The sequence below is a fragment of the Streptomyces sp. NRRL S-646 genome (assembly GCF_000720765.1).
Lineage (GTDB): Bacteria > Actinomycetota > Actinomycetes > Streptomycetales > Streptomycetaceae > Streptomyces.
Window position 1 is genome coordinate 1 of sequence record NZ_JODC01000011.1, and the last position, 57,671, is coordinate 57,671.

General features: G+C 68.3%; 46 protein-coding genes and 1 tRNA gene (1 of these 47 running past the window's edge). 29 read left to right on the forward strand and 18 right to left on the reverse strand.

Annotation, left to right across the window (positions count from 1 at the left end; genetic code table 11):
• Window positions 1-201: 201 nt before the first annotated feature.
• Together pfkB and IH68_RS0128710 are read right to left on the reverse strand one after the other, a co-directional pair.
• Window positions 202-1,149, reverse strand: a complete 948-nt coding sequence (gene pfkB / locus IH68_RS0128705; RefSeq protein WP_030940643.1) for a 1-phosphofructokinase — start codon at window positions 1,147-1,149, stop codon at window positions 202-204.
• 46 nt (window positions 1,150-1,195) lie between these two features.
• Window positions 1,196-1,957, reverse strand: coding sequence for a DeoR/GlpR family DNA-binding transcription regulator (locus IH68_RS0128710; protein ID WP_030940645.1), 762 nt, complete (start codon window positions 1,955-1,957; stop codon window positions 1,196-1,198).
• Window positions 1,958-2,312: 355 nt separating this feature from the next.
• On the opposite strand from IH68_RS0128710, the gene IH68_RS0128715 reads away from it, so the two are divergent.
• From IH68_RS0128715 to fxsT, 4 genes are all read left to right on the forward strand, one after another.
• On the forward strand, window positions 2,313-3,158 hold the full coding sequence (locus IH68_RS0128715; protein WP_199931938.1) for a toll/interleukin-1 receptor domain-containing protein: 846 nt from the start codon (window positions 2,313-2,315) through the stop codon (window positions 3,156-3,158).
• On the forward strand, window positions 3,155-4,702 hold the full coding sequence (locus IH68_RS0128720; protein ID WP_030940649.1) for an effector-associated domain 2-containing protein: 1,548 nt from the start codon (window positions 3,155-3,157) through the stop codon (window positions 4,700-4,702). The genes IH68_RS0128715 and IH68_RS0128720 overlap by 4 nt, the downstream gene beginning before the upstream one ends.
• Window positions 4,703-4,786: 84 nt before the next feature.
• Window positions 4,787-5,707 (forward strand): hypothetical protein, encoded by a 921-nt coding sequence (locus IH68_RS0128725; protein ID WP_051833779.1) that lies wholly within the window; start codon window positions 4,787-4,789, stop codon window positions 5,705-5,707.
• A gap of 142 nt (window positions 5,708-5,849) precedes the next feature.
• Window positions 5,850-9,698, forward strand: coding sequence for an FxSxx-COOH system tetratricopeptide repeat protein (fxsT, locus tag IH68_RS0128730; RefSeq protein WP_234341656.1), 3,849 nt, complete (start codon window positions 5,850-5,852; stop codon window positions 9,696-9,698).
• Between the two features lie 17 nt (window positions 9,699-9,715).
• On the opposite strand, the gene IH68_RS0128735 is transcribed toward fxsT, so the two are convergent.
• Together IH68_RS0128735 and IH68_RS0128740 are read right to left on the reverse strand one after the other, a co-directional pair.
• On the reverse strand, window positions 9,716-11,530 hold the full coding sequence (locus IH68_RS0128735) for an HEXXH motif domain-containing protein (protein ID WP_030940656.1): 1,815 nt from the start codon (window positions 11,528-11,530) through the stop codon (window positions 9,716-9,718).
• 438 nt (window positions 11,531-11,968) lie between these two features.
• Window positions 11,969-13,528, reverse strand: a complete 1,560-nt coding sequence (locus IH68_RS0128740; protein ID WP_030940658.1) for an MFS transporter — start codon at window positions 13,526-13,528, stop codon at window positions 11,969-11,971.
• Window positions 13,529-13,589: 61 nt separating this feature from the next.
• Here IH68_RS0128740 and IH68_RS0128745 point away from each other — a divergent pair, with 61 nt between their 5' ends.
• Window positions 13,590-14,555: a helix-turn-helix transcriptional regulator gene (locus IH68_RS0128745; protein ID WP_030940661.1), complete on the forward strand. Its 966-nt coding sequence runs from the start codon at window positions 13,590-13,592 to the stop codon at window positions 14,553-14,555.
• A gap of 655 nt (window positions 14,556-15,210) precedes the next feature.
• Here the strand turns inward: IH68_RS0128745 and IH68_RS0128750 are convergent.
• Window positions 15,211-16,209, reverse strand: a complete 999-nt coding sequence (locus IH68_RS0128750; protein WP_030940663.1) for a sigma-70 family RNA polymerase sigma factor — start codon at window positions 16,207-16,209, stop codon at window positions 15,211-15,213.
• Window positions 16,210-16,404: 195 nt separating this feature from the next.
• On the opposite strand from IH68_RS0128750, the gene IH68_RS0128755 reads away from it, so the two are divergent.
• Window positions 16,405-16,923 carry a GNAT family N-acetyltransferase gene (locus IH68_RS0128755; RefSeq protein ID WP_030940665.1) on the forward strand — a complete coding sequence of 173 codons (519 nt, stop codon included), beginning with the start codon at window positions 16,405-16,407 and terminating at the stop codon, window positions 16,921-16,923.
• Between the two features lie 21 nt (window positions 16,924-16,944).
• On the opposite strand, the gene IH68_RS0128760 is transcribed toward IH68_RS0128755, so the two are convergent.
• Complete coding sequence (locus tag IH68_RS0128760) at window positions 16,945-17,736, reverse strand: dioxygenase (protein WP_030940666.1); 792 nt, start codon at window positions 17,734-17,736, stop codon at window positions 16,945-16,947.
• Between the two features lie 97 nt (window positions 17,737-17,833).
• Between IH68_RS0128760 and IH68_RS0128765 the strand changes: the two genes are divergently transcribed.
• Window positions 17,834-18,373: a MarR family winged helix-turn-helix transcriptional regulator gene (locus tag IH68_RS0128765; RefSeq protein ID WP_030940668.1), complete on the forward strand. Its 540-nt coding sequence runs from the start codon at window positions 17,834-17,836 to the stop codon at window positions 18,371-18,373.
• Between the two features lie 108 nt (window positions 18,374-18,481).
• Here the strand turns inward: IH68_RS0128765 and IH68_RS0128770 are convergent, their stop codons facing one another.
• The gene (locus IH68_RS0128770) at window positions 18,482-20,023 is read right to left on the reverse strand and encodes an MFS transporter (RefSeq protein ID WP_030940669.1); all 1,542 of its coding nucleotides are present in this window, start codon (window positions 20,021-20,023) and stop codon (window positions 18,482-18,484) included.
• A 124-nt stretch (window positions 20,024-20,147) separates the two neighbouring features.
• Window positions 20,148-20,807 (reverse strand): TetR/AcrR family transcriptional regulator, encoded by a 660-nt coding sequence (locus IH68_RS0128775; protein ID WP_030940671.1) that lies wholly within the window; start codon window positions 20,805-20,807, stop codon window positions 20,148-20,150.
• Window positions 20,808-21,094: 287 nt separating this feature from the next.
• On the opposite strand from IH68_RS0128775, the gene IH68_RS0128780 reads away from it, so the two are divergent.
• The 4 genes from IH68_RS0128780 (at window position 21,095) to IH68_RS0128795 (ending at window position 24,926) form a co-directional block, all read left to right on the forward strand.
• Window positions 21,095-22,381 (forward strand): M6 family metalloprotease domain-containing protein, encoded by a 1,287-nt coding sequence (locus IH68_RS0128780; RefSeq protein WP_030940672.1) that lies wholly within the window; start codon window positions 21,095-21,097, stop codon window positions 22,379-22,381.
• Between the two features lie 217 nt (window positions 22,382-22,598).
• Complete coding sequence (locus tag IH68_RS0128785; protein ID WP_030940684.1) at window positions 22,599-24,332, forward strand: IclR family transcriptional regulator domain-containing protein; 1,734 nt, start codon at window positions 22,599-22,601, stop codon at window positions 24,330-24,332.
• A gap of 63 nt (window positions 24,333-24,395) precedes the next feature.
• Window positions 24,396-24,468: transfer RNA gene (locus tag IH68_RS0128790), tRNA-Arg, on the forward strand.
• A gap of 113 nt (window positions 24,469-24,581) precedes the next feature.
• Window positions 24,582-24,926 (forward strand): hypothetical protein, encoded by a 345-nt coding sequence (locus tag IH68_RS0128795; RefSeq protein ID WP_030940686.1) that lies wholly within the window; start codon window positions 24,582-24,584, stop codon window positions 24,924-24,926.
• Between the two features lie 92 nt (window positions 24,927-25,018).
• Here IH68_RS0128795 and IH68_RS0128800 read toward each other — a convergent pair whose 3' ends face one another.
• Both IH68_RS0128800 and IH68_RS0128805 read right to left on the reverse strand, forming a co-directional pair.
• Window positions 25,019-26,257, reverse strand: a complete 1,239-nt coding sequence (locus IH68_RS0128800) for a tyrosine-type recombinase/integrase (protein WP_234341657.1) — start codon at window positions 26,255-26,257, stop codon at window positions 25,019-25,021.
• The gene (locus tag IH68_RS0128805) at window positions 26,258-26,539 is read right to left on the reverse strand and encodes a helix-turn-helix domain-containing protein (RefSeq protein ID WP_030940690.1); all 282 of its coding nucleotides are present in this window, start codon (window positions 26,537-26,539) and stop codon (window positions 26,258-26,260) included. It abuts the gene before it with no gap.
• A 467-nt stretch (window positions 26,540-27,006) separates the two neighbouring features.
• Here IH68_RS0128805 and IH68_RS0128810 point away from each other — a divergent pair, with 467 nt between their 5' ends.
• The 4 genes from IH68_RS0128810 to IH68_RS0128830 all read left to right on the forward strand — a co-directional run bounded on the left by IH68_RS0128810 (window position 27,007) and on the right by IH68_RS0128830 (window position 31,576).
• On the forward strand, window positions 27,007-27,249 hold the full coding sequence (locus tag IH68_RS0128810; protein ID WP_030940692.1) for a helix-turn-helix transcriptional regulator: 243 nt from the start codon (window positions 27,007-27,009) through the stop codon (window positions 27,247-27,249).
• Window positions 27,250-27,913: 664 nt separating this feature from the next.
• Window positions 27,914-29,080: a DUF3631 domain-containing protein gene (locus IH68_RS0128820; protein WP_030940694.1), complete on the forward strand. Its 1,167-nt coding sequence runs from the start codon at window positions 27,914-27,916 to the stop codon at window positions 29,078-29,080.
• Between the two features lie 389 nt (window positions 29,081-29,469).
• Window positions 29,470-29,871: a MobC family plasmid mobilization relaxosome protein gene (locus IH68_RS0128825; RefSeq protein WP_030940696.1), complete on the forward strand. Its 402-nt coding sequence runs from the start codon at window positions 29,470-29,472 to the stop codon at window positions 29,869-29,871.
• 4 nt (window positions 29,872-29,875) lie between these two features.
• Entirely contained in the window at window positions 29,876-31,576 is a 1,701-nt protein-coding gene (locus IH68_RS0128830; protein ID WP_030940701.1) for a relaxase/mobilization nuclease domain-containing protein, read from the forward strand.
• Here IH68_RS0128830 and IH68_RS0128835 read toward each other — a convergent pair whose 3' ends face one another.
• From IH68_RS0128835 to IH68_RS0128850, 4 genes are read right to left on the reverse strand one after another with little or no spacing between them, the layout of a single operon-like run.
• Window positions 31,577-32,131 carry a flavoprotein gene (locus IH68_RS0128835; protein ID WP_030940704.1) on the reverse strand — a complete coding sequence of 185 codons (555 nt, stop codon included), beginning with the start codon at window positions 32,129-32,131 and terminating at the stop codon, window positions 31,577-31,579.
• The gene (locus tag IH68_RS0128840; protein WP_030940707.1) at window positions 32,128-32,853 is read right to left on the reverse strand and encodes a WbqC family protein; all 726 of its coding nucleotides are present in this window, start codon (window positions 32,851-32,853) and stop codon (window positions 32,128-32,130) included. The genes IH68_RS0128835 and IH68_RS0128840 overlap by 4 nt, the downstream gene beginning before the upstream one ends.
• 28 nt (window positions 32,854-32,881) lie before the next feature.
• Window positions 32,882-33,571, reverse strand: coding sequence for a YdcF family protein (locus IH68_RS0128845; RefSeq protein ID WP_030940709.1), 690 nt, complete (start codon window positions 33,569-33,571; stop codon window positions 32,882-32,884).
• Window positions 33,568-34,611 (reverse strand): helix-turn-helix domain-containing protein, encoded by a 1,044-nt coding sequence (locus IH68_RS0128850; protein ID WP_030940711.1) that lies wholly within the window; start codon window positions 34,609-34,611, stop codon window positions 33,568-33,570. The genes IH68_RS0128845 and IH68_RS0128850 overlap by 4 nt, the downstream gene beginning before the upstream one ends.
• 119 nt (window positions 34,612-34,730) lie before the next feature.
• Between IH68_RS0128850 and IH68_RS0128855 the strand changes: the two genes are divergently transcribed.
• From IH68_RS0128855 to IH68_RS0128910, 11 genes are all read left to right on the forward strand, one after another.
• The gene (locus IH68_RS0128855; RefSeq protein ID WP_234341658.1) at window positions 34,731-35,150 is read left to right on the forward strand and encodes a hypothetical protein; all 420 of its coding nucleotides are present in this window, start codon (window positions 34,731-34,733) and stop codon (window positions 35,148-35,150) included.
• The gene (locus tag IH68_RS0128860; protein WP_030940714.1) at window positions 35,150-35,566 is read left to right on the forward strand and encodes a hypothetical protein; all 417 of its coding nucleotides are present in this window, start codon (window positions 35,150-35,152) and stop codon (window positions 35,564-35,566) included. The genes IH68_RS0128855 and IH68_RS0128860 overlap by 1 nt, the downstream gene beginning before the upstream one ends.
• A 356-nt stretch (window positions 35,567-35,922) precedes the next feature.
• Window positions 35,923-36,069, forward strand: a complete 147-nt coding sequence (locus IH68_RS57305; RefSeq protein WP_199931939.1) for a hypothetical protein — start codon at window positions 35,923-35,925, stop codon at window positions 36,067-36,069.
• A 16-nt stretch (window positions 36,070-36,085) separates the two neighbouring features.
• On the forward strand, window positions 36,086-37,276 hold the full coding sequence (locus IH68_RS0128875) for a cupin domain-containing protein (RefSeq protein ID WP_030940716.1): 1,191 nt from the start codon (window positions 36,086-36,088) through the stop codon (window positions 37,274-37,276).
• Window positions 37,273-38,181 (forward strand): aldo/keto reductase, encoded by a 909-nt coding sequence (locus IH68_RS0128880; RefSeq protein WP_030940718.1) that lies wholly within the window; start codon window positions 37,273-37,275, stop codon window positions 38,179-38,181. Before IH68_RS0128875 ends, IH68_RS0128880 begins: the two co-directional genes overlap by 4 nt.
• 4 nt (window positions 38,182-38,185) lie before the next feature.
• The gene (locus tag IH68_RS0128885; RefSeq protein ID WP_051833781.1) at window positions 38,186-38,986 is read left to right on the forward strand and encodes a phosphotransferase; all 801 of its coding nucleotides are present in this window, start codon (window positions 38,186-38,188) and stop codon (window positions 38,984-38,986) included.
• Window positions 38,987-40,153: 1,167 nt separating this feature from the next.
• Window positions 40,154-42,334 (forward strand): ATP-dependent nuclease, encoded by a 2,181-nt coding sequence (locus tag IH68_RS0128890; RefSeq protein ID WP_063763552.1) that lies wholly within the window; start codon window positions 40,154-40,156, stop codon window positions 42,332-42,334.
• Entirely contained in the window at window positions 42,331-44,220 is a 1,890-nt protein-coding gene (locus IH68_RS0128895; RefSeq protein ID WP_030940726.1) for a UvrD-helicase domain-containing protein, read from the forward strand. The genes IH68_RS0128890 and IH68_RS0128895 overlap by 4 nt, the downstream gene beginning before the upstream one ends.
• A gap of 258 nt (window positions 44,221-44,478) precedes the next feature.
• Entirely contained in the window at window positions 44,479-45,480 is a 1,002-nt protein-coding gene (locus IH68_RS0128900; protein WP_078912643.1) for a DUF4238 domain-containing protein, read from the forward strand.
• A gap of 266 nt (window positions 45,481-45,746) precedes the next feature.
• A complete protein-coding gene (locus IH68_RS0128905; RefSeq protein WP_030940731.1) occupies window positions 45,747-46,502 on the forward strand; it encodes a DUF5131 family protein in 756 nt (251 codons plus the stop codon).
• Window positions 46,503-46,601: 99 nt separating this feature from the next.
• Complete coding sequence (locus IH68_RS0128910) at window positions 46,602-47,729, forward strand: three-Cys-motif partner protein TcmP (RefSeq protein ID WP_030940732.1); 1,128 nt, start codon at window positions 46,602-46,604, stop codon at window positions 47,727-47,729.
• Between the two features lie 285 nt (window positions 47,730-48,014).
• Here the strand turns inward: IH68_RS0128910 and IH68_RS0128915 are convergent, their stop codons facing one another.
• Window positions 48,015-53,264, reverse strand: a complete 5,250-nt coding sequence (locus IH68_RS0128915) for a serine protease (protein ID WP_078912644.1) — start codon at window positions 53,262-53,264, stop codon at window positions 48,015-48,017.
• The gene (locus IH68_RS0128920; RefSeq protein WP_051833784.1) at window positions 53,236-53,589 is read right to left on the reverse strand and encodes a CU044_2847 family protein; all 354 of its coding nucleotides are present in this window, start codon (window positions 53,587-53,589) and stop codon (window positions 53,236-53,238) included. The genes IH68_RS0128915 and IH68_RS0128920 overlap by 29 nt, the downstream gene beginning before the upstream one ends.
• A gap of 590 nt (window positions 53,590-54,179) precedes the next feature.
• Between IH68_RS0128920 and IH68_RS0128925 the strand changes: the two genes are divergently transcribed.
• The 3 genes from IH68_RS0128925 (at window position 54,180) to IH68_RS0128935 (ending at window position 56,740) form a co-directional block, all read left to right on the forward strand.
• The gene (locus IH68_RS0128925) at window positions 54,180-54,458 is read left to right on the forward strand and encodes a hypothetical protein (RefSeq protein WP_030940739.1); all 279 of its coding nucleotides are present in this window, start codon (window positions 54,180-54,182) and stop codon (window positions 54,456-54,458) included.
• A complete protein-coding gene (locus tag IH68_RS0128930) occupies window positions 54,451-55,503 on the forward strand; it encodes a polyprenyl synthetase family protein (RefSeq protein ID WP_030940743.1) in 1,053 nt (350 codons plus the stop codon). Before IH68_RS0128925 ends, IH68_RS0128930 begins: the two co-directional genes overlap by 8 nt.
• A gap of 70 nt (window positions 55,504-55,573) precedes the next feature.
• Window positions 55,574-56,740 carry an oxygenase MpaB family protein gene (locus tag IH68_RS0128935; protein ID WP_030940745.1) on the forward strand — a complete coding sequence of 389 codons (1,167 nt, stop codon included), beginning with the start codon at window positions 55,574-55,576 and terminating at the stop codon, window positions 56,738-56,740.
• Here IH68_RS0128935 and IH68_RS55520 read toward each other — a convergent pair.
• Together IH68_RS55520 and IH68_RS51905 are read right to left on the reverse strand one after the other, a co-directional pair.
• Window positions 56,727-57,053, reverse strand: coding sequence for a hypothetical protein (locus IH68_RS55520; RefSeq protein WP_159403734.1), 327 nt, complete (start codon window positions 57,051-57,053; stop codon window positions 56,727-56,729). The two genes, IH68_RS0128935 and IH68_RS55520, sit on opposite strands and share 14 nt — an antisense overlap.
• Window positions 57,054-57,242: 189 nt before the next feature.
• On the reverse strand, window positions 57,243-57,671 hold the end of the coding sequence (locus IH68_RS51905) for a discoidin domain-containing protein (protein ID WP_051833785.1). Its footprint extends 2,496 nt past the window's final position; only the last 429 of its 2,925 coding nucleotides appear in the window; its start codon lies off the right edge, out of view; the stop codon is at window positions 57,243-57,245.

Here is a 57,671-nt window from a genome sequence, read left to right on the forward strand (position 1 = left end):
GGACGGGGGTGCTGCGGGGGGTGGGATCAGTGGGGACGGAGGCGGGGCCGGGACTGCGCCTTCCCGGGGGACGGCCCCCGGACCCCCGGCCGAAAAGCAGGTCAGCCTGAGTGACCGGTGCGGACATCGCGACTGCAATCCTGAGTAACAGGGAGCCTCGCCACTTGCGAGCCTGCGGCGGTCCGCACAGCACGGGACACGTCATGACACCGGCTCCTTGAGTACGAGGTCCACCGGCACGTCGGCCGTCACCGTGACCGCCGCCGGATCCAGGTCCCGTGGGGTCGGCATCACGCTGCCCGGCAACTGGACGGCCGCCGCGCCGTGTGCGACCGCCGAGGCGAGGGCCTCCGGGCCGCTGCCGCCTGCGATCAGGAAACCTGCCAGGGAGGAATCGCCGGCACCCACATTGCTGCGTACGGCGTCCACTCGCGCGCTGCCGAACCAGACGCCCGAGGCGTCCACGAGCAGCTGCCCGTCGGCGCCCAGGCTCGCGAGGACGGCACATGCGCCCATCTCGCGCAGTTCCTCGGCCGCCTTCACCGCGTCGCCCACGGTGAACAGGGGGCGCCCGACGGCCTCGGAGAGCTCCTCGGCGTTCGGCTTCACCACGTCGGGCCGCTCGCGCAGCGCCGCCAGCAGGGCGGGCCCGGAGGTGTCCAGGGCGATCCGTGCACCCCCGGCGTGCACCCGGGCGACGACATCGGCGTACCACGCCGGCGCGAGCCCCCGCGGCAGACTCCCGCAGCAGGCGATCCAGTCCGCGTCGGGCGACTGCCGGTGCACGGTGTTCAGCAGCAGCTCCTGCTCCCGGGCCGACAGCTCAGGACCGGGGGCGTTGATCTTCGTGAGCACCCCGTCCGCCTCCGCGAGCGCGATGTTCGAGCGGGTGGCCCCGGCGACCGGGACCGGCGCGACCTCGATGCCCTGCGCGTCGAGCAGTTCGGCGACGAGCGCGCCCGGCGCACCGCCCAGGGGCAGCACCGCGACCGTGCGCCGCCCGGCGGCCGCGACCGCACGCGAGACGTTCACACCCTTGCCGCCCGGGTCCATGCGCTCGCCGGTGGCGCGGATGACCTCGCCACGGTCGAGCGAGGGGACCTCGTACGTACGGTCCAGGGACGGGTTCGGGGTGACGGTGAGGATCATGCGCACTCGTTTCTACAGACACAACACACAGCACTTCCGTGCCGCTCTACACACACAGCACTTCAGTGCCGCCGCGCTCGATGGCGGTGGCGTCTTGCGGGCTCAGCCCGCTGTCGGTGATCAGCAGGTCCACGTCGCTCAGGTCGCCGAAGCGGGCGAAGTGCTCCTGGCCGTGCTTGGACGAGTCGGCGAGCAGCACCACCCGGCGGGCCGCGGCCACCGCCGCGCGCTTGACCGCGGCCTCGGCGAGGTCGGGGGTGGTCAGCCCATGCTCGGCGGAGAAGCCGTTGGCCGCCACGAACAGCACGTCCGCCCGGATCTCGCTGTAGGCACGCAGCGCCCAGGCGTCCACGGCGGCGCGTGTACGGTGCCGTACGCGCCCTCCGACCAGGTGGAGCTGGATGCCGGGGTGGTCCGCGAGGCGGGCCGCGATCGGCAGGCTGTGCGTGACGACGGTGAGCGACGCCTCCAGGGGCAGCGCGGCAGCGAGCCTCGCCACCGTCGTACCGGCGTCGAGGATCATCGTGCCCTCGCTCGGCAGCTCCGTGAGGGCGGCCTTGGCGATGCGGTCCTTCTCGTCGGTCGAGGTGCCCTCGCGCTCGGCGAGGTCCGGCTCGAAGTCGAGCCGCCCGGCCGGTATGGCACCGCCGTGCACCCGCCGGACGAGCCCCGCGCGGTCGAGGGCCTTCAGGTCCCGGCGGATCGTCTCCGCCGTCACCTGGAACTCCTCGGCCAGCGACAGCACGTCCACCCGCCCGCCGTCACGGGCAAGCCGGAGAATCTCCTGCTGCCGCTCCGGTGCGTACATGTCCGTTCGCCTCCGACTCATGCCCGAACTTGTGGTTTCACCCGGAGGCTACGCCCGGATTTCTGGAAAGTAAACAGGTTCGGGCGCAACCCAGACACAAACGGGCATCGATACGGGACAGACCAGCAGCATCACCCTGGTCTTCGACCGAAGAAGCCGACACCTTCCACCATCGACACCCCAGAACGCCTCAGCCGCAAACTCGGCAGCAGCCACCACGCGAGCCGCCGACCGGGAATGCCGCGCCGACTGCGCCATCGACCCCATGCCGTTATGAGCCGACTGCGGAAGCCCTGACGGGCTGTCACCCCGTCCGTATCCTGGACTCCGGGACGCAACTTCTTCGGGGGGTGTTGTGGACACGGACGACCCCAACGCGCTTGGCCGGGCGGACGGCGGTCGCAACTGGCCCATCAATGTGGTCCAGGCGCTGCTCGCCTCGCCCAAGCTCGCGGACGATCTGACCCGGGCACTGTTGTTCGAGCTGGTGGGGGCAGAGCTGGAGCAGCCGCTGGAGGCGGCGGACCAGCCGAGCCTGATGCGCGAGTTCCTGGAGCTGGTGCGGTACTGCGAGGAGCAGCAGGGTGGTCTGATGGCGTTGGCGCACGCGGTGGAGCAGATCGAAGGTACGAGCTGGACCTCCCATGTGGTGGGCGAGCTGGTGCGGCAGCGGCTGGCCCGGCCGCCGTCGGCCGGGGTCAACGGGGCTGCCGTGCCGGCGCACCGGCGGATCGACGACCGCCGGGACTTCTTCGTCTCGTACACCGCCACGGACCGCCGGTGGGCCGTGTGGATCTCGTGGCAGCTGGAGAAGGCGGGTTACAGCGTCCTGGTGCAGGAATGGGACTTCGTCCCGGGCACCAACTGGCTGTTCGGCATGGACGGGGGCGTGACACAGTGCGAACGCACCATCGCGGTCCTCTCCCCGGCATATCTGGACTCCGTCTACGGCCGGCTGGAGTGGCAGGCGGTCCAGGGCGGCGACCCGGCCGGTCTGCTGCGCAATCTCGTGCCGGTGATGGTGGACCGGTGTGCTCCGCCGGGCCTGCTGCGCTCGGTCGTGTACATCGATCTGTCGCCGCCGGAGCTGGGCGACGAGGCCGCCCGGGAGCTCCTGCTGGCGGGCGTCGGCGGTGCGCGCACCGGCCGCTCCAAACCGGCCGTCGCGCCGCCCTTCCCCCGCTCGGAGGGGCCGCGTTGACGGAGCCGGGCGGCGAGGACCGCAACGCCTCCCGGATACGCCGCCGGATCGGCGCACAGACGGCGCGGACGCTGCTCGGGATGCGTGCCCTGGGTACGTTCGAGGGGCGCGCCGAGCTGGCCGCCGCGGTGGGCCGGGAGACCGGGCGTCCGCTCGCGACGCGGGACGAGGACACCGTCGCGCAGCAGTTCCTGAACGTGTTCCGGCACTGCTCTCTGGCCCCGGACGGGCTGTCGGTGCTGGCGGGCGTGCTGCACGGCATGGATCCGTACTGTTCGCAGGTGTTCGCCGTGCAGCGGCTCGCCGACGAGTGGACCGCGGTGGGCTCGCTGGAGGGGCTGGCGGTCCTCGGGTCCTGGAGGTATCTCGCCGAGGCGCTGCACCCGCTGCAGCCGTTGCCGTACCCGTACAAGATGCGGTCCGCACTGGTCTGGCTCGCCACCGGAAAGCGGCTGACCGAACCGCCGCCGCACGCCGAGAACCCGTGGCACGACTTCCTCTATCTCGCCGGGCAGAACACGGCCCCCGGTGAGCTGCCCCCGTGGATGCTCCACCTGGACGTCTGCGCCCCGTACATGAGCCGGGAGCTCAGCGAGGAGATCATCGCCCGCAACCGGCACTGGTCGCTGGGCCTGGGGCTGTCCGAGCTGCTGGACGAGGAGCGGAACAGGGCCCGGGGGTCGTCGGTGTCCGGGGTGGCCCGGCAGCTGAGGCGGTATCTGGCGATCCGTATCGAGACGGACCCGCTGAACAACACCCAGTACAACGTGTTCCCGTCGCACATGTCGGACGGGCCGGGCCGCGGCTGGGTGCAGGGGCAGCCGCGGCACCAGGTGCCGGTGGAGCAACTGGAGGACGTGGTCGGCTCGATCGTCCGGCAGACCGAGCGGCACCGGCGGGCGGGGCCGGCCGGTGCGGCCGAACCGGCCCCGCTCTTCCTGGAGTTCGTGCTGCCGTTCGAGCTGCTGAACCTGCCCGTGGAGTGGTGGCCGCACGACTGGGACTGGGCCTCGCAGGTGACGTCGGCGAGCGAGTTCTCGGTGGTCATCCGCAGCCTGGACCGCTTGCAGACCCGGGAGTGGCACGAGTTCTGGAACGCCCGCTGGCAGCAGCTCGGCGCGGACGAACCGCCGTCGCGCTCGGTCTGCTACGCGGCCGACACCCGGGTCCGGTCCGGTGCGGCGCAGACCCTGGAGCAGCGCCTCGACGAGGACGAGCACCTGGTCGCCCTGGTGCTGAGCGAACCGCCGCTGACCGGCACCGGGCACGGCGGCCAGGAGTTGCAGACCGCCTTGCGCATGGGGCTGCCGGTGGTGATCTGGAACCGGGCCGACCGGGCCACGACGGGGCTGCGGGAGGTCCTGGACGATCTGCTCGGCGGTGGCCTGAAGCGGTTCCCGGCCAGAGTCGACGCGTATCGCCGCGAGGCCGCCGGCCAGAACGGCGACGCCGCCTCCGCGGGTCACACCGGCCACATTGGCCGCCATCTGACGGTCCTGTGGGACGACGCCGAACGCAACCCGATGGATCCGGACCCGGCCTGACGGCTCTTCGGGGGGTCTGGGGCACGTGCACAGCCGTACGACCGGACCGCGCAGTGCGGCCGGCAACCGGAGAGGACACCGCTGATGTCGCCGACCGCCGAGCCCTGGGGCGTCTACCGAGGAACGGGCCTGCCCGGCTCCGCGGCCGCCGGCCCCTGGCCGGAGCCGCCACCCTGGCGCCGGTTCCACAACGGCCCCTGCCTGCCCCCGCCACCCGCCGACCCGTATGCGGCCGCCGTGCTCGGCGACGGAACGAAGCCGCTGCCGGCCGCCCCCGGCGAGGTCGAGCGGGTCAACGCGGCACTGGCACTGTGCCGTCCACTGCTGGTGACCGGCGAGCCCGGCACCGGCAGGTCGGCACTCGCGTACCGGATCAGCCGCGAACTGGACCTCGGCCGGGTGCTGCGCTGGCGCATCACCAGCATGTCCACACTCCAGGAGGGGCTCTACGACGGGGCCGGCCGGCTCGGACCGCTGGGCACCGCCTTTCTGCCGTACCGCAGACCGCGGGTACTGCTCCTCGACCGGCTGGACCGGGCGGAGATCGCGCTGCCGGAGGACCTGTGCACGGTGCTGGACGCGGGCGGCTTCACGGTGCCCGGGGCTCCCGCGCACGTGGCGACCGACGACGACTCGGAGGCCGCGGTGCCGCTGCGCGGCGGCGCCGTGCAGTGTCACGCCTTCCCCCTCGTGGTGATCACCACCGGCGGCGACCGCGACGTGTCGCCTGCGCTGGCCGAGCGGTGCGTGCCGTTGACGCTGGCGCGGCCGAACCGGGCGGCCCTGGAGGCCGTCGCGGCCGCGCGCTTCCCGGACGGCGTGGCGGAGGACATCCTGACCGCCTTCCTCGACCGGGCCGAGGCGGCCCAGGGGCCGGTGGTGGGGCGGCTGCTCGATGCGCTGCATCTGGCGGGGCAGGGTGCGGTGGCCGCTCTCGCCGAGGGGCGCAGCTGGCAGGAGGCACTGGACACGGTGTGGGCGTGGACGGGGGAAGAGCAGCTGTGATGAACACTCCACGGGGAGTGCCACGGTCGGCCGTCGATCGTCTTGAGGCTCGTCGTGGCTGGTCGCGCCCCGCGGCGGAGCCGCAACTCGATACAGCCCCGCGCCCCTTTGGGGCGCTACCGGCAACGGAGGCCGCCACACCATGACCCCGCCTCCCACCTGGCCCCCGCTGCCCCCCGAGCTACCCGACGCGCTCCTCCGCACGGGCGCAGCTCTACGCCGACCCGCCGGCCACCCCCCAGGAACCCGCTGGGACATCGCCGTGGTCGCCGACTCCGGGCCCACCATGGGGATCTGGGAGCCGACGGTACGGGCGTTCACCCGTGCACTGCACCGCACCGGGTGCTTCGGCCGGATCACCGCGCACCGGTTCCCGTACGGGCGTGGAAGGGCTCCGGCGACACTGCCGCAGCACGGCGCGGCGGGGCGGCTGACTCTGCTGCTCACCGACGGTGCCGGGCCGCACTGGCGTGACCACGGCGTGGAGCCCTTGCTGCGGCGCTGGGCGCAGGCCGGGCCGGTCTGTCTGATCCATCTCCTGCCGCATCCGGTGTGGCCGGTGACGGGTCTGCGCGGCTGGCAGGTGCAGCTGCGCGCCCCCGCGCCGGGAGCACCCAACAACCGGCTGCGCTGGCGGGCCCGCGGGCTGGTCCCCGACCCGTACGATCTGCCGCCGGCGCCGGGGCGGCCCGACGTGCCGGTCCCCGTGCTGGAGCTGTCCGCCCGCTGGCTGGACGCCTGGGCCTGCCTGCTGGGCGGTGCGCCCCCGCGCTGGTTGCCGCTCACCGTGACCTTCCCCCGCGCGCACGTACCCGCCCCTCCCGAACCGGACCCGCTGCAGCAGGACGCCCCGGCGCAGGTGGCCCGTCTGCGGTCGGCGGCACCCCAGCAGGTGTTCACGCTGGCCACCATGCTCGCCGCGATCCCCCTCACCGACCCGCTGGTCCGGCAGGTGCAGGACGCGCTGCTGCCGGGCAGCTCGCTCACGGACTTCGCGCTGCTGCTCGCACAGGGGATCGTCCGCCCGGCCGACCGCGCGTTCCCCGCCTACGAGTTCGCGCCCGGTGTGCGCGAGGAGCTGCTGGCCGCCGGACGCCGTACCGACCTGGTCCGGGTTGTCGAACTGGTGGGGGATCGCCGGGGACCCGGCGGGGAACACTTGTGGCGACTGCCCCGGTTGCTGCGCGGCGAGTCCGTGTCCCGAGTCCCTCCGGTGGACGCGGAGTCCGGTCCGTGGCTGCTGGCGGAAAGCGCCGTGCTCCACGCCCTGTCCGGGCCGTTCCTGAAACCGGCCGGAGAGGTGGACAAGGCGGTCGCGGACCTCCGGGAGGAGCCTGCGCACCGGCACACGTCCCGCACCAGCACCACCGCACCGTTCACACTCAGCGACCCCGTCGCCCGCACCCCGGGCGACGCCGACCACCCGACGCATCAGGGGAACAGGAGGCCGGCGATGCCAGAGCAGGCCCCGGCGAACACGGCGGGTACCGAACGCACCAGGAACACCCCCACGGTCTGGGGGAACATTCCGCCGCGCAACCCGAACTTCACCGGCCGCAAGGAGCTCCTGGAGGCCCTCCACCAGCGGCTGCTGCAGGAGAAGACGACAGCTGTCCTGCCCCACGCCCTGCACGGCATGGGAGGCGTCGGCAAGAGTCTGCTGGCGGTGGAGTACCTGTATCGCCGGATGTCCGAGTACGACGTGGTGTGGTGGATCTCCGCCGAGCGCACCGCGCAGATCTCCCTGTCCCTGGTGGAGCTCGCCCCGCGCCTGGGCATCAGCGCCGGCAGCGACGCCTCCTCGACGGTCGCGGCCGTCCTGGAGGCGCTGCGCATCGGACGGCCGTACGCCAACTGGCTGTTGGTGTTCGACAACGCCGAAAGCCCGGAGGCGGTACGGGCGTTCTTCCCGGCCGGCGGCCCCGGCAACATCCTCATCACCTCCCGAAACCCCCAATGGGCGTCCATCGCCCGCCCGTTGGAGGTCGACGTCTTCCTCCGCGAAGAGAGCAAGCAGCTGCTGCGGCTGCGCGGCCCGGAGATCAGCGACGAGGACGCCGACCGGCTGGCCCAGGCGCTGGGCGACCTGCCGCTGGCCATCGAGCAGGCGGCCGCCTGGCATGCGGAGACCGGCATGCTGGTCGACGAATACCTGCGCCTGCTGACCGAGAAACGCGTGGACCTGCTGCGCGGCACGGCACCGCTGGACAACCAGCACCCGGTCATCGCGGCCTGGAACATCTCCCTGGACCAGCTGGAGACCAAGAACCCGGCCGCCTACCAGCTCCTCCAGGTCTGCTCCTTCTACGCCCCCGAGCCCATCGCCCGCTCCCTCTTCGCCCGTATGCCACGCGGCTCGATCGCACCGGAACTGGACCTGGCGCTGGAGGACCCGATCCGGCTCGGCCAGGTCATACGGGAGATAGGCCGCTACTCCCTGGCCCGCTTCAACCACCGCAACAACTCCCTGCAGATGCACCGCCTGGTCCAGGCCGCCCTGCTGTACCGGATGACGGAGGAGGACCGTTCGACGATGCGTCGGGGGGCGCATCTGCTGCTGGCGGCGAGTGATCCCAACGACCCGGACAACGTGCTGCGCTGGGACCGGTACGGCGCGCTCTATCCGCATGTCCTCGTCTCCGACGCGGCCCAGTCCGACGAGGGCTGGGTGCGCAACCTCGTCGTCAACGAGGTCATCTACCTCCTGCGGTTCGGCGACTACCAGCCCTGCCTGGAACTGGCCCGCACCGCGCACGAGACCTGGTCCGTAAAACTCGGCCAGGACCACCCCCAGACCCTCCAGGTGGCCCGCTGGCTGGGCTTCCTGCTCTTCAGCCTGGGCCGCTACCGGGAGGCCGCCGAGCTCAACTCGGCCACCCTGGAGGCCTACCGGCGCACCGTCGGCCCCGACGCCCAGGACACCGCCGACGCCCTCGGCAACGTCGCCATCGACCATCGCGTGAGCGGCGCCTTCAGCGAGGCCCTCAGCCTCTCGCAATCCGTCCACCAGCAGTACCTGCGACTGCTGGGTCCCGACGACCCCGAAACCCTGCGTGCCGCCCACAACCTCGGCGTCAGCCTCCGCCTCGTCGGCGACTTCGCCCGCGCCCGCGACCTCGACCAGCAGACCTGGAATGGCTACACCGAGATCTACGGCCAGGACCACGTCCTGTCGCTGCTCAGCTGGCTCGGCTACATCCTCGACACCCGGGAACTGGGCGAGTACGCCGTCGCGCTGACGTACCACCGGGAGCTCGTCGACCGGTCCAACTCCCTGCTGGGCAGCACCAACCCACTCAGCCTCTCCTGCTACCGCCACCTCGCGGTGGCCCTGCGCAAGGCCGGCGAGCACCAGGAGGCCATGGAGACGGCCGAGCAGGCCCGCACCGACCTCATCCACCGGTACGGCACGGACAATCCCGAATCCATGGCCGCCACCCTGGAGTTGTCGGTGCATCTGCGGCACAGCGGCGACCTTCCGGAGGCGCTGCGGCTGGGCACCGACATCTGCGAGCAGTACGAGAAGACGTACGGCAAACACCATCCGCACGCCCTGTCGGCCGCGCTGAACCTGGCGATCACCTACCGGCTGCTGGGCAACGCGGCGGCCTCGCAGTACATCAACTCACTGGTGCTGGAGGAGTTCACGGCGACCCTGGGCGACATGCATCCCTCGACCCTGGTGTGCCGCACCAACCTCGCCAGCGACCACTACGCCCTCGGCGACCCCGCCACCGCCCGCGAACTGGACACCGAAACCCTCCGCCGCTCCCGCGAGGTCTTCGACGACGACCACCCCTCCACCCTGGCCTGCGCCGCCAACCTCGCCATGGACCTGCGCGCGCTCGGCCACACCGAGGAGGCGGCCACGCTGCATACGGACACGCATGAACGTCTCAGCCGGAAGCTGGGCAGCAGCCACCCCGCGGTGCGGCTGGCCGCCGACTGGGAACACCGGGCCGATTGCGACATCGACCCGATGCCGTTGTAGCAGCGGCTTGGCCGTCCCTATCGGGGCGCCAGCCAATGCGCCAGCGCTACCGGATCCGGTGGTTCCGGCAACAAACGGCTTACGGCTACGGCCAGTTCGGGGCGGCTGGTCAGGGCGGCCCCGGCGGCCTCCTCGCCCGTCTCGGTCAACGCCAGGCCGAGGCCGGCCCAGGCGGCGGGTCTGGCGCCGGTGACGGCCAGCTCCTCGGCGTAGAGCTTGACCGCGGTCTTCGCGTCGCCCGCCACCAGTGCCAGATCGGCCGAGGCGGCGCCGGGCACCTGGGCGGCGGGGTCGTCGTCGGCGAGCAGTCTCGCGTACTCCGCGGGGTCGACGAGGCTGAGGCGGGCCAGCAGCGCCAGGGTGTCGAGCCGGCAGGCGCCGGGGTCCGTGCGCAGTTCGGGCTCCGGCTCCGGCACCGGAGGAGTGCCCGAATCGTCGACGTGAGCCCGGTGGCCGTGCTGCCATGCCTGCGCCAGCGCCTGTGCGTAGGCCTTGGGGGTGTGCAGGTGGTGGGCGCGCCAGGTCGCGTGGTGGTGGGCGGACGCCAGCCGGGCGAGGTTCACCTCGTGCTGCCCCACCGGCTCCGCGCGCCAGGGCGCGGTCTGCTCCGTGAGCGCCTCGCAGAGCCGGCGCCCGAGCGGGGTCAGCAGGGGGTGGTCCCGCAGGGTGGTGAGCACCTGGTCCAGGGCGTCCCGCAACAGCGCGAACTCGAAGCCCGCGAGGCCCTCCTCCCCTCGCGCACGCCAGTAGCGTGCGACCCCCGAAAAGGCGTACGCCCCGTGCACCAGCCCGCCCAGCGGACGCGGATCGTCGCGCCAGGGGGCGTAGAACAGGTCTCCGCAGTCCTCGAAGAGCGGGGCGAGGAAGATGAGGCCGTTGAGCAGGGTGTGCCGGAACTCATGGATGAGGGCCACGCCGAGCTGGGCCGGCAGCACCGCCGTGTCCTCGTCCGGCTCGGTCAGCAGTACGCAGCCGAAGGCGTCGCTGGACGAGGCGGTGCGCCCGCGCAGGCGTTCCCGGTGGGGCAGCGGGACGAGGGACAGCAGTCCGGTGCAGAGCGCACGGGCGTCGGCCCGGTGGTCGGCCACCAGAAGGGGCCACATGGCGGAGACCCAGCGCTGCCAGTCGGCGAACCCCTCGGGTGCCAGCCGCCGGGACGCGGCCAGCCCGCTCACCGCCGGGTAGGAGCCGAGGTCGTCGATCGCGAGCGTGAGGGTCAGGCCTTCGGCGGTGGCGCGCAGCCGGCGCAGCCCCTCCCAGCCGGGAGCGTCGCGCTCGGGATCCTCCGGCAGCGTCACCGCCGTACCGCCCCCGACCATGCTCACCACGCCGTCCTGCGCCCGCACCTCGGCGGTCCCCCAGCGCTCGGCGGTGTCCAGGCGCGCACGCCCCAGGCACGGCAGGAACACGGTCCCCTCCCGCACCGGGACCCGCACCCGGAAGGGGGCGCCCGCCATGATCGACACGGTGGCCGCGAGCTGGGCGAGGAAACCCAGTTCCACCCACAGCGGCACGTCCTGCGCGCTCTCGTCCCGCTCGGCCCGGGACAGCCGCCGGAACAGGGCGGCCGCCCACAGTCCGACCTGCGGATCGAGCAGTACGGCGCGAACGGCCTCGGGGGCCCGCTTCTCGACGCTCTCCAGCAGCCGCCACGCCTCCCCGACCCGGGCGGCCTCGGCCTCGGGGGTGCCGGCGCAGGAGTCCAGGATTCCGCGCATGAGCAGCAGCCGACGGCTGTACTCCACGTCCAGGAGCACGGCGACCGCCGTGTCGTCCTCGGTGGTGGCCAGCAGGGACCGCAGCACGGACACGGACAGCTGGTGATGGTGCATCGGCACGATTTCCTCGTTCCCGGCCGGGAGGGTGACGTGCCGTGAAATTTAACCGGTCAGACCCTGCACGGAGACTGTGTTGCCAATTCTTACGGGGACTCCTGCGGGCCTGGGCGGCAACTAGCTACCGCTGCTGCCACCGATGGTGGAAAGCGGTTGGTTGACGCAGCGCCTCAGATGCTTGACGGAGGATTCCAGAACCATGCTGTCCAGGCTGCTGAGCTCTCCGAGGGAAAGCCCCGAGAGGTCGGGAAGCCAACTGGACATGGCCGTTTCCGACGCCGCCGCCTCGGATGGAGTGGCCTGATTCCTCGATGCCATGACGCCCCGTTGCTTCCCGGTTTCTACGACACGCGGACCGGTCGCCCGCGCAGGATAGATAAGTGTGGCACAAAACACAACCACCTGCCCCGATACGAGCTCGGGGCAGGTGGTGTTTCAGCGGACAGGAACAAGTTCCTCCTGGCCCACGGGCACATCCTGCGCACGCTCCGGGCGTCCGTCATCGGCGCCCTCCTCCGCGGCCGGCGCACTCGCGCGTACCGGCAGCGCGAACATCAGCAGGAAGATCGCCCCCATCACCGCGGCAACCCACCCCAGCGCATGCTGGAAGGCGTTCACGAAGGCCGGGCCCACCTCGGACCGCGTCAGCCGGTCGCCGATCTCCCCGAAGAACACCACCGAGACCAGCCCGAGCCCCAGCGCATTGCCCATCTGCTGCACGGTGTTGATGAGCCCCGACGCCGAGCCGGCGTGCTCGCGCGGCACGTCCGACAGCACCGCGTCCGTCAGCGGGGCGACGATCAGGCCCATGCCCACGCCCATCACGATCAGGGGCAGCGCCATCTGCCAGGAGGCGATGGCGAGGCCGTAGCGGCCGGACTCCCAGATGTAGAGCAGGACGCCCGCGGCCATGAGCAGTGCGCCCGCCTGGAGCACCTTGCGGCCGAAGCGCGGCACCAGCTTCTGCACGGACAGGCCGGCCGCGGTGGAGACGGAGATCGAGAACGGCACACCGGTCAGCCCCGCCCGCAGCGGGCTCCAGCCCAGGCCGGTCTGCATGTACAGCGTCCACACCAGGAAGAACACCCCGAGCGCGATCCCGAACACGGTCTGCACGGCGATACCGGCCGCGAAGCTCTTCACCCGGAACAGCGAGAGCTCCACCAGCGGAGATCCGTCCCGTCCGGCCTTGCGCCTCTCGTACGCCACCAGCGCCGCGAAGACGACCAGCGCGCCCGCCATCGAGAGGTACCCCCACAGCGGCCAGCCCAGCTCACGACCGCGAGTGAGCGGGTACAGCAGCATCGTCAGACCGAGGGTGACGAGGGCGACCCCGACCAGGTCCAGCTTCAGCGCCCGCGGTGCCTTCGACTCGGTGATGAAGCGGCTGCCGAGGACCAGGCCTGCGATGCCGACCGGGAGATTGATGAGGAAGATCGGCCGCCACTGAAGACCCCACAGGTTCCACTCCGTCAGCAGCGCGCCGAGCAGCGGACCCGAGACGGCCCCGAGCCCCACGATCGCGCCGAACAGCCCGAACACCTTGCCCCGCTCGTGCGCCGGGAAGGTGGCGTGCACGATCGACAGGACCTGCGGCACCATCATCGCCGCCATACCGCCCTGCAGGATCCGGGAGGCGACGAGCATCTCCGGGTTCGCGGCGAAGCCGCACAGCGCGGAGGCGAGGGTGAAGCCGCCGATGCCGACGAGGAACAGCCGCTTGCGGCCGTGGATGTCGCCGAGGCGTCCGCCGGTGATCAGTCCCGCGGCGAAGGCGAGCGCGTAACCGGCGGTGATCCACTGGATCTGGCTGACGGAGGCGCCGGCCTCCCGCTGGATCGACGGGATCGCGATGTTGACGATCGTGACGTCGACGAGGTCCATGAAGGCCGCGGTCATCACGATGGCAAGGGCGAACCAGCGCCTGCGGTCGCCTGCGGCGGGCCGGGCACCCGGGGTGCCCGCGGAAACGGATGGGATCTCGGTGGAGGTCATACCCCGAAGCTAGACCCCTACTAGGTCAGATCGTGTCCTACTTCTGCGGCATGCTCTCACCATGACGACGGACACCCCGGCCCGACTCCTCCAACTCCTCTCCCTCCTCCAGACTCCCCGCGAATGGCCCGGCGGCGAGCTCGCCGACCGGCTGGGCGTGTCGCGGCGGACGGTCCGGCGGGACATCGACCGGCTGCGCGAGCTCGGCTACCCGGTACAGGCGACCCTGGGTGCCGAGGGCGGCTACCGGCTGGTCGCGGGCAAGGCGATGCCGCCGCTCGTCCTCGACGACGAGGAGGCCGTGGCGATCGCGGTCGGCCTGCGGGCGGGTGCCGGGCACGCCCTGGAGGGCGTGGACGAGGCGTCCGTACGGGCCCTGGCCAAGCTGGAACAGGTGCTGCCCTCCCGCCTGCGCCACCGCGTCTCCACGCTCCAGGCCGCGACCACGCCGCTGACCAGCGGGGACGGGGCGAGCATCGCGCCCGAGACGCTGACGGTCATGGCGTCCACGGTGGCCGGGCACGAGCGCCTGCGCTTCGCCTACCGCGCCGGCGACGGCACCGAGTCACGACGCCTGACGGAGCCGTACCGCCTCGTCTCGACCGGCCGCCGCTGGTACCTCGTCGCATACGACCTCGACCGCGCCGACTGGCGCACGTTCCGCGTCGACCGGGTGAGGGATCCCTTCGCAACCGGCGCACGGTTCACCCCGCGGGAGCTGCCGACAGGAAGCGCGGCGGAGTACCTGCGCCGCTCGATGCAACGACACCAGGAGTCGTACGACTTCGAGGTCACCTTCACGGCCCCCGCGGAAACGGTCGCGACCCGCGTCCCGTCCTGGCTGGGCACACCGGAGCCGATCGCCGAGGGCACCTGCCGCCTGCGGGGCCGAACGGGCGACGCGGCGGACTGGCTGGCAGTACGGCTGGCCCTGCTGGGCTTCGAGTTCACGGTACGAGAGCCGGCCGAACTGGCGGAGTGCGTACGAGAGTTGGGCGGACGGCTCATGCGGGCCGGGGGTGGGTGAGGCGCGCCCCGAAGGTGCGCGGGGCTGTATCGGTCTGCGGCTCCGCCGCGCGGGCGCGACCAGCCGCACCGGCGACCGCGGCAGCGAAACGCAGTGCGTGCTCCGGAGCCTGCGGGACCGAGAGGTCGGCGGGGCGAGGGGGAACCGTCTCACCTTGGGCGGGTTAGCGAAACGTGACGATCATATGGCAGAGTGTCACGCGCATGTCCGGCGCCCAGGCGACGCCGGGCACCCTCCTCGATCGGGCCGCACGGCCTGTTTGACCAGCGTCCGGAGGGACGTGCCACGCGGGCTGACGGCTCCTGCCGTTCGGCACCAGGGCACGAAGACGACTGGCCACCCGTCCTGAGCAACGCTCAGAACTTCCGGCGAGTCAGAGACGCTGTGCCGCTGTGGCACACATGACGGCGGGGCCCCCCCCCCGTTTGGTCTGGGGGGGGGCCCCGCCCTGTGTGGCACAACCGGCCAGCGGCTGCCCGCCCCCGCCAGCTCCGAGCGGGCTGTGCCCTGAAGTCTTGTTCCCTGCGTTCTGACGGTTGAAGCGGCGTTGTACCGCCATGTTTGCGCGGTCTTTCGCCACCCGGCGTGCGCGGCCGCGGGCGTCGTACGCCACCCGGCACTCACCGGGTGCCGTACGCGCCCCCGCGACTGTTCGTCAGGCCGCCGCCTCGAAGCCCGTGCTGCGCGCCAGCTTCTTCAGCTCCAGCAGGGCATGCTTCTCGATCTGCCGGATCCGCTCGCGGGTCAGACCGTGCTCCTTGCCGACCTCCGTCAGGGTGCGCTCGCGGCCGTCGTCGATGCCGTAGCGCATCTTGATGATGGACGCCGTGCGCGGGTCGAGGCGGCCGATGAGGTGGTCGAGTTCCTCGCTGCGGAGCAGGGTGAGGACGGACTGCTCGGGGGAGACCGCGGAGGTGTCCTCGAGCAGGTCGCCGAACTGGGTCTCGCCCTCGTCGTCCACCGCCATGTTCAGCGAGACCGGGTCGCGGGCCCAGTCCAGGACGTCGATCACACGGTCCGGGTTCGAGCCGAGCTCGGCGGCGATCTCCGCGGGCTCCGGGTCGCGGCCGTGCTCGCGGTTGAACTCCCGCTGCACACGGCGGATCCGGCCCAGCTCCTCCACCAGGTGGACGGGCAGGCGGATGGTGCGCGACTGGTCCGCTATCGAGCGGGTGATCGCCTGACGGATCCACCAGGTCGCGTACGTCGAGAACTTGAAGCCCTTGCGGTAGTCGAACTTCTCGACCGCGCGCACCAGACCGGCATTGCCCTCCTGGATCAGGTCGAGCAGGGGCAGACCGCTACGGGGGTAACGGCGCGCCACGGCCACGACCAGGCGGAGGTTGGAGCGGATGAAGATGTCCTTGGCGCGCTCACTGTCGTCGACGAGGGCCTGCAGCTCCTCGCGGGTGGCCTCGGCCTTGGACTCCTCGTACCCGTCGAGAACCTGTCGCGCGAACACACCCGCCTCAATGATCTGGGACAGCTCGACCTCCTTGGCGGCGTCGAGCAGCGGTGTGCGCGCGATCTCGTCGAGGTACATGCCGACCAGGTCACGGTCGGCGATTTCGCCGGCGTGGGCGCGAACACTGCTTGCCGCGTCGGCCGTCTCGCCGGTGGCGGACTTACGACGGGCGACGGCACGGGTTGCCATGCGTGCTCCCTTGCGATGGTGGGCTGGCGGGTGGTCTCTCAGACGCCGGGCACTCGCCTTCGAGTGCCGCTGAGCACTTTGGTCGGGTGCCCTGCATCCGATGGAAACAACGACTGGAATCCGGACAGAATTCCCAACCCGCACCCCGATTTTTCTGATCATGCAGTACCCTGTCCGGCCACGGAGGGAGGCCTGATGGTGTCGGAACGTACAGAGGTGCAGGTCAGGCCGGGAGCCGAGGAGGACCTCGACGCTCTCACCGACCTCTACAACCACTATGTACGTGAGACGCCCATCACATTCGATACCGCCACCTTCACTCCGGAAGAGCGCCGTCCTTGGCTGCTCTCCCACCCTGTAGACGGGCCGCACAGGCTGATGGTTGCCACGGATGCGGACACACAGGAAATTCTGGGCTACGCCACATCCAGCCCTTATCGCGTGAAGCCGGCCTACCAGACGTCGGTCGAGGTCACGGTGTACGTGGCCCCGGACGCGGTCCGTCGCGGCATCGGCACGCTCCTGTACAAGGCGCTCTTCGAGGCCCTGGCGGACGAGGACCTGCACCGCGCCTACGCGGGCATCGCACAGCCCAACGAAGCGTCCACGCGGCTGCATGAACGCTTCGGGTTCCGGTACGTCGGCACATACCGGGAGGTGGGCCGGAAGTTCGGCAGGTACTGGGACGTCGCCTGGTACGAGAAGGACCTGTAGGCCCGCACGGGCCCCGAGGCCTCAGCCGAACTGCACCGACCGCTTCGCCATGCCCATCCAGAAGCCGTCGATCACGGACTTCTGCGCGTCCAGCTCGCCGGTGACGTCCGCCGCACCCATGGTGACGAACAGCGGGGCGAAGTGCTCGGTGCGCGGGTGGGCGTAGCGGCCGGCCGGGGCCTTGTGGAGGAAGTCGAGCAGGCCGTCCCAGTCCCGGGCTTCCAGTGCCTTGCGGCCCCAGTCGTCGAACTCCGAGGACCAGGTCGGCACTCCCCCGCCCGTGTGGCGCAGCGCGGCCAGGTTGTGGGTGAAGAAGCCGGAGCCGACGATCAGCACGCCCTCCTCGCGCAGCGGCGCGAGCTTGCGGCCGATCTCCATCAGCTTCACCGGGTCGAGGGTCGGCATCGAGATCTGCAGGACCGGGATGTCGGCGGCCGGGAACATCTCGACGAGCGGGACGTAGGCGCCGTGGTCGAGGCCGCGGTCCGGGATGTCCTGCACGGGTATGCCCGGGGCACGCAGCAACTTCCGTACGGACTCGGCGAGTTCGGGTGCGCCCGGAGCCGCGTACTTCACCTGGTAGTAGTGCTCGGGGAAGCCCCAGAAGTCGTAGACGAGCGGGATCGTCTGCACCGCGCCCAGCGCGAGCGGGGCCTCCTCCCAGTGGGCGGAGACCATGAGGATCGCCTTGGGGCGCGGCAGGTCGGCGGACCAGGCGGCGAGTTCGCCGGGCCAGACCGGGTCGTCCGCGAGTGGCGGCGCGCCGTGGCTGAGATAGAGGGCGGGCATGCGCTCCTGAGTGGCGGCGGACATGGCAGTGACTCCCAATGCTTGAACTCTCAAACTCCCTGCTTCAGAGCATACGCCGCGTTTGTTTAATATTCAAGGAGAGCTCTCGTACGATGGATACATGAATACGGCACCCACATCCGCTGAAGAAGCAGCCCCCGCAGCGAAACCCGCCGAGCAGACCCGCTGGCTCAGTGACGACGAGCAGCGCATCTGGCGCTCCTACCTGCACGCCACCACACTCCTCGAGGACCACCTCGACCGCCAGCTGCAGCGGGACGCGGGCATGCCGCACATCTACTACGGGCTGCTGGTCGGGCTCGCCGAGGCCCCCCGCCGGCGGCTGCGGATGACCGAGCTTGCCATGAAGTCGAAGATCACCCGGTCCCGTCTCTCGCACGCGATCGCGCGGCTGGAGAAGAACGGCTGGGTGCGGCGCGAGGACTGTCCCTCCGACAAGCGGGGGCAGTTCGCGGTGCTGACGGACGCGGGCGCCGAGGTGCTGGGGCGGACCGCGCCGGGCCATGTGACGGCCGTACGGCAGGCCGTGTTCGAGCGGCTCACCCCGCAGCAGCAGGAGACCCTCGGCGAGATCATGCAGATCGTCGCCGAGGGCCTCCAGCCCACCGATGCGGGCGCGGACCTGCCCTGGCTCCGCTGAGCCGCTCACTCAGCAGAGACCAGGGCAGGTCTCGGGTTCGTACGCGGGAGGCGTCCCCTTCCTCTCGCGTACGGATGGTTCCGAAGGGGTACGGCCGGACGGCCGCCGTCAGTGGGCGACCACCGGGACGGCCAGCTCGTCCTCGACACCGTCCTCGGAGGACGACACCGTCGTCGAGCCCGGGCGGCCGGCGTTCACGAAGGTCACGACGATCGCGGAGGCGAGCACCAGCATGCCGACGGCGAACCAGATCGCGTTGGTGTAGCCGTGCACCGCGCCCTGCATCTGGACCAGCTGCGCCTGCGACTTGGAGGTCGCGCCGGCGATGTGGTCCTTGATGTACGACGCCGTCGCGGAGGCGGCGATCGTGTTCAGCAGGGCCGTACCGATCGCGCCGCCCACCTGCTGCGAGGTGTTGACCATCGCGGAGGCGACACCGGCGTCACGGGGCTCGACGCCCAGGGTGGCCAGGGACATGGCGGGCATGAACGCCGTACCCATGCCGAGACCGAGCAGCAGCATCGCCGGCAGGACCGTCGAGGCGTACGACGAGCCGATCTCCAGCTGCGTCAGCAGCAGCATGCCGATCGCGGCGACCAGGAAACCGGGGCCCATCAGCAGCCGCGCCGGGACCCGGGTCATCAGACGGGTGCCGATCTGGGTCGAGCCGATCATCATGCCCGCGATCATCGGCAGGAAGGCGAAGCCGGTGTTGATCGGCGAGTAGCCCTTGATGACCTGCAGGTAGTAGGTCAGGAAGAGGAACGTGCCGAACATCGCGATGATGGCGATGCCGAGGGAGAGGTAGATGCCGCCGCGGTTGCGGTCGGTGACCACGCGCAGGGGCAGCAGCGGGGCCTTGACCCTGGTCTCGGTGATGACGAACGCGATCAGCAGGACCGCGGACGCGACGAACAGGGAGACGGTCGTGGTGTCGCCCCAGCCGTCGGACTCGGCGCGGGTGAAGCCGTAGACCAGCGAGACCAGGCCGAGGGTGGAGAGCAGGACGCCGGGGATGTCGAGCGGGTTGCGGTTGCGGCCGCCCTCCGGCTCACGGATGACGAAGTACGCGCCCAGCGCGGCCACGATGGCGAACGGGATGTTGACGAAGAACGTCCAGCGCCAGTCCAGGTACTCGGTGAGCACGCCGCCGAGGATGAAGCCGACGGCGCCACCGCCACCGGCGATCGCACCGTAGATGCCGAACGCCTTGGCGCGCTCCTTGGCGTCCGTGAACATCACGGCGAGCAGGGAGAGCGCGGCGGGCGCGAGCATGGCGCCGAAGACACCCTGGAGGGCGCGGGCGCCGAACATCATGGCGCCGGAGGTCGCCGCACCGCCGAGCGCGGAGGCGGCGGCGAAGCCGGTCAGACCGATGACGAAGGCGCGCTTGCGGCCCCACAGGTCGGCGATCCGGCCGCCGAACAGGAGCAGACCGCCGAAGGCGAGGGCGTAGGCCGTGACGACCCACTGCCGGTTGCCGTCCGAGATGCCCAGGTCGGTCTGGGCGGACGGCAGGGCGATGTTCACGATGGTCGCGTCCAGCACGACCATCAGCTGGGCGAGCGCTATGAAGACGAGCGCTTTCCAGCGATTGGCGTCGCCGGTGTTCTCGACGGCGCCTGAAGCCTTTGAGGCTGTTGCAGACATGGAGGTACCCACTTCGGGACTTCGTGACGGAAAAAAGGCGTCTTACGGGGACGGCTCGTCCACGGGCTTCCGGTGACGGCCTGTGAATCGGTGTTCGGCGTAGTGACTGGCTTGGTGTGCGGAACTAATCGCAGGGCCGGCGCAGATCCTCCACGGTCACGGGTGCGCCCGGCAGGACCGAGCGGGCCGGGGCCCGCAGTCCGTCCAGGAACAGCTGCAGATGGCGGTGTACGAAGCGGTCGTTGACGAGGCAGTCGGTGCCGGCCGGGGGTCGGCTGAGCTGCGCCACGACGATCATGAGGTCCCCGACGGCGACGTCGGGGCGGAGCTGGCCGGCCTCCTTGGCGCGGTCCATCAGCTCCTTGACGGTCTGCTCGACCCGCTCACGGGCCGCTTCGAGATCGGGATGGTTCTTGTCGAAGGTGCTCTGGACCATCGGGCACAGCGCGCTGATCCGCTCGTCGGCGGCGGTGTGCACAAAGCGCTCGAGCGCCTCGAAGGCATCCCCGGTCTCGGCGAGCGCTTGCTCGGCCGCCTCCGACGTCCGGTCCATGACGGAGCAGACGACTTCGCGGACGAGTGCGTCGCGGTCGGGGAAGTTGCGGTACACCGTGGCATTGCCCACGCCGGCCCGGCGGGCGATCTCGTCGAGCGGCACCTCGGGGCCGAACTCGGTGAACATCTCCCGGGCGGCGGCGACGATCCGCTCCCGGTTGCGCAGGGCGTCGGCGCGCGGCCGGGTCACCTTCCGCTGCGGGGGCTTCGCGGTCGTCGTGGCGGTCACGGCGGACTCCTCGGGTGGCTGGTCTGAAATTCTGCGATCCGGGGAGTCGGTCCCCGTTTCGCTCGTACACGTGACTAAACGGGGAGACGCTCCCCGCTTATTTCAGGTTGACAGAGAGATTTGATGTGACCTGAGTCACACCACCACCCGTCTCGCCTCTCGCCGCCCGCCTCTCGCCGAAACCCACGTTCGGGCTCCTCCAGCGCGCGCCCGCGCAGCCCCCCGATCAGGGTGATCGAGAGGGCGCAGTCCGATGCCGCCGGCTGCCATGGACGAAGGACGCGTGCATGCAGCTCTGCCGTCGGATACGTCCACGCCGCGCGGCCGCCCTCGCGTCCGTGACCGCCCTGACCTTCGCGGTCAGCACCTCGGCCGGCACCGGACATCTGACGGCGCGCTCCACGACGGCCGGGGCGGGCCCGATCGCCCCGGCCCGCAGCGCCGTGCTCGACCCCTGCATGATCAGAGGCGGTCACGCCATCCAGTTGTCGGAGGGCGTCCCGACCGGCACCGGCTACTCCCGCTCCACGGGCACCGTCCGCGCCCTGACCCTGATGGTCGACTTCTCCGACGCACCCGGCCCCGGCAACGCCCTCGACCGCTTCCACGAGTTCTTTCCCAAGACCCGCCAGTGGTTCCGCACCGCCTCCTACGGCCGTCTGGACTACCGCCCCGAGACCCCCGTCCCGCACTGGCTCCGCATGCCGAAGCCGTTCAAGGCGTACGGCATAGAGCGCGGCGCCCCCTTCGACTCCGGCTACCGCGAGCTCGTCCAGGACATCGTGAGCGCCGCCGACCCCAAGGTGAACTTCCAGGAGTACGACTTCCTGAACGTGCTGGTCACGCCGAACGCCGGCCCGTCCGCCCTGGACACGGTCCTGTCGGTGACCTTCGCCGGCAACACGGAGGCACCGGTCGCCGACGGCGTCCCCGTCGCCAACGCCTCCTTCGTCTACTCCCGCCAGGACGACGGCTCCGGCTCCTACGGCAGAACCGGCTACCGGGTGCTGCCGCACGAGAACGGCCATGTCTTCGGCCTGCCCGACCTCTACACCCAGGCGGGCGGCGGTGCGGTCGGGCACTGGGACATCATGAGCGAGGACTGGGGGGCCAACAACGACCTGCTCGGCTGGCACAAGTGGAAGCTCGGCTGGCTGGACCCGTCCCAGGTCAGCTGTGCCTCGCTGCACGGCACCACGGAGCACACGCTGACGCCGCTGGAGCGCGCGGGCGGCCCGAAGATGGTCTTCGTACCGCTCAGCAGCCGCACCGGGTACGCCGTGGAGGTACGCGTCCGCGCGGGCAACGACGAGGCCGTGTGCCGCCCGGGCGTACTGATCTACAAGGTGGACGCAAGCGTGGACACCGGCATGGGACCGGTGAAGGTCTACGACTCCCGGCGCGACAGCGGCGGCTGCACCCGCAGCCCCAACGTCCACGCGGAACTCTCGGACGCGCCCTTCACCCCGGGCGAGGTCTTCAAGGACCCGAAGCGGGGGATCCGGATCACGGTGGCGGGGGCGGCCGGCTCCGGAAGCTCCCGCAGCTACCGGGTGCTGGTGACCCGGCGGTGAGCGGCCCGCGGTGGACGAACAGCCCGCGGTGGACGAACAGCCCGCGGTGGACTGGTGAGACGCCTGCAGTGATCCGGTGAGGCGCCGGCAGTGATCCGGTGAGGCGCCCGGAGTGACCCGGTGAGAAGCCCGGAGTGCCCCGGTGAGAAGCCCGGCGTGAAGGTGACGGTTCTCCGCATTACGGTAGGCGTGCCCCGACCGCCGTACCGGAGACCCGATGCCCGCGAAGCCCACGATGGACGCCGACGCCGCTTCTCCTGCCGTACGGACCACTTCTCCCGCCGTACGGACCACTTCTGCCGCCGTACCGGCCGGCTCTTCCGGCGTACCGGCCGAGGCGGTCGCGCCGCTCATCCGTGGGGTCGCCGTGCTGCGACAGCTGACCGAGGCCGGCGGGACGCTGAGCCCGAGTGCCCTGGAGCGGACCACCGGCCTCGCCCGCTCCACGGTCGACCGGATCACCGCCACCCTCGCCCGTATGGGATACGTCCGCCTCGACGGCCGGGACGTGATCCTGACCCCCCGCCTGATGGAACTGGGCAACGCCTACCTCTCCGCCCTGCGGCTGCCCGCCCTGCTGGACGCACGCGCCGACGCCCTCGCCGACGAACTCGACGAGTCCGTGTCGCTGGCGGTCGCCGACCGCGACGGCATCCGCTTCATCCACCAGGCCACCCGCCGCCGCGCGATGTCCCTCAGCTTCCGCATCGGCGACCTGCTGCCGGCCGAACGCACCGCGCCGGGTTCCCTGTTCGCAACGGAATGGACTCAGAACGACTGGCGGGAATGGCGGCAGCGCACGGCGGCGGACCCGGAGGGAACGCTCTTCCCGGCCGTACCACCAACCCAACATGCCTCCCCCGACGAGGACTTCGAGCAGCGCGTGGCCGAATCGGCCGCGAACGGCTGGGCCTTGGACGACCAGCTGATCGAACCGGGTCTGGTCGCGGTGTCCGTCCCCGTACGAGACCCCCGCACCGGCCGTATCGTCTGCGCGGCGAACGTGGTCAGCCACACCAGCCGGCACACCGCGGCGGACCTGCGCGACACCCTGCTTCCCCGGCTGCGGACGGCGGTACGGGCGATGGAGGACGACCTGCGCGAGGTGCCGCCGCCTCAGCCGTCCGCCGCGCCCTCCGGCCTCGCGACCTGGACCGGCGCCTCGAAGCAGGAACTGGGCAGGGAGTTCGTCGAGTCCCTGGCACGCGGCCTGACGGTCCTGACGGCCTTCAGTGAGGGCCGCGCCGCCCTGACCCTGACAGAGGTCGCAAAGGCGACGGGCCTGGCCCGGGCGACGGCACGCCGAGCCCTGATCACATACGAACACCTCGGTCTGGTCCACGCGCAGGACCGCACCTTCGCCCTGACCCCCCGCGTCCTGTCCCTCGGCTTCCCGCCCCTCTCCCGCACGTCCCTCCCCGAGATCGCGGCCCCGCACATGGCCGAACTGGCCCAGAGGGTCCACGAGTCGACGTCCCTGGCCGTGCTGTCGGGCGACGAGATCCAGTACACGGCCCGAGTCGCCACGAGCCGCATCATGAGCGTCAACATCACGGTGGGCACACGACTACCGGCCTACGCGACATCAATGGGCCGCGTACTGCTGTCGGACCTCCCCCCGGCGGACCGCCCCCTCCCCACCCCTCTCCTCCCCCTCACACCCCACACCCTGACCGACCCGGAGGCCCTCACCCGCCTCCTCACCGAGGTCAAGTCCCAGGGCCACGCCCTGGTGGACGAGGAACTCGAGGAGGGCCTCCGCTCGATCGCAGTCCCGGTCCGCGACCGCACGGGCCGAGCGGTCGCCGCCCTGAACGTGGCCATGCACGTGGCCCGCCACACGCCCGAGGAGTGCGAACAGGACATCCTGCCCCAGCTCCGGGCCACAGCGACCCGCATCGAACAGGACCTCCACGTGGCAGGCCGCTTCACCCGAGTACCGTTGGCCTGACCCCACACTCCGCCCCACCAGATCCGGTACGCTGACGCCAGTGACCTTCACGGCCACGACCTCGCCTTCGTAGCTCAGGGGATAGAGCACCGCTCTCCTAAAGCGGGTGTCGCAGGTTCGAATCCTGCCGGGGGCACAGCAAAACACCAGGTCAGAGGCCCTTCCGTCCAATGGGCGGGAGGGCCTTCGTACTCGCAGCACACATATGGCACACATGCGGCTGCGGGCGGAGGTGGGGAGCTGTGCGAGATGCCTGCGAAGGACGAGCTGGCTCGGCGACGGTACGAGAGGCTGGTCGACCGGCTTGAGTCGCTGATGCAGACCGCGCTGAAGCCGGAGTACGAGGGGTACTACGGGCAGCTGATCCTTGGCGCTGACGATCTTGCGGAGATGGGCGAGCTCAAGGACGTCCGGCGTGCCGCCAGGGAGGCTGGACGGCGTCTCGGCTGGAAGACGACCACCCGTCTCGTCGGTGACCGGCTCTTCGTCCTCGACGAGCGGAAGGCTCCCGAGGAGATCGAGCGGCTGGCCGGAGATGCAGCCGCTGCCGCGATCGACCGGACCCGGCAGGAAAGCCACCGGCCGCGCGGCTGACCTGATCCGGCGGAAACGCAAGGCGCCGCCCCACCGCATCAGCGCGGTGGGGCGGCGCCCTGTTACAGCTCCCGGCACGGATCAGGCACACATCACGCGGCATCGTCCTCCAGGGTGGCCACTGCCTCGGCGGCCTCACGGGCCTTCCGCTCCGCCTTCTCCAGCTTGGCCTTCGCCTTGGCGAGTTGCTTGGCGCGGCGCTTGTGCATCTTCTTCGAGACCTCGTCCAGGCGGTCCGGGAAGAGGTGCCCGTACGTGTCCAGGGTCAGCGTCGCGGACTTGTGGCCAAGCATCGTCTGTACGACGTTGACGTCCGCGCCACTGGCGATGGCGAGCGAGGCCGCCGTATGGCGCAGCTTGTGCGGGGTGACCTTGAGGTGCCCCAGCCCGGCCTTCGCGACCGCCGGCGCGAAGAACCGCTGGCGGAAGTTGCGGGCCCGCAGCGGTCCGCCCTGCGGGGCAGTGAAGAGCAAGTCGGCATCTCCCCGCCCCTGGACGTGGGGCTTCAGCTCCTCGGCCAGGAACCGCGGGATCGGTACGGACCGGCGCTCGTGGTTCTTGGGGGTGTCGAGGTAGAGCTTGCCGTTGTCCTCGGCGTACGCCTCCACGATGTGGGCCCGGCAGGCGTCCAGGTCGACGCGGCCCACCTTCAGCGCGGACGCCTCGCCCCAGCGCAGGCCGGTGTAGGCCAGCAGCAGGATGAACACCCGGTAGCCGCCTGACGCGTTGGCCAGCGCGTCGACCTGCATGTCGTCGAGATACACGTGGTCAGCGGGCATCACCTTCGGTAGGGGCACGCCGACAGCCGGGTTGGCCGCCAGACGACGGGCCTTGACCGCATAGCCGAGAACTCGGCTGAGGACGACGTACGCCTTGCGGACCGACCGGGGGCTGAGCTTCCTACCGCCGGTCGCCTCGCCGGACAGCAGATCCGCGAGCCACTCGGCGATGTCCTCGAAGTGGATGCGGTCCAGTGGGGTTGTGCCCCACTTGGGGATCACGTGGACGTCGAGAACACCGCGGTACCGAGCCCGGGTTGAGCGCTTGAGGTGGAGCTGCGCCGCCAGCCAGGACTCCGCCACCTCGGCGAACTTCACCCGCGCGGCTGCAGGATCGCGGTAGGAGCCGTCGTTGAGACGCGACTCCATCTTCGTCCGCTCCGCCTCGGCGTCCACCTTGCGGGCGAAGGTCTTCATCTTCGGCTTGCCATCGGGGTCGTACCAGCGCACGCGGTAGCGCCCCGGTGGCGTACGCCCCGCCCGCTTGGCGTCCGCCACGGCCCGCACGTACGCCGCGTGCCCTATGCGGTCCTCAATCCAGACCCGCGCCAACTAGCACCCCCTCCGATCATCACCGGACACCGACGGGAGCGGCAGGAGCAGGGTCGTGGGAGAAACGCCGAGCGCGGTGGCGAGGGCGACGAGGTCGTCTACGTCGCATCGGCGGCGGGCGCGTTCGGTGCGGCTGAGGGCGGTGTTGGCCATCGGACGGCCCAGCGCGGTGCAGCGGGCGGCGAGCTGGTGCTGGGTCAGGCCGCGCACGAGACGTAGGTGCTCGATGGCGCGGGCGGTGTGGAGGCCGGCAGGGCCTATTTCGACAGGTCGGTTGGGCATGACAGATAGCTGTAACTTGCGTCCGGGCGTCATGGCAAGAGTTAGCTCTTAAACTCTCCAATAGCCGTTCGGAGGCGAAGTGGCGTTCGTCTCGTCGAATTCCGGTACATCGCGAGGCGTTTCGGCCGAGGTGCCGTGTTACCTTCCCTCGCCATTTTCGAGATGGGCGATTTGAACACACATCAGCTGCGATGCCCGGCGGGTCAGTCACGTCGCCCCTGACCGCCAGGTGTCACCTCTGAGCTGCGGAGGTACCGGATTCCGGCACCTCGACCGGTTGCTTCGCCGCAAGAAGATTTCGGGCCCGGCGGGAGCGATTTCGGCAACCGGGGATCCACCCTTACTGTTTCCCTCTCCCCGGCCACACCGAAAGAAGTAGTGAGGAGTTTCAGAACCAACTCTGGACTTTTCTCCGGGTGGTGTGGCTGTGTTGTCCAGCCCATTGTTCAAGACCGAAAAGGAGCCCTATGCCGAAGACCCCTCCCCGTAGCACCAACGCCCCTGCCACTGCTGCGGCTGCCCAGCGTGGCCCGCTTGCCACCCCTGCGGAGGTCGCCGCCTATCTCGGGGTACCGGTGAAGACCCTCTACCAGTGGAAGTACCGGGGCATCGGCCCCAGCGTCCACAAGGTCGGCCGTCACCTGCGCTACCGCTGGCCGGAGGTGGACGCGTGGCTGGACGCCCAGACGTCGTACGTCCTCACGGCCTGACCCCGCATCTGACGCGGACGACGAGGCCCCCGGCGCGCCAACGCCGAGGGCCGAAGACTCCCCTGCCGATCGCCCATACCTGAACGAACGAGCTGGTGAGGGGCGGGACCTTGCCCGTCCTGCCCCTCACCGGAGAGGAACGCCTATGGAGGACTCTACGTCCCCCAGCACCACGAACACCTCCCCCACCGGCTGGCCCACTCCCGCGGTCCCCGGCAAGGGCATCCCCTGGCGCCGCCAGGATCAGCAGGACACACAGTCCCCCGCGTCGGGGACCGTCGAACACCAGGCGGATGCGGAAGCACACGGGGACCGTCCCCAGCCGTCTGCTGATGCCGTTGTTGGGGACCGTCCCCGCGACGTGCCCGCTGCTCGGTCCCCGCATGTCCCGGTCCCCGTATCGACATCCGGTGCAAACCCGCAGGTCAGCGGCGGGAAATCGGGGACCGGTCCCCAAGAGACAGCCGTTTCACCAGGGGACCGTGATCACGGTCCCCGCCAGCCGGTGGGGGCCGACACCCCCGTAGCGGACACCGCCCAGCAGGAGGGGACCGGTCCCCTCGACGCGCGGGGACCGGATCACGAGGTCGGTCCCCGGCCTCCTCGGGGACCGGCAGGCCCCGGGGAACGGGGTTCCGGTGAGGGTGCGGAACTGCTGGATGAGTTGCGGGCGGCAATCGGCAAGTACGTCGTGCTGCCCAGTGACGAGGCGCTGACCGCGGTCACCCTGTGGGTGGCGGCCACGCACATCCAGAGCGTTCTGCAGCATGCGCCGCGCCTGGCGGTCGTCGGCCCGACGAAGGGCTGCGGCAAGTCCCGGGTGCTGGACGTGCTCCACGAGACCGTGCACCAGCCGATCATGACGGTGAACATGTCCACGGCGGTGCTCTTCCGTGTCATCGGCAAGAACCCGCGCACGATCCTGGTGGACGAGGCCGACACCATCTTCAGCAAGGCTGGCGAGAACGAGGAACTGCGCGGCCTGCTGAACGCCGGGCACCAACGCAACCGGCCCGCCTGGCGCATCTCCGGCCCGGAGCACAAGCCGACCCCGTATCCGACCTTCGCCATGGCCGCGCTGGCCTCGATCGGCGACCTGCCCGACACGATCACCGACCGGGCGGTCGTGCTCCGCATGCAAAAGCGCAAGCCAGGCGAGAAGGTGACCCCGTTCCGCTCGCGCTACGCCACACCGGAACTGAACGCGCTGCGGGACAAGCTGGCCGCCTGGCTGGGACCGCTGCGCGGCACGGCCGCCCGCATGGCGCCGACCATGCCGGTGGAGGACCGGGCGGCGGACACCTGGGAACCGCTGGTCATCATCGCCGACCTGGCCGGCGGCCACTGGCCCGCCCATGCCCGTGCGGCCTGCGTGGCGATGACCCGGTTCGAGGCCGTCCAGGACGAGCAGACCAACCTGAAGACGCGGCTGCTGCGCGACATCCACCGCATCTTCCAGGCACACGGCAACCCCGAAGCCATGTCCTCCCTGGATCTGGTCACCGCCCTGCTCCAGGACCCCGACGCCCCCTGGGCGGAACACGGCACCAAGGGACTCAACGCCCACCACCTGGGCAACATGCTGAGGGACTTCGGCATCAGCCCGGCCAACTACCGCTTCGACAACGGCCGGCAGGCCAAGGGGTACGCCCGGAACCGGTTCCTCGACAGCTGGGCCCGGCACTGCCCCGACCTCACCGAGACGGCGCCCGCCGCCGCGCACGACGCCACACCTGCGCACCGGGCTCAGGGCAAGCCGCCCGCCGCCCCGGCGGGCCAGCTGCCAGTCGGCCCGCCCGGCGGCCCCACCGGCCCCAAGCCCGCCCGCTGACTCGCCTCCCCCAGGGTCCGTATCAATGCGTCGCATCCGTCCCCGCGCAGGTCAGCGCGGGGACGGATGTCCTCGCCGGGACGGACTTCTCCGTACCTGCCCGAGTGTCCGTACCTGTCCTGACCAGGCATGGGACGGATGCGACGCACGTGACACACCTCCCGCCCCCTCACCAACGGAGTACTCCGATGCGCGACCTGCACCCCGAACACCCCATGCCTCAGAAGCAGATGCCCCGCACCCCCGTCACACGCGCAGCAAGTTGTCGGGTAAGGAGTCCTTACCCGGCCTCCGCTCTGGAGGGTGCGGAGGCATCCGGCGCAGGGGCACCGGAGTCGGTCGGCCCAGGGGAGCCGACCGGGACTGGGGGCAGCGAGCCGTCGTCGAACGTGCCGCAGCAGTCTGCGCCGCGTCGCCGTCTGCGTGACAAGCAGCTGCGCGAGCGCCGCGTCCACCCCCGTTACAACGACGACGAGTTCGCCCTCGTCCAGAAGGCCGCCGCCCTGAGCCGCATGCAGCCCGGCGGCTACGTCGCCGAGTGCGCGCTCGCCGCCGCCCGCGCCGACGATCCCACGGCCACCGTCGCCGACTACCGCGCCATGGTGCAGGCGCTGATGGCCGGCAACCGGCAGCTCGGCGGCATCGGCAACAACCTCAACCAGCTCACCTGGCACCTCAACAAGGACGGCGCCTGGCCCCACCCCGACACCGTCCAACGGCTCCTGGACCGCGTCGAGGCATCCATCGCCGAGGTGGACACCGCCGTCGCCCAGATCACCGAGGGTCGGTGAGCCATTGATCCCGAAGATCATCCTCGGCAAGGGGCCAGAAGCCACGCGCCGCACAATCGGCTACCTCTTCGGCAAGGGCCGGGCCAACGAGCACATCGACCCGCACCTGGTGGCCTCCTGGAACGACTTCGCCCCCGACCCCGGCCGCAGCCCCCACCGCGACCCCAAAGACGTGGAGGCCCAGCTCGCCGCGCAGCTCGACCAACCCGTGAAGATGCTCGGCGACAAGGCACCCAAGTACACCGTGTGGCACTGCCCCGTCCGCGCCGCACCCGAAGACCCGATCCTCACCGACGCCCAGTGGGCGGACATCGCCCGCCGGATCGTGGCCGCCGCCGGCATCGCCCCCGACGGCGACACCGAAGCCTGCCGCTGGGTGGCAGTCCGCCACGCCGACGACCACATCCACATCGCCGCCACCCTCGTCCGCCAGGACGGCCGACGCCCCCAGCGCGATTACGACCAGCGCGCCGTCCAGCGCGAAGCCCGCCAGATCGAAGTCGGCTACGGGCTGCGGCGGTTGAAGCCGGGCGACGGTACCGCCGCCAAACGCCCCACCAGCAAGGAACACTTCAAGGCCAAACGCCTGGGCCAGGACGCCACCTCCCGCGAGATCCTGCGCCAGCGGGTCCGCCATGCCGTCGCCGCCGCAGCGGACGAGGCCGAGTTCTTCACCCTGCTGGAGGCCACCGGCGTGAGCGTACGCCTCAAGCGCGGCCCGTCCGGCGACGCCCTCGGCTGCAACTTCGCCCTGCCCGGCGACACCAACGACAAGGGGGAGCCGGTGTTCTACTCCGGCTCCACCCTCGCGCCCGACCTCTCCCTCCCCCAGATCCGTCGACGCCTCGCCACCACCAGCCCCGAACCGGTCACCGTCCGGCCGGGCAACCCGTGGCACCAGGCCACCGCCGCCACCGAACGCATCCCCCACCACCTCACCCACGGCGACGACCCCACCGCCCAAGGGCAGCTGGTCGCGCTCGGGGCCGCACTGGACCTCCTGCCGGTCACCGCACCGGCGGCACTGAAGGCCGAACTCGAACATGCCGCGGCCGTCTTCGAGCGCGCCACCCGCTCCCGCATCGCCGCCGACCTCGACAGCACCCGCGTCCTGCGCCGCAGCGTCCAGGCGATCTGGAAGGACCCCACACAGCACGGGGACGGAGCCGGGCTAGCAATGCTGCTGGACGTCGCCCTCACCGCGGTCGCCTACGCGATGCACTGGCACCGCACCCGCCAGCACGCACAGCAAGAGGCGGCAGCAGAACAGGCACTCCTCCACTTGCAGGCCGCGTACGCGCAGGTCGCCGAGCCGGTCCTGGTCGGCCTCGCCAGCCGGGCGCCCAGCCCGCAGACCAAGCGCCGCTTCGCCCACCACCTCCATGAGGCGGTGCCGGAGCACGCCGAGCGCATCCTGGCCGACTCGGCCTGGGACGCACTCGCCACTGTGCTCGCCGAGGCAGAAGCAGCAGGACACAACGCGGCCACCGTCCTCGACCAGGCGCTTAGCCAGCGCACCCTGGACGACGCCCACTGCCCCGCCCGCGCACTCACCTGGCGCATCCGCCGCCTCGGCGAACGCCACGCCCCGGGTCCGCAAGCAGAGGCAGCCAGGGCTCGCAGCGTCACACCACGCCAGGCAGCTCCTGTCCAACCGGGGGCAGCCGCTCCGGCGCCGCAGCCGCCACCAGGACGGCGGCGCTGATCACGGCCACGCGGACACCTTGGGAGTGAGCAGTTCCAGCGCCTCCTCCCAGCGGTAGCGGTCGGCCCCGCCGCCGGCCTTCGGTCGATGCGGCTCGTACGAGCCGATCAGGACGCCCATCTCGCGCAGTCGCTCCAGGCTCTGCCGGTATGCGGGATGGGCGGCCTGGGCCGAGTTCACGTACGGCAGGACGGCCGTGGGGATGCCCATGCCGTACGCCTCGCACAGGATGCCCAGGGCCAGGGTGTCGGAGATCCCTGCCGCCCACTTGTTGACCGTGTTGAAGGTGGCCGGCGCCACCGCGATGGCGTCGGCGGGCGGCAGCGGACGAGGATCCCCGGGGGAGCGCCAGGCCGAGCGGATCGGGTAGCCGGTCTGGGCCTCGACCGCCTCCGTATAGACGAAGCCCAGGCCCTGCGGAGTGGCCACTATGCCCACGTCCCAGTTCGCCTCCTGAGCAGCCGTGATCAGCTTGCCGACGTCGCTGGCGACTCCGGCCGCGCACACTACGACGTACAGGAACGGCTTCTTGTCCGGTGCTTGCGGCTCGGTCACGTGAAGCCCCCCAGAGGCAGCTTGTGTCGATGGGCCGCCAGCATGGCAGCCAGGGCTTCCGGGCCAATCTGGCTCAGCGCCCAGAGGCTGCTGATCTCTCGGGACCGCCGCCAGAGTGGGCCTTCCGTATCCACAGGGGTGTGGAAAGCCAGCACAGGGATGCCATGGACATCGAACGGAGCCAGGTCGAGGTAGCGCCAGCCGCCCGTGCCGCAGAGATAGTGGGTGCTGCCGGTGGCCGCGGCTAGGTCGGCAAGTCGCTCCGAGCGGCCTCCTCGGGTCGGAATCGCGCTGCTGTCCAGTACCTCGCCGCTCCAGCCCAACGCGGTCAACAGGGCGACCGTCGATGCCCTGGCAACGTCGGAGACACGGTCGGTCGCCTCGAACTCATCGAGAACCGCCTCCAGGACTTCACGCACCGCGGGCCAGTGGCGGCTGCGGCCGTAGTACTGCCGAATCAAAAGACTCACGGTGCGACGGGAGCGGCCGGGGTCGGCGAGCTGCGCCTGGCTGATCAGCGTCGGGCGCCCGTCGGGCAGATGCGTAGGAAGCGTGAGCCACTGCTGATGTGCGGGCTCGTCCAGTGCCGCAAGGCGGGCCCGGTGCTGGTAGTCACGCCGGGCGAACTGGACGTCGCCGAGAACGATCCACCGACCGGCGGCGTACAGCTTGGCCAGCGTGGACAGCCGAGGGAACAGGTTCGGCTGGTGGATCGCACACACCCCGCCCGGCGACCCGACGCTGGGTGACTCAGGTACTGATGAGGCGGCTGTCGAAGCCCGCGCCCAGGAGGCGCTCGTAAGCGTCATGCACATCCCCCGGTACGTCCTGCTCGACGGCGAACCCGAGCTTCGGGTACTCGATCACCCGTTGCAGATCACCGACGAGCATGTCGACGACGAGCTTCTCGTCGCCGATCGACTTGATGTAGTCGTCCAACTCCAGCGGCTCGGACGCACAAACGACCTCGGCCTCCGGCCACAACTTGCGGCACGTCGCGTACGAGCGGCGCTCCATGTACGGCTTGGAGATCAGCAGCAGCGACTCGACCGCGATGCCGGCCTCGTCCAGCAGCTCGCGGGAGAAGGTGATGTTCTGGCCGGTGTTCGCGGCCTTCGGCTCGACCAGGATGGCCTCGTCCGGCACGCCCATGCTCAGTGCGTGCTCGCGGTAGTGCACAGCCTCCCCGCGCGGGAAGCGAGCGCGGGTGGTGGGGCTGTTGCCCCCGCTGAACACCACGACCGGGAAGAGGCCAGCGCGGTAGAGGTCGGCGGCCGCCGTGGCGACGCCGAGGTCGTGGCTGCCCAGACCGATCGCCGCCGAGCAGGGCCGCAGCTCGTGACCCATCTGGTGGTACTTCCAGATCAGCGTCGCGTCGTGGAACTGCTCGTCGGTGATCTGGCGCTGCTGGTGCTCCGGCACTGGCACTCCCTGGCTCATCCTTGCTGGCCCTTTCGGATGCCCTCAATACTGCGCAGCTGGTGGCTCAGCCCATACTGCCGAGCCACCTGTGCCGCCTGATCGAGGACGGACAGCCCATCATTCCGGGTTGCCGCATCCGACAGAAGGATGTGCCCGTACGCGGTGTCCAGCCTCACCTGCTGCATCGGGGAGTCGACCGTGCCGGTGGTTCGCGCGATGTCGATGTAGTGCAGGGCCTGCTTCAGGTCGCCGGCACCGCGGTGGGCCAGGGCCAGCTTCTGGTGGGCGACCGACCAGTCCTCCGGCTCGCCCAGATCCTCGAAGGCACGCGTGGCGGCCGTCATCGCGTTCGTGGCGTACTCGTTGTCGCCCTCCTTGCTCAGGGCCGTTCCCACCCAGAGTCGAGCCCTGGCGCGGTCACGAGGGCTCAAGCGCTCGTCTACAGCGAGGAGTTCGTACTGGCGGGCCGAGACCTCCAGCTGGCCGGACATCTCCTGGACCACGGCGAGTGAGAGCTCGATCTGGGCCACGCGGCGCGGGATGTCGAGCTCGGAGAACATGCCGCGGGCGCTCAGGTACGAGTGCCGGGCAGAGAGCGGGCCGAGGATCGATCCCTGGTCACGCTGAAGGTCGCCGAGAAGGACGAGGGAACGGCCGTAGAGGTAGAGGCCCTTGTCGTCCAGGCGATGCGGGTCATGGCTGCCCAGCCAGCGGTTCAACAGCGTGGCGGCAAAAGGGAAGTTCTGGCGGCTGACGCAGACGACAGCGCGCTCGATGTCCTCGGTCCAGGTCTCGTAGTCCGCCGGCCGCGCGCTCCTCCGCTCGGGGAACAACAGCGCCTCGAACCGTGAATGGGCGGCAGAGTCCGCACGGGCGAGGGCGGTGTCGAGGATGGCCTGCGTGTCCGGCCGGGGCTGCGTTTCGGCCCCGAGGCTCTCCCACTTGGCCACCGTGCGCAGTGCGACACCGAGGTGCTCGGCGAAAGCACGCGTGCTCATGCGCAGCGCGGCGCGCAGGGCGCTCGCCTCCCGACCCGTCCATTGCTGCACGCTGACCACGGATGACCTCCCTCCGTCACGTATGGAAGCACTCTCGGTGACGACATGGGGCGGGAAGTGCAACGGAAGTACAACAGCAGGTCATTTCAAGGCCGTTCCCAGCGATCGAAGCTGTGGGCATGGACGACGAACTCATCACCGAACGCCGCTCCGTAGCCTTCCCCCAGGTCTTCGGCTACCTGCGCCACGTGACCGGCGGCCTGGCCCGCCACGCGGCGCTCGTCGGCTGCCTCACCGAGTACTGCCGACAGCATGAGCTGACCTTGTGCGGCGTATTCACCGACCGCGACACGGCAGTGGCCGTCCGTTCCCCCGCCTTCGTCGGTCTCCTCGACGCGCTCGAACTACTCGATACCTATGGCGCCGTGGTTCCCGCCCTCAGCCACCTCGGCCCGAAGTGCGTTGCCGGCGAACGGAAGCGGCAGATAACGGTGTCGAGCGCCCGTCTGCTCGTGGTCCGCTCCACCACCAGGCCGACGATGGCCTCCGCGCCCTCCCTCGGAGCGAGTGCCGACCTCCAGCGCCTGGGAGATACCTGATGTCCGTTCGCGACGCGCTGCGCAGCGCCCCCATGGTCAACGACGTGCCCACACTGCGCCTGCTCCGCGTCGGCGACGGCTGGGACCTCGTACGAACCCCCGCAGAGATGGGCTTCCTGGCCCTGGCGCACCTGCGCGCCACTGGAGCGGCAATCGGCCCGGTGCTGTACGACGGGCTCAACGAACGCCTCTACTACGCCATCCAGACCGGCCCCTCCGACAGCTGGAGCGACCTGCCGGTACGGCACCTCTCCATCAACTCATGGCTCGTCGCGCCCAGCCTGGAGTTGATCGACGACTGGTTCGGCGGCTGGTGCGAACTCCCCAACGACGACACCCTCACCGACGCCGACACCCTCCACGCCGCCCTCCAGCACCCGTACATCGGCGCCTCTCTGGAAGAGGCGAGCCGGTGAACACCCACGCAGTCGTGTCGGAGGCCATCACCCGGACGCGGCAGGCGTGGTGGAAGCAGTGATGGACCGTGCAATGAACCGGCTGGCCCGCTACACAGGCCCGCTGCTGATCGTTCTGATCTCCACGTCGTGCGGTTTCGTGATCGGCGTCGCGGTCTCGACCGCCCAGGCCGGCCCCTGAGTCCCCGTCCCTGCCGGACGTAGCTGATCGGAAGGCTCCCTACCCCGAGAAGCCCCGGCAGGGGCGGGCCGCAAACCCCCGCCCCGGGCTGATCAACCGCCCGCGCCCTTGGACAGGTCGAGCGCCGTCCGGGGCGGGCCCGCAAGGCCACTTCATCCCAACCACAGGAGGACCAATGCAGAACAACACCGCCACCGCCCCGACGACCGGGCCGACCCCGGCCGGACTGGTCAAGGCACGCCGCCGCATCCAGGCCGCCCGCGAGCGCGGCGTCACTCCGTCCGACGGCGGCAGCACCGGCCGCACCGACGGCAACGACTGATCCGGGAGGAAACGCGTTGTCGCCGCTGAATCTGGCGGCGCGCCTGGGCCAGGACGAGTTCCTGGCCCAGGCGCTCCACCGCCGCTACCGCCACGTCCCCGCAGCCATCCAGGACCCGGACAAGCTGATCACCTGGGACGACGTCAACACCATCCTGGCCACCCACCGCCTGGAGCCACCTCGTTTCCGCCTGTCCGCGGACGGCGAGATGCTGCCGGCCTATCGCTACACCGCGCCGGTTACCACCCGCCGGCACACCATCTGGCAGCGCCTGCACCCCGCGGAGCTGCACGCCCGGCTCGCCGAGGGCGCCTCCCTGGTCATCGACGCCGTCGACGAACTACACCCGCCCGTCGCCCGCGCCGCCATGGAGCTGGAACGATGGCTGCGCACCGGGGTGCAGGCCAACCTGTACGCCTCGTGGACCGCGCGCGAGGGCTTCGGCGTGCACTGGGACGACCACGACATCGTCGTCACCCAGATCGACGGCGCCAAACGCTGGAAGCTGTACGGCCCCACCCGTACCGCCCCCATGTACAAGGACACCGACGAGCCCGAACCGCCGCCCGAGAAGCCGGTTGCGGAACTCGTGCTTCGGCCTGGAGACGTGCTGTATCTACCGCGCGGCTGGTGGCACTCGGTGGCGGCCTCCGAGGGCGAACACTCCCTCCACATCACCTTCGGCGTCCAGACCACCACCGGCGCCCAGCTCCTGTCATGGCTCGCGGACGACCTGCGCCGACATGACGTCCTGCGCGAAGACCTGCCCGTACACGCGACCGGCGCCGCGCAGGCGATTTATCTGGAGCGGCTGCGCAACGAGGTCACCACCGCCCTGGAGGACCCAGAGCTCATCGGCCGGTATGCGGCGATGCGCGACGGAACCGACCTCACCCGCCTGCGGCCGAGTCTCCCCCACCTCACCAGCGTCCCCGCAGTCCCGAACGTCCGTATCAGGCTCGCGACCGCCCGGGCGTATCTGGAGCCCGGCGAGGACGGGGTGGTTTTCCGGGCCTGCGACCACGAGTGGGAGATGGCGCAGGAGGCCATGCCGCTGCTCCAACAGTTGATGTCGGCCGCGCCGGCCGCCGTCTCCCTCGGCGAGCTGGCCGAGACAGCCGGAATCTCCGTCGCGGATGCGGCGGCCGTCGTCTCCGAACTCATGATCGGCCAAGCGATCACGGTGGAGAGGAAGGACGCGCGATGACGAAGGCAGCCCTGGGCCTGGGCACCTACCGCATACGGCCCTCCGCACTGAGCGACGCCGTGGCCCGGGTAGCCACAGATCCAGCGACAGCGTGGATCGACACCGCGCCCAACTACCTCAACGGGCAGGCACAGTCGCTACTGGAGTCGGCACTCGCTCGGCACCCGATCCCGGTGTCCACAAAGATCGGATTCCTCACCACGAAGACCGCTGAGGACGCCATTGACGACGGAGCCATCGCGACCGGCGACGCGGAGCGCGGGCACTGCCTGAGCCTCCCGTACGTCCGCTGGCAGTGCGCCCGCAACCGAGCCGAACTCGGCCGCGACCGCCTCGACCTCGTCTTCGCACACAACCCCGAACGCTCCGAAGGCGACCCGTACGATGCGCTGCGCCAAGCCGTCGCCGCTCTCGAAGCAGAAGCGGCAGTCGGCGCCCTGACCGCGTACGGCGTCGCCACCTGGGATGGTTTCGACACCGGTGCTCTGAGCGTCCCCGCCCTGCACCAGCTGGCCACCGAGGCGGCCGGCACGGAGCAGCACCACCTGCGAGCCGTCCAACTCCCCGTATCCCTCGTCACCGCCACCGCCTTCGTCCAAGCCCTGGACGGCGAAGGCCCCATTGCTCAGGCCGCCGAACTCGGATGGCGGGTGTACGCCTCGGCGCCCCTCTTCGGTGGCGAACTGCCGAACCTGGCGACGCGCGAACTCGCCGCACTGCTGGACCCCGAACTCACCACCGCCCAGGCATGCCTTCTCGCGGCAGCCTCCTGCCCGGGGGTGACACGAATTCTGCTCTCCGCCTCCACCCCGGCACACTGGGCCGAGGCACAAGAAGCCCTGCGGACACCCGCCATCCCGGCCCCCACGCTGCGAAAGGTGCTGGATGTACTCGCTCCCGACTAACCCCGTGGACCAGCAGCGCATGCGCCTGGCCTTCGCGCAGTCAGCGCAGGCCCTGGGCGCCACGGTGGCAGGCCCCGAAGTCTGGGGCTGGTACGGCCGAACCCTCAGCGCCCGCGCCCAATACTCAGACCAGAGAGCCTGCTGGCTCCGGCTGCTCTCGGCCCCCGAAGACAAAGCCGCCGGAAAGATCTGGGAAGGCAACCGCGAGGCCGCCGCGCTCTTCGACGGGCGCGTCCGCAAACCGCTGCTGTACGACACCACGCAGTCGAGCACCGATGGCTATTCGTACCGGGCCGAACTGCACCAGTACATCGCCGAGCCCGTCTCCTCCGCCAGCCCAGTCCTGCGCACGGATCCGGATCGTTCGACCCGTTGGTGGGAGTCACTGCGGACAGACCTGGAGTACGTCAACAGCACCCTGACCGACCGTGTGGCCGTACGGCAGGAGTGGGTGGATCGCACCGTCCCGCGCTTCCTCCACATGCCCGGCCCTCGGATCACGGACTGGACGACGGCCCACGGCGACCTGCACACCGCCAACCTCACCAGCCTCACCCCCTACCTCCTCGATTGGGAAGGATTCGGCAGGGCACCAGCCGGTTACGACGCCGCCATGTTGCTGGTGTACTCCCTGCTTGTCCCCGCATTCGCCCGCCGCGTGCGCGACACGTTTCCCGTGCTCAAGACAGAGCACGGACGCGTCGCGCAGATCATCGTCATCACCGAGCTGCTGCAGTCGGCCTCGCGCGGGGACCATCTCGAGCTTGTCCCCGCATTGCGCGACTTGGTCGCGGAGGTCGCTTGACCCAACAGTGCTCAAGAGTGTTTCCCCTCCATCGAGAAGCGCGGGTGCAATGCGGCTGCGCACCGCGCACATGGCCCTGAAAACGCTGCGACTGCCCGAGAACCATCGCAAGCCAGGTACAGCCACGAGCGGCACATGACATCTCCGGACGGCCGAGACGCCACCTAACCGCGGCAGGTTCAGTAGGGGATAGCCAGCCCGTCCGGCTGAGTCGATCAGCCGCACGTCGCGGCCCTGCACCTGCCGCATGCAGGACCACACACGATTGCAGGGGAATCTGTTACGGCGTGGTACCGACGTGGGAGCCCACAGACGCCGTCGGCTGCCGGCTGGGTGTGCCCTGCGTGCCCGTTCCACCGCCGCTCAGGAGCGCCAACAAAACGAGCACGAGTACCAGACCAACCCCTCCACCGGCTGCAACGGCAATAGGAGCACTGAGCCGACGACTCAGGTGCGAGACAGAAGCGGGGAACAGCCCAACCGGGCATTGACACGACGGTACAGGCGCCCACTGACACTCGCCGCTCATCCAACTCCCTTGATCTTCAATGGAGTTAGCCCTGTATACGCGCTCCTTCGCACGACCCCGCGGCGCATGCCGAGAACGGGCAGCCGACCAACGATCAAGCTGGAGCACGTGAAGACCTCATCGCGGCTCGAAACTGGCGCCTGCTCAGCGACTCTGTAACTCCCTGCCATTCCGGGCTCGAGTCAACTTGCCCATCCGGTCAGCCGCAAAGATCGTCGACGGCCTCGCACCACCAATTGGAGACCACCACGCAACCATGGCAGGCGCGAGGGAATGTTGAACTCACGAATCGGCAGCCACACTGACCACCAATCAGATAGCCTGATCGGCCCCGACGACAAGGAGACCAAGAAGCTGGCCCGGACGAGCCACCTCGACGGCCAGGAAGGCACAATATCGCCATGCAGTGAGCATTTCGAACAGTAGATCGAATATGATGGACGGCAGTCGATGATCCACATTATGGGTTACATGCAGGGCCCCACTGGGACCAGCCATTAAGCGCGGACACACATTGCCAACACAGGCTTCCAGGCACCCGAAAGTATTTTCGAATCCGCTTGAGGTGGCCACCGCGATCAGCAAAGGGTGCGCGCCGCAATAGGCAGTCCAAACAAACGAGGAAGTACAGGGGCCCGGTGCATATTAAGTCGTTTCGAGTTCAGAATTTTCGCCGTCTCAAGAATGTCCGAGTAGACCTCGATAAAGAGACAACGATTTTCGTCGGAGCGAACAACAGCGGCAAGACTTCTGCGACGCATGTCTTCCAGCGTTTCCTGGACCCCAAGGTCCGATTTCAGATCTACGACTTCACCGCTGACTGTTGGGACACGTTCAACAGATTCGATCCCACAACCAGTAGCGCGGAGACAGACCTACCCAAGATCTACTTCGATCTCTGGTTTGAGGTCGACAACGATAATGTGCACCGCGTGCTCGACCTACTACCAGGGCTTGACTGGAATGGTGAACCCGTAGGTGTACGCATGGTCTACGAGCCGAGGAACCCATCCTCATTAGTGGCGAATTACCAGAGTGCATGCAAGGACAGGAAACCGTCCGCGGAAAACCCTGATGCCACTTATAAGCCGTGGCCTCAGAATCTCACTGACTACCTTAAAAAACGACTGACAAACGAGTACGAGACTAACTATTACGTGCTCGACGCCCGGCAATGTGACACCGAACTGATCCCCAAACCCGAGTACGAGCCGTTCCATCTAGGATCGAATTCGACCGGCGCCGGCGCGATAGTCAGCGCGCTCATCAAAGTTGACTTCCTCAATGCCCAGCGGCATCTCACAGATTCAGAGTCGCATGGCCGCGCAGAGGACCTATCTCGACGGCTGAGCAAATACTACCAGCGCAATCTGCAAAAGTTCGAGGCGGACCTGGATGCTTTGAGCGCAATCGCCGACTCCGAATCTGCCCTCAACGAACACTTCGCTCAAGCCTTCGAATCAATCCTTAAGAGCATTGAGACCTTGGGCTACCCGGGAGCTACCAATCCCAGTCTTACGGTCAGGGCCTCTTTCAACGTGCAGAACGTCCTGAGCACGAGCGCCCGCGTCCACTACGCACTTCCTTCTATCAACGACGCCCCGTTCTCAGAATCGTCGCTGATCCTGCCTGACCAATACAACGGCCTTGGCTTCAAAAACCTCATCTACATGGCCGTTGAGATCTTGGACTTCCACCACGCATGGGAAGACGTCGAGGGTCAGCGTCCGCCTGTACACCTCATCATGATCGAGGAACCAGAGGCACATCTGCATGCCCAACTCCAGCAGGTTTTCATCCGCAAGGTATTCGAATTGCTACCCGGCGCGAAGCCGGGATTCCATACACAGCTAGTCGTTACCACCCACTCATCGCACATTTTGTACGAACGGAGCTTTAAACCGATCCGGTACTTTTGCCGAGACAAGGGTACTGGCTCACTGCATTGTAGTGAAGTTAAAAACCTCTCGGTGTTCTACCGTCAAGAAGAAGAGACAACACGCGATTTCCTCCAGCAGTACCTGAAGCTCACTCACTGCGACCTCTTCTTTGCTGACGCCGCAGTCCTGGTTGAGGGGAACGTCGAGCGCCTTTTGCTGCCGCTCATAATCGAACGCAATGTGCCTGACTTGCAAAAATGTCACCTGACAGTCCTAGAAGTCGGCGGTGCGTTCGCCCACAAGTTCCAAGAGTTGCTCGAATTCCTAGAAATCACAACACTCGTAATCACCGACCTGGATAGCGTCACGGCGGCCCAGGGCAATAAGACAGAAAAGGAAGATCTCGAGAGAGGCAAGGCGTGCATGACAACCGAGTCAGCCGCAATCACCTCCAACGAGGCACTCAAGCACTGGTTCCCGAAACTCGCTTCGATCGACGAATTACTCGGCCTTCCGGACAGCGAAAAGGTAGTCAAGGTTGACAACAATCGCGACGGCAGCATCCGGATCGCCTACCAGACCCGCCGCCCCGCTACATGGGGGACCGACGTGGCTGAGCTCGCCGGCCGGACACTCGAGGAAGCCTTTGCCCTCGAAAACCTGACCTGGACTCAAGAGCAGTCGAGAAAGATCATCGGACTTTCCATTCCGTCATCGGGCCGACTTAAACTCCAAGCCCTACATGAGGCAATTTTCACGCGAGTCCGAAACCTTGACAAGACCAGGTTTGCATTGGGCCTCATTGCCGAGCAGGACGATACATGGAAAGCTCCCCAATATATCCTCGACGGTTTGGGCTGGCTTCGTGACCGGTTGCTGCCCTCGTCGTCCGCGTCTGCCGTTCCCGCATCACCGCCAGAGCCTGGAGTGGACGAATGAGTTCACGCGCCTCTGCTCCCGACACGCCCGCCGATATCGAGCTGCGCGGTCTCATAGACGGAGATCACCTCAAATCCTTTGTCATGGTAGCTGGTGCTGGCTCTGGCAAGACGACGTCATTGGTCAAAGCACTTGACCATGTGGTGAATAGGCACGGTTCCCGCCTCAGAGCCCGAACACAGAACGTAGCCTGCATCACCTATACCGAAGTAGCCGCCAAAGAGATCCACGCGGACGTGGGTAACAACGCACTCGTTGAAGTGTCTACCATCCACAGCTTCCTGTGGTCCCTGATCAAACCTTTTCAGAGGGATATCGCGAAGTGGGTCAGACGCCATCTAGAGAATAAAATCCGGAAACTCACAGAGAAACAGGCGGCTTACTCGTCGCGGACCCGGAAGACGACTAGCGAGAAAGATACTGCCGACCTTAAGAAGTTCCACACCCAGATTGAACTCCTCGGCAAGGTCGAACACTACTCGTACGGGACCGGAAGCGACTACGTGAAGGGGGTATTGGGTCACGAGGATATCGTCACCATGGTTCCCGAGTTGATCATCAGCAGCAAGCTTCTCGCCCGGGTGGTCGCCAACAAGTTCCCATACATCTTCGTTGACGAGAGCCAGGACACATTCCCAAAGGTCGTTGAGGCTCTCAAGCATGTCTGCACCCAGGCGCAAGGAGCCGTCTGCCTGGGATTTTTCGGTGACCCAATGCAGCAAATCTACCAGCGCGGTGTGGGATTGATTTCCCGGGAGCCAGGCTGGGATCAGATTGAGAAGCCGGAAAACTTTCGCAGTTCGAACAAGGTGCTCGAAGTAATCAACCAAGTGCGCTCCGGAGCCGACGGTTTGGTCCAGGTGCCTGGTCGTTCGGCAGATAAGCGAGTAGAGGGTGAGTTCTTCTTCTTCGTTCTGCCTGCGGATGACCGGCGAAGTGAGCACCTGGAGCACGTAAGGATCTGGTTGGAGCAGCACAGCAACGCTGGTAGCTGGGCTGCGAACTCGACTGATGACGACGAGGGCGCGAAGATACTCGTGATCGTGCACCGGATGGTGGCCAGGCGTATGGGATTCAAGCAGCTCTACGCCGCATTCCATGACAGTGGCTCGAAGAGCTTGAAGGAGGCGTTTGACGAGGGAAACGCCTGGCCGCTTCGACCATTTGAAAAAGTGATTCTTCCCATCTGTGTAGCTGACACCGCTGACTCACCGTCCGTTATGGCCGTTCTCCGCGAGAACGGTGGTGTACTCGATATGGAGAATCCGGGCCCAGATATCAAGACGCGGATGAAGTTTGCGCGCGAGGCCGTAGAGCAACTCCGAAAGGCCGTAGAAGCCGGCGGGCCAGGCTCTGTGGGCACTGTCGTGAGACTGGCTGTCAAAGCAGGTCTCGTTGCTGCGGATCCACGGCTCTCCGCATACCTGGAGCCGGAGGGTGAGCACGCGGACATCGTCTTGCCGTCGGAGACAGTGGAGGTTCTGGATGCCTTCGCTGCTTGCGACATAGGCGAGCTGCCCGCCTATTTCCAATATATCGGACAGCAGTCGCCATACTCCACGCAACACGGAACCAAGGGCGCAGAGTTTCCCAAGGTCATCGTGGTACTGGATGACGAAGAGGGGAATTACAGCCTCTATTCCTACGAGAAATTGTTTGGGATCAAGGACCTCTCTGACGCTGACAGGCATAACTTGGCCGCCGGAAAGGACTCTGTCTTGGAACGCACTCGGCGACTTCTCTACGTGTGCGTGTCACGTGCGGTTGAATCACTCGCCGTTGTCCTATTCACGGGTGACGTGGCTGCGGCAAAATTGGCGATCGAACAGTCCGGAATCGCCCCTGGGGGGAGGGTTCTCACCGAGGCCGACCTTGCTCTGCTATGACGTTCCTGGGAAGCCCGCTGAAGCAGGATATTTACTGAGCAGCCGTGGGCTGAGGCAGATCTCAGCCTCGATCCTTCTTTCGGTTCACCGATAGAGGCGGCAGACCGTTTGGGCGCGGCACCGGAGACCTCACTCCGGCACGTCTTTCTAGGCAGCCCAACACCGCCCACTGCGCGGCAGCAGCAAGCACCATTAACAGCTACTCCACGGCACGCTGTTTACTGACCGAAGGGCATCCACTCACGAGAGGGCTGACACATGGGGAGAGCGTCCGCAGGAAAGAAGGCGGCCAAAGCTGGCGGAACGCGTGATCACACCGTCCCCCAGATGTACTTGAGGCACTTCGCCGAACATCGAGCACGCCGGCAGTACGAATTGCGCGTGCGACGCCTCGACAACCCGGATAGAGCCTTCCCCGCGGCACCGAGCGCGATCGGTGCCGAGCGTGGCTTCTACTGGGGCACGACCATTGACGGCGTTCCCCATCACGACTGCGAGGAGCTCTTCACCTCTCTGGAGGGCCATGCTGAGACAACCCTCAAGACGATCCTCGACGACAAGAACTGGGCTCTGACACCACAGTGGCCGCTTCCCTCCGAACAACGCAGTGCGCTCGCCTGGTGGATGGCCGCACAGATCCTGCGCACAACGCGCCAGCGCAAGCGGCTGTCTCATTCTCAGCAGCCGTCCGAGGGCGTCCATGACCTGCCCGACGACATGGCCCGGATCGCCGCGAACAACCCACACCTGCGCTACATAGTAGAGAACATCGCTGTCTTGGCCTTCGTACTCCACAACCGCCCATGGGGGCTGGGCTTCAGCGACATGTGTCTGCTCACCAGTGATGTACCAGTAGTCATTTGGAACCGCCCCGACGCTGACGATCAGGTCCTTGCTGTGGCTCAGAGCGACCTCATGCTCCCCTTGGACCCGCACCGACTCCTGTTCCTGCCGAGCCCGGCTGGCCAACTGGCCGACCCGTACAAGCGCGCAGACCACCTCCTGCACGTGACTGGTGCAATCGGAATGGCCCTGGTCGAAATCGCCTATGACGTAGCAGATCAGTTCGTCGTCCACCATCCGCAGCACGACCCCTGGCGTCACTGGAAGCCGAACAGTCCCCGCCACCCGAGGCCATGGGCCGGAGAGAACCATTCGTCGCCAGAGTACGCGTTTCAGTACCCGGTGTTCCCTCCGAACCAGAACATCGAACGTCGGTGGACCGTCGAGCATCCGCCACCCAAGAGTGCTGCATCCTGACGAGTTCCTCCGCGCACCGCCCCACCCCACACGGCGATCCGCGCTCCCTACCGCACCGGCCTGACTGGCCCACCGACGGCTTCTATTGACGGCGTCATCAGGGATCGACTTTCGATCCCAACACCCCCTTCACAGAACACCTGTTCGACGTGAAGGATGGGGGTGATCGCGTGCCAGTTCGGCACGTCGCTCGTTAGGCAGCGCAGTCGAAGCGCCGGGTGGGAAAGCGCTGATGACCAGTGTCCACCCGCTACGGGAGGGGACCCATGGGCGATCGCAGCACCATCGAGTGGACCGAGGCGACGTGGAATCCCACCACAGGATGCGACCGGATCTCCCCCGGGTGTGACAACTGCTACGCCTTGACGTTATCCAGGCGTCTCAAGGCCATGGGCGTTGCCAAGTACCAGACTGACGGGGATCCCAGGACATCAGGCCCTGGCTTCGGCCTCACGCCTCACCCTGACGCACTGGCCATTCCCCGTCAGTGGAAGGCCCCACGGATGGTCTTCGTCAATTCCATGAGCGACCTCTTCCACGCCAAGGTCCCCCTGGACTTCGTCCGGCAGGTCTTCCAGGTGATTGCCGAGACTCCCCAGCACACGTACCAGCTACTGACCAAGAGAACCCGCAGGCTGCGACGTGTGGCCGGCGACCTCGACTGGCCCTCCAACCTGTGGATGGGCGTGTCCGTCGAAGATGCAGAGCACCTGGATCGTGTAGACGACCTTCGACAGGTTCCCGCTGCCGTGCGCTTCCTGTCCTGTGAGCCGCTTCTCGGTCCGCTTACCGGTCTGCAACTGGACGGCATCGGTTGGGTTATCGCCGGAGGCGAGTCCGGGCCCCACCATCGCCCCGTACAGGAGCAGTGGCTGGTGGACATCCGCGACGCCTGCAACCACGCCGAAGTGCCCTTCTTCTTCAAGCAATGGGGTGGCCGCAGCCCGAAGTCAGGGGGCCGTGAACTCGACGGAGCAACCTGGGACGAGATGCCACCCCGACTGCCCGTCGCAGCCCACTAACGGCCAAAGTCCAGCAGACGCCGTACGCACTCTGGTGGCATATGGCAACGGTGTGTGACCCTCTCCCCAGCGGGGCCAACGGGAGTAGGGGGACCGATCGTGGCCGTACCGAAGGATGCCGTGTGGGAACGCGATCCGCACACGGCGGCCAAACATGACTTACTGAAGCGGTACTTGGAAGCCTGGGCGCCGATTCTGCTGTCACGGCTCGACGTGATCAGTTACGCCGAAGGCTTCGCGGGTGCCGGCGTCTACAAACAGGGCGAGCCCGGCTCCCCGGTCATCGCTTACGAAGTCTTCGCCGAGGCTCTGCACAGGTTCCCGAAACGCATGCGCGTGATCCTCATGGAGGAGGACACCCGGCGCGTCAAGGAGTTACAGCGCCAGATGGAGCTCGTCCGTTCCCGGCATACGGACGACATCACCAAACGAATAGCGGTGGACATCCGTCACGGAGATTTCCACCCGGCCCTCCTGCAGAAGCTGCGTGGCATCGGCGCATTGGGGAAACCTCTCTTCGTCCTGCTGGACAGCTTCGGCGGGCCCGACATCCCCTTCTCGCTCCTTCAAGAGCTGGGGCGCCACCCCAGCACCGAAGTCATGGTGACCTTCGAGCCCAGCTTCCTCACCCGGTTCGCCGAGAAGCACGACGGTCACCGTCAGCTCGGCGACGAAGCCTTCGGAAGCCAGGAATGGCAAGGCGTCTTCCAGCAACCGCCCTCAGGCAAGTTCACGTTCCTGCGGGAGCAGTACCGGAACACGCTGCGCCAGGCCGGCTTCACGCACACCCTGTACTTCGAGATGGTCGACGAGGGCGGCAGGATGCTCTACCTGATATTCGGCACCCAGCACGAGCTGGGGCTGGAGAAGATGAAGGATGCCATGTGGAAGGTGGACCCTTCCTATGGCGTCCGGTACCGCGACCCCAGGGACACTCAACAGCAGATGCTTGATCTCGTATTCGAACCGGATACGGCCCCGCTGCGACGGATCCTGCACGACTTCATCTCCGAAACGCCCGACGGGCGAACCATCCCCGAGCTCAAGCGATACGCCCTCTTGGAAACCGTCTACCGGCCCGCCCAAGTGATCGAGGCCGTCCGACAGCTGCGTGAGGCGGGCGCCGTGACAACGGAACCTCGTGCCATCAACGCCAAGACGCAAGTGAGCCTGGCAACGACGCCGCCCACTACCCGTCCGTCAGCCGAGCAAGGCGCCCTCTGGTGAGAGGCTGCGAGGGCACATCCAGGGCACATGAGCCTGGGAAGCGGCGTTGACCCGTGAGAACTACCGAGAGGACTTTTCCCAGGTCAACGCACATTTCTCTACGAATCACCAGGTCAACGCCCTCCCACCCCCAATCGCTGCACGACTGACAGGACGTCTGGCACCTGGCCGCGTAGTACGGGCCGGTAGCCGCTCCTCGGGTGGCCACCCGGCCAGAACGAATTCAACACACATGAAGACGGGAAATCCCGTGGCCACGCGAGAACTGTTCGTAGGCCGGGAGATTCAGCTCCACCAACCGCCAACGTCATGCAATGCCTTGAGGAACGCGCGGGATACGCCACCGTCGTCCGGAAGGAGCGCGGCACCCGCAGTTGCCAACAGTGCCATGTCCGTAACGACGAGCGGCCGGGGCATCCGCGCCAGCCCCCGCAGGGCGCGGTCCAGCGCCGTCACATCGACAGTGCCGGACGCGATCCCGTCCCTCAGGGCCGACACATGCGGTCGAAGCAACCGCTGCCGCCCGTCCGGCGGACGGATGCCGACGATCGCGTTCAACGTCCGTACCAGTGCGTCGGGCCTACCCGCGACACTCTGGACAACGGGCACAAGCGCGGCCGCACGCTGTTGGTCCTGCACGATCACCTCCACCGCGTCTAGGGCGGAAGCGAGGAGGGCGCCACGCACCGGGGTTCGGGCATGGCGGGCGAGGGCGCACAGAAGGGCTATCCGTGTTTCCGGATCAGCCACCGCTTCCACCGAAGAGCGAAGCTGGGCCACCCTGTAATCGTCGATGCTAGGCAAGTTCCGCTGGAGCAGGCCGAGCAGTCCATCAGTCGCAGATCCCGGTGAAGGGGCCGCTCGAACCACGTGCAGCACCTCCGTCCACAGCCGGTCCGGCGTGTGGCGCCCGGTCGCGGCGATCAATGCCCCAAGCGCGGTGAAGCGATGTTGGGTGGACTCGATGGCGAGCACCGCTTCCTCAACGTCTCCAAGGAGATCCACAGGCAGATCCGCAACGAGCGTTGCCAATTCCTCCGGCTCCAGGGCATTCCGTCGAAAGAGAATGCACGCAATCTTGCCCCGGTCTCCGGTCGGCAACCGGTCCAGGACATTGCGCCGCTCCGGCGGCCCGTAGTGTTCGAGTGCCACGGCGGCCATGTCGAGCAGGTGGTCACGGCTCTCGTCGTTCACGAGCTTGGCCAAGTCGATGAGAGGGACCAGCCTCACCCCCCGGTCGCCCCCTAAAGCGGCGTCCGTCAATGGCTTTAAGAAAGACGCGAAACGCTCGGTGTTGACGTGGTGGCGCACCGCCGCAGCGGCAGCAACACGGGCAGGGAAGGGCAATTCCTGTGCTTGGCTCAGGACGTCCTCGACCTGGTCGGCGGCCACCAGGGGAATCAGGGACTTGATTCTGGGCAGAGCGGGGATGCGGCCCAGGGCATCGCCCAGCAGCAAGGTTCGCGCATCCGGCGCCAAGAGACTGAATACTCTGGCTACTTCGTCGGCCAAAAGGTGCCGAAACCGCTTCTCGTCCTCGGGCGGCACGATCTCGCACGCGCGCACCCGGTTCACCGCCTCCGCGACGCGCCTTGCAGGGAGTCGGGACACGAGGCGGACCAATAGCCAGGGCCGAAGCCACGGCTGGGCCTGTTCCGCTACCCCCCACAGCAGCGCAGCGAGGTCATCAGAGAGCCGGTGTGGGAGAGCACCGAGCAACGCTTCCACCGCCGACCGTACGGACAGCTGCACCCGCTTATCGCCAAATGACGGATCCCTGGCAGCGATTCCTGCGAGCAATGGAATGACGCACTCGCGGATCAGCCGCTCCTTGTCAGCGGCCGTCGAAATCATGCCAGGTCCGGTGCGGTCTCCGCTGAGCATCGCCAGCCGGTACTCGACGCGCGTGAACCGCTCGAACGTCCTGCGCTGCTCAACCTCGACCTGGCATTTCAGCTCAGACGGGAGCGGAAGCTGTGCTAGTCGTTGCAGGGCGTCGGCGCGGATCGTGATGTTCTGCTCGGCAAGAACCTCCGTCAGCGCATACCGTCCCAACTCGGCACGGTGTCGCTCCGGCGCCCGCAAAAGGCACGCCATAACGGCTTGCAGTCGGGCACCATCCTCCGTAAAACGCGACACCCGCGCCATCGCTGCCTCGATCGCCTCGTCCGCCAAGGGCACGTCGTCACGGTCGAGAAAAGACAGCACCTCCCGGTCGCTAAGCCGGCCCGGCCGAAATACTAGATCACGCTCCAGGTCGGCCAGCACCTGTTCGGAGGCGTGCGTGCTCACGTCACTCAGCGCTTCAGCCCTGGCGTGCGCGTCGTCGATCAACTGGGCGCAGTCCAGCGCCTCGCGGAGCAAGACGTCAGCAGCCTCGCCGCGGTGGCAAACCGCCAGGGCAGTCAAAGTGGCTGCCCGAGCGGGGTGGTTCAGGTCACGTGCGCGTCGCAGGAGCCGCCGGACGGCGCCCGAAGACTCTCCGTGCCCCTCCGCAGCAAGCAGGTGGGAGTGGAAGAGCAGTGACTCGATCCGGTCACCACCGCCCGATGCCTCCAGGGCGCCGCACAAGTGCCGCCGGACCGGTCCGGGAAGAGCGGCTGCGAGGTCTTCCGAGTCGGCAGGCGGCATGTTCCGCAGACCGTCGTACACGGCGCTCGGCAAGGGCGCGTCGCTCCCAATCCAAGGTCGGGCTTCGATAAGGAGGCGGTGCCGGACCTGCGGAGTGACATTCACGAGCTCTGACAGGAGGTCGTAACGCTCGTCCGGACCCGCGAACTCCGCCAGAGCGAACCGTGCCCGCACGATATGGCTGACGCCCGCGACCTCGACCTGCCGACCAAGCGCCTCCTCGACTACCGCCTGTACTCCCGCCTCCGGAAGGCGACGGGCGAGGGCGCAGAGAGCCCGGATCGCGATTAGGGGATCCGGAGTCTGTCGCGCCAGTCGCACCGCCCGTGGCAGCAGGTTCTCCGGCAAATGACCGGCCATCAGCACCAGGGCACGGCCTCGCCGCACACCATCCTCATCGGCGGCGCAGGAATCCATAGCCTCCTGTGCCAGAGCCAGTCGTTCGTCCCGCGGCAGACGGACGCTCAGGGCTGCCAGGGCGATCGCACGCGGGCAGGGAGCCTCCAACAAACGTGCGACGGTCACCGCGCGCCGGGCCGACTGCTCTGACAGGTGAGGGCTCAGTCCGGCCAGCGTGGCAGAGCGGCGGGCCGTAGCCTGCACAGTGGCCGCGATGGCCACACACTCGTCGAGCCATTCCGGGCCGACGACTCCAGCCAACCGCACTATGGCAGCGGAGCGCCGATGCTCGTAGGTCATGCGGCGGCACAGCGCCAGCGCCTGCGCGGGCGGAAGGATTGCCGCACTGACAGCCGCGTCCAACAAAGGCACGGGAATTCCGTCGCTGCGGGCCGCCACACTCGCTCGGGCGAGGGCGCTGAGGAACCGCACCTCGAACGCCCGTTCATCACGCCGTGCTTCAGCGCGCCGCCAGGCCCGCTCACTGTCGTTGAGAAACGTGCTGTCGCCGCCCTCCAATGCCTGACAAGCGCGCAACCAACCGCCGTGGACGAGGGCGTAGAGGTCCTCATCGGGACCCTGGGCTCGCTCCAGATGCGCACCGTGAAAACGGATGGCGTATGGCGAGACTTCGGTCGTTCCCTCCCGGGACTGCGCCAGCGCGCGCCTGCCATGGGCAAGAAACCGTTCGTCCCAAGCATCGCGTTCGGCCTGTCCCATCAACTCCCGGAAGTACGTGCCAAGTCGGGGATGGGAGTAGACGAAGCCCGTCTCTCTGCCATCGCCGATGACGAAGCGTCCCACCTCCGTGGTCAGGGCACGCAGTCTCAGCCACGACAACGGCCGGGGCATGATGCCTGCCAGGTCGTCGTGGCCGAGCGGGCCGAGCGCGCAGGCCAGGACGTTCAGGAAGTCCTCAAGATCCTGCCGTTCGGCGGTCGGATTTCGGTTACGGTCGCGCCACTGCCGTTCCTGCTCGTCCCACCAGCGGGTGAAGTAGCCCTCCAGTCCCTTGCTGATTGACGGCAGTTCGTCCGCACTGATCGCTGCAGCGCGCTCGCCGTAAGGCAACAGCGCCTCGACGTAGAGCCGGACGAGCAAGGGGTCGCCTTCGCTGAGCCGGTAGAGCTCGCTGACGACGTCCACCTTGGTCGCCAGGCCAGCGAGGGGATCGCCCATGACGTGCAGTACCTGTCGGACTCCCTCCCGGTCCATGGGGGGCAGGGGCAGGCTGACCGCCAGGGAGTCCCAGTTCAGGCGGGTCAGCCAACCTCTGTCATCCGCATCACCGGCCAGATGGCGAGCCGACACCAGCACCCGCACGCCCCGCCCGGGAGCGGCAGGGAAGAGGTCGGGGCCCGGCTGCCAATCGGTCGCCTCGTCGAGGCCATCCATCACTACCAGCAGGGGGCGCCCATCAGGAGGCTGGCGCCGCAGGTAGCCATGGCATGTCTCCTTCCACTGCTCTGCGGACATGTCTGTGGCGCCGGGCGACTCTCCGTACACCTCGCCTAGCCGGGTCGCCAGCGCCGGAAACACCACGCCCGCCTGTGCGGTGTTAAAGCGAATGCTCACCGGTATGACGACAACGTGCGCCCGTTCCTGGCGCGTCACCTCCTGGGCCCAGCGCACCAGCAGCGCCGACTTTCCACGGCCAGCCTCCGCCGCAACCAGTGCGTAGGGCGGTGCCTGCGGATCCGCCAGCCATGACGTCAGCATGTTTATCTGCGCGTCCCGGCCCCCGAATGGCACAGGAGTGCCGTCCCGGCCCAGGTACTCCACTAGGAAGTTCTCGATACGGCCTGCGTAGCTGGCACTGAGCGCAGTGAGGCCAGCGAGCAGCGAGGGCACAGCGTCGGCGGCCTCCCGCCAGCGGTGGTCCCCGCGGTGGAAAGCATCGTGCGCGAAGACCACCTCGGGGTGGAGCTCACGCAGCAGTCCGACGGGCACGCCCCAGCCGCCGGCCGGCAGGACGGCGTCACGCGTCGTCTTGAGTACACCGCACACGCCCATGGTGCGCAGGCTGAGCAATGGCCCACCGCTCATGCCCGGCACCGCCTGTCCGCCCGCGAGTTTTAGCAGTCCATGGCCGACCTCATGCACACCTTCGTAGGTGAAGGTGACCGGCTCCAACTGAGCCTGCTCCCTGGACCAGGTGCGGGTGTATCCGCAACCGTGCACGCGGTCCTCCCATTGCGGCTCGTCGAAGTCGAGCCGCACGCAGGGGTGCCCACTACGCTCGACCTCGAGAACGGCCAGGTCCGGGTAGGGGTACGGGCCGGGAGCCACCTCACCCTCGGGAGTGGGATGTACAGCGATGAGCCGGGCCTGTGCTCCGCCTCCCTGCCACTCTGCCCACAGCGGCTGTCCGACCTCTGCGCCATACACGACATGGGCGCACGTCAATACCGTGCCGGGCGCCACAAAGAACCCGGTACCGCCTGCCGCTCCGGAACCGCTGATACGGACCAGGCAGTCAGCCAGAAGTCGTCTGATCCCCGGCATTCCTGGCGCCGCTCTCCCACTCCAGCGTGACTTTAAGTGACGCCTTGCTCCCGCTGTCCACGAAGACGCTCACGAGACTGCCCCCTTTCACCCCCAGTTCGAGACCGAACTCGACCGTGGCCTTGGAGGGCTTGATCCTTTCCAGGCTATCGACGATTACCGAGCCCACACCGTGCAGCGCCTCGCCAACGGCATCGAAGGAGAGCAGCCGATCAAGTCCGACATCCTGTGGCCCTCCTGGAAAGGTCGCATCCAGCTGCTGAACCCTGGCCATCATCAGCTTCCCGTTGGGAAGTTCGACGTCCACTGTCTTCTCTTCGCCCACTCCGCGCCCTCTCACCAGCGTGTGCAGCAAGTTTGGCGCCTGCCCGCCTAGTTGGCTACCGAAAGACGATCAGGGATCTGGTACCTCTGCTGGGCGGCAACCCCTCCGCTGGCAGTCCAACATCAGTTGCATGAGCAGTTGGTAGGGGTCAGACAGGTGCTGCGCAGAACGGATTCGGCACACATGAGGCCGGGAAACCCCGCAAACACATGAGAACTACGAAGGGGTGTTTTCCCAGGCCAGGCACCCCGCAGTCGGCGTTTCCGCAGGTCACAGCCCCGCCCAAGGAAAACTCCTAAAGCGGGTGTCGCAGGTTCGAATCCTGCCGGGGGCACAGAGAAACAACAGGTCAGAGGCTCTTTCGTCCGGCGGACGGAAGAGCCTTTGCGCTTGTGGCACGCATGCGGATCGTGCCGCGCCGGCCCAAGGGGCAACGAGGTGCTCGGGCCGGCGGGACAGGAGATACGCACACATCTTCGGCGTGATCACCCGATGGTGAGTTGTTCCTGGTTTCCCATCGGGGGGACGCGACGCTGTGAGCGGTGGCGGGTGACCGCGCCACCTCGTTGATCGGTTGGTGGGGGGATGGCGTGACTCAAGAAGCCGGGCGTAGCGGGGATGCGGCCGAGCAGGCGGTGCTGTGGGTGGCGGGCCTTGCCGACCTGGCGGTGTGTGCTCTCGGTTCGGCCACCGGCACCGTGCGGGGATTGCTGCGCCGCTCGGACGTGGCTGAGCTGGCGGCTGACGCGGAGCGGGATGTGAAGGCTCGCGGGCGGCTTGCGCTGGACCGGTATGCGGTGGTGCCGCCTGCCCATCTGGAGGTCCTCGCCCGGAAGGCCCTGGAGCGGCGGGCTGCCGACTGTGGATGACCGGTATGAGGCGGCCGTGTTCAAGTCCCGCGTTGATGAGGTGCTGAGCCGGTTCGTGGCGCACGAGGCGGATCAACTGCTGGCGATCGACGCGGACCTGGGCCAAGTGGCCGAGCAGGTCGAGGTTGCCGTGGCGCATGGCAAGCGGCTGAGGGCGGCGTTCTGCTACTGGGGCTGGCGGGCCGCCGGTCAGCCTGACAGCGACGCTCTGGTGCGGGCGGCGGCTTCCATGGAGCTGGTGCACGCCGCCGCGGTCGTGCACGACGACATCATCGACGACAGTCCATTGCGGCACGGCCGGCCCACCGCACATGTCGCCCTGCGAGCCGCGCTGCCTCGTCGCCCCCGTGCCACGACCGCGGCCAGGTCGCTGGCGATGCTGGTGGGGGATCTGCTGATGTCACTGGCCGGTCAGCTGTTTGCCACCAGTGGCTTGCCCGCGGCCTACCTGGCCCGAGCCCGTCCCCTGTGGGCGGCCCTGGCGCGGGAGCTGATCGCGGGTGAGTGCCTGGAGGTGCTGCGCACCGGTGCAGAGCCGGACACGGCGGAGTCGTTGCAGGTGATCCGGTACAAGACCGCGAAGTACACCGTCGAGCAGCCTTTACTGATCGGCGGTGCGCTGGCCGGCGCCGGGCAGCGGCTGCGCGAGGGCTATTCCTGCTACGGGCTGCCGCTGGGCGAGGCGTTCCAGCTGCGAGACGATCTGCTCGGTCTGTTCGGGGATCCGGCGCTGACCGGCAAGACCAACATGGACGACCTGCGCGCACACCGGCCCACCACCCTGCTGGCGGAGACCTGGCGCGTGGCCGACGAGACCGAGCGGGAGCAACTGCGCACGCTGCTGGGCCGGCGCGATCTGGGGCAGGACGGCCTGGACGCCGTACGCGCGGTGATGAGCCGGCTGAAGGCACCCGACCGGATCGAGCAGATGATCGGTGCACGGGTTGAGGAAGCCACCCGCGCTCTGGACGACATGGACATCCCGGCGCACGCCGCACGAGCCCTTACCGGCCTGGCGCGTTCCGCAGCCGTGCGCCGGCAGTGACCTTGGCGGAGGGCGCCGCGCCCGGTGCCTGTTCGGCCCCGCATGTTCCGCTCAGGACAAGGAGCTTGTGATGACCTACACCGATGCGTCGATGGACGCGCTGCGGCAGAGCGGTGACGAACTCGCCGACGCAACAGTGGCCACCCTCTTCGAGCGTGGGGAGGTGGGAAAGTTCAACACTCTGATGCGCTACGTGTCGACCGCCGGCGCACCGCTGCCAGATGGTCTTCCCGAGGTGGCACGGGAATACCTGCAGGCCACCAGCGCACCACCGGCGTGGGTCGACTGGGGTGAGATGGAGAAAGCCAGGCTGTTCTTCATCGACAACAACGTGCACATCTCCACAGCACTGTCCTTCGCCTCCATGCCCGCCTGCTACGTGGTCCCGCACGTGGCGAAGCTGCTGTCGGCGACGCACTCGCTGAAGTACCCCTCCAAGCGGATGGCGGAGACCGGGCAGTTCATCGTCCACCTCATGCAACCTGGGGCATTCGAGGCAGGCAGCAGCTTCATTCCCGCCGCCCAGAAAGTCCGCCTGCTGCACGCTTCCATCCGCCACCACCTCAAGCAGGAAAACCGCTGGGACGTCGACAGCCTGGGGGTGCCGATCTGTCAGGAGGACATGATCGGCGGTCAGATGTTGTTCTCGCTGCTTGTGCTGGACTCCCTGCACCGGCTGAACATCCACATGAGCGTCGACGGGGCCGAAGCGTACTTCTACGCCTGGCGGGTGGTCGGCGCCATGCTCGGCGTCGATCAGAGCCAGGCACCCAGGGACCTGGAGTCCGCCCGCCAGTTCCTGGACCTGTACATGACCCGATACATGGGGCCGAGCGAGGAAGGCGCGCATCTCACCCGGCAACTGATCGATCTGTACGAGGAAGTCGTCCCGGGCACCTTGTTCGACCCGATCGTCTCCGCCCTGATCCGCCACCTCATCGGCGACACCTGCGCCGACTGGCTGGACGTCCCGCGCACTGCCTGGGACACCGTCGTCAAGGCCGTCCCGCCCCTGCTCGGCGTCCTGGAGACCATCGAGGACCGCTTCCCCCTCGGTGCCTGGGCCCTGGACCGCCTCGGCCACCTCACCACGATCTTCGAACTGTCCTCGCTCACCCGCGGCCGCGTCATGCACTACGCGATTCCGGAGCAGCTGAAAAAAGACTACGGCGTCTCCTCTGCCGTTCCCCGCACCCACCGCTGGACCCCGCCCGCCCCCGCCGTCAGTCCGACCTGACCGGCCGCGCGGGCGGGCGCACCCCACCCCCGACACCGAACCGGTACTGCGCGCCCTGCGCGAGCGCGGACTGCCCGTCGCCATCGGGGCCGTTCGCGTGAGCCGGCGGGGAGTTGATCTCCCGCACGTCGCCCGACGGATCAGCATCCTCCGGCACGGACTCCGGTCCGGGCTTCTCCGCGTCGCCGGCCTCGGACTCCGCCTTGGGGGCCGTGTTCTCCGAGGTGGTGCGGGCGCTCGATACGAACCGGGCCGCGGCCTCGGCGATCGGCAGGTCCGTCGCGGGAAGTGATGGCCTGTGTCCTTCGTGCACGCCAACTGCGTCGACCTCTGCTACGAGGAATCCGGCGAGCAATTGACTTCACCCCTTGCGGACTCCTGCTGAAAGTGCCTCCGACCATTGCGGGAACAAGGAGGTCAGTGGTCCCTGTTCCTGCCGGTCGGAGGCACTCTCCCGACCTCGGAGGCAAGGTGAACAGTCACCCCGCGTGAAAGCCCGAGGTCAGCTGTAGACGGTCAATTCTGCGATTGACCACCAGTTACTCGCGACATCGCCTGTGTTGACGACCTTGAGGTAGCGAGCTGTCTGAGTCGGGAAGGAAATCAACTCGACTCGCTGGCCGTCCGCTATGGAGGAAACCTTGGTCCAGTCGGTGCCGTTCGAGGAGACGTACACGTCCGCGCTCCGCGCATAGTCGGCAATATTGCTGCCGGAATCCAGCAGAATCTTGCCGAACGTCTGCGTCTGCCCCATGTCCACCTGGATCCACAGGCCGTCGTACTGGCCCCTTCCGGAGCTGTACCGGGTGCCGGAATCGCCGTCCAGCATGTTCGCGGGACCGTCGTTGTACGGGCTTGTGTCGGAGGTCGTGGCGGTCCAGCCCGTGCGCGACAGCGCGGGCCCCAGGTCTATGACGTCGAACGAAGCTGA

What these genes read in the sequence shown, in the direction of transcription:
- pfkB (WP_030940643.1), bottom strand. Translation starts at nt 1,149, where the DNA reads ATGATCCTCACCGTCACCCCGAACCCGTCCCTGGACCGTACGTACGAG.
- IH68_RS0128710 (WP_030940645.1), bottom strand. Translation starts at nt 1,957, where the DNA reads ATGTACGCACCGGAGCGGCAGCAGGAGATTCTCCGGCTTGCCCGTGAC.
- IH68_RS0128725 (WP_051833779.1), top strand. Translation starts at nt 4,787, where the DNA reads ATGTCGCCGACCGCCGAGCCCTGGGGCGTCTACCGAGGAACGGGCCTG.
- fxsT (WP_234341656.1), top strand. Translation starts at nt 5,850, where the DNA reads ATGACCCCGCCTCCCACCTGGCCCCCGCTGCCCCCCGAGCTACCCGAC.
- IH68_RS0128735 (WP_030940656.1), bottom strand. Translation starts at nt 11,530, where the DNA reads ATGCACCATCACCAGCTGTCCGTGTCCGTGCTGCGGTCCCTGCTGGCC.
- IH68_RS0128740 (WP_030940658.1), bottom strand. Translation starts at nt 13,528, where the DNA reads ATGACCTCCACCGAGATCCCATCCGTTTCCGCGGGCACCCCGGGTGCC.
- IH68_RS0128745 (WP_030940661.1), top strand. Translation starts at nt 13,590, where the DNA reads ATGACGACGGACACCCCGGCCCGACTCCTCCAACTCCTCTCCCTCCTC.
- IH68_RS0128750 (WP_030940663.1), bottom strand. Translation starts at nt 16,209, where the DNA reads ATGGCAACCCGTGCCGTCGCCCGTCGTAAGTCCGCCACCGGCGAGACG.
- IH68_RS0128755 (WP_030940665.1), top strand. Translation starts at nt 16,405, where the DNA reads ATGGTGTCGGAACGTACAGAGGTGCAGGTCAGGCCGGGAGCCGAGGAG.
- IH68_RS0128760 (WP_030940666.1), bottom strand. Translation starts at nt 17,736, where the DNA reads ATGTCCGCCGCCACTCAGGAGCGCATGCCCGCCCTCTATCTCAGCCAC.
- IH68_RS0128765 (WP_030940668.1), top strand. Translation starts at nt 17,834, where the DNA reads ATGAATACGGCACCCACATCCGCTGAAGAAGCAGCCCCCGCAGCGAAA.
- IH68_RS0128770 (WP_030940669.1), bottom strand. Translation starts at nt 20,023, where the DNA reads ATGTCTGCAACAGCCTCAAAGGCTTCAGGCGCCGTCGAGAACACCGGC.
- IH68_RS0128780 (WP_030940672.1), top strand. Translation starts at nt 21,095, where the DNA reads ATGCAGCTCTGCCGTCGGATACGTCCACGCCGCGCGGCCGCCCTCGCG.
- IH68_RS0128785 (WP_030940684.1), top strand. Translation starts at nt 22,599, where the DNA reads ATGCCCGCGAAGCCCACGATGGACGCCGACGCCGCTTCTCCTGCCGTA.
- IH68_RS0128795 (WP_030940686.1), top strand. Translation starts at nt 24,582, where the DNA reads ATGCCTGCGAAGGACGAGCTGGCTCGGCGACGGTACGAGAGGCTGGTC.
- IH68_RS0128805 (WP_030940690.1), bottom strand. Translation starts at nt 26,539, where the DNA reads ATGCCCAACCGACCTGTCGAAATAGGCCCTGCCGGCCTCCACACCGCC.
- IH68_RS0128810 (WP_030940692.1), top strand. Translation starts at nt 27,007, where the DNA reads ATGCCGAAGACCCCTCCCCGTAGCACCAACGCCCCTGCCACTGCTGCG.
- IH68_RS0128845 (WP_030940709.1), bottom strand. Translation starts at nt 33,571, where the DNA reads ATGAGCCAGGGAGTGCCAGTGCCGGAGCACCAGCAGCGCCAGATCACC.
- IH68_RS0128855 (WP_234341658.1), top strand. Translation starts at nt 34,731, where the DNA reads ATGGACGACGAACTCATCACCGAACGCCGCTCCGTAGCCTTCCCCCAG.
- IH68_RS0128860 (WP_030940714.1), top strand. Translation starts at nt 35,150, where the DNA reads ATGTCCGTTCGCGACGCGCTGCGCAGCGCCCCCATGGTCAACGACGTG.
- IH68_RS57305 (WP_199931939.1), top strand. Translation starts at nt 35,923, where the DNA reads ATGCAGAACAACACCGCCACCGCCCCGACGACCGGGCCGACCCCGGCC.
- IH68_RS0128880 (WP_030940718.1), top strand. Translation starts at nt 37,273, where the DNA reads ATGACGAAGGCAGCCCTGGGCCTGGGCACCTACCGCATACGGCCCTCC.
- IH68_RS0128895 (WP_030940726.1), top strand. Translation starts at nt 42,331, where the DNA reads ATGAGTTCACGCGCCTCTGCTCCCGACACGCCCGCCGATATCGAGCTG.
- IH68_RS0128900 (WP_078912643.1), top strand. Translation starts at nt 44,479, where the DNA reads ATGGGGAGAGCGTCCGCAGGAAAGAAGGCGGCCAAAGCTGGCGGAACG.
- IH68_RS0128905 (WP_030940731.1), top strand. Translation starts at nt 45,747, where the DNA reads ATGGGCGATCGCAGCACCATCGAGTGGACCGAGGCGACGTGGAATCCC.
- IH68_RS0128915 (WP_078912644.1), bottom strand. Translation starts at nt 53,264, where the DNA reads ATGCCGGGGATCAGACGACTTCTGGCTGACTGCCTGGTCCGTATCAGC.
- IH68_RS0128935 (WP_030940745.1), top strand. Translation starts at nt 55,574, where the DNA reads ATGACCTACACCGATGCGTCGATGGACGCGCTGCGGCAGAGCGGTGAC.